Origin of the sequence: Nocardiopsis alba DSM 43377, from assembly GCF_000341225.1 — a bacterium.
Classification (GTDB): domain Bacteria; phylum Actinomycetota; class Actinomycetes; order Streptosporangiales; family Streptosporangiaceae; genus Nocardiopsis; species Nocardiopsis alba.
The window spans coordinates 114,352-163,500 of the sequence record NZ_ANAC01000019.1; the positions used below are offsets into that span (position 1 = coordinate 114,352).

The 49,149-nt window shown below is 70.1% G+C and carries 41 protein-coding genes and 1 pseudogene (1 of these 42 only partly in view); 23 read left to right on the forward strand and 19 right to left on the reverse strand.

The features are described from left to right. Positions 1-455, reverse strand: partial view of a hypothetical protein gene (locus D451_RS0120050; RefSeq protein WP_017535738.1) — the start only. 1,291 nt of this gene lie to the left of the window's left edge; 455 of the gene's 1,746 nt are visible here — the first part of the coding sequence; its start codon is at positions 453-455; the stop codon falls past the left edge of the window. A gap of 88 nt (positions 456-543) precedes the next feature. Between D451_RS0120050 and D451_RS0120055 the strand changes: the two genes are divergently transcribed. The 3 genes from D451_RS0120055 to D451_RS0120065 all read left to right on the forward strand — a co-directional run bounded on the left by D451_RS0120055 (position 544) and on the right by D451_RS0120065 (position 2,636). Beyond that, positions 544-1,260 carry an NUDIX hydrolase gene (locus D451_RS0120055; RefSeq protein ID WP_017535739.1) on the forward strand — a complete coding sequence of 239 codons (717 nt, stop codon included), beginning with the start codon at positions 544-546 and terminating at the stop codon, positions 1,258-1,260. Between the two features lie 68 nt (positions 1,261-1,328). Beyond that, positions 1,329-1,916 carry a histidine phosphatase family protein gene (locus D451_RS0120060; protein ID WP_017535740.1) on the forward strand — a complete coding sequence of 196 codons (588 nt, stop codon included), beginning with the start codon at positions 1,329-1,331 and terminating at the stop codon, positions 1,914-1,916. A gap of 297 nt (positions 1,917-2,213) precedes the next feature. Then, positions 2,214-2,636, forward strand: a complete 423-nt coding sequence (locus D451_RS0120065; protein ID WP_017535741.1) for a YchJ family protein — start codon at positions 2,214-2,216, stop codon at positions 2,634-2,636. A 61-nt stretch (positions 2,637-2,697) separates the two neighbouring features. Here D451_RS0120065 and D451_RS0120070 read toward each other — a convergent pair whose 3' ends face one another. Next, positions 2,698-4,047: a hypothetical protein gene (locus D451_RS0120070; RefSeq protein ID WP_017535742.1), complete on the reverse strand. Its 1,350-nt coding sequence runs from the start codon at positions 4,045-4,047 to the stop codon at positions 2,698-2,700. Positions 4,048-4,742: 695 nt separating this feature from the next. Between D451_RS0120070 and D451_RS0120075 the strand changes: the two genes are divergently transcribed. Continuing rightward, positions 4,743-6,236 (forward strand): sodium/glutamate symporter, encoded by a 1,494-nt coding sequence (locus D451_RS0120075; RefSeq protein WP_017535743.1) that lies wholly within the window; start codon positions 4,743-4,745, stop codon positions 6,234-6,236. Between the two features lie 56 nt (positions 6,237-6,292). On the opposite strand, the gene D451_RS0120080 is transcribed toward D451_RS0120075, so the two are convergent. The 3 genes from D451_RS0120080 to D451_RS26715 form a co-directional block, all read right to left on the reverse strand. Beyond that, entirely contained in the window at positions 6,293-7,669 is a 1,377-nt protein-coding gene (locus tag D451_RS0120080) for a hypothetical protein (protein WP_017535744.1), read from the reverse strand. 234 nt (positions 7,670-7,903) lie between these two features. Next, positions 7,904-8,641 carry an SDR family NAD(P)-dependent oxidoreductase gene (locus D451_RS0120085; RefSeq protein WP_017535745.1) on the reverse strand — a complete coding sequence of 246 codons (738 nt, stop codon included), beginning with the start codon at positions 8,639-8,641 and terminating at the stop codon, positions 7,904-7,906. Between the two features lie 130 nt (positions 8,642-8,771). Further along, positions 8,772-10,052: a hypothetical protein gene (locus D451_RS26715; protein WP_017535746.1), complete on the reverse strand. Its 1,281-nt coding sequence runs from the start codon at positions 10,050-10,052 to the stop codon at positions 8,772-8,774. A gap of 526 nt (positions 10,053-10,578) precedes the next feature. Here D451_RS26715 and D451_RS0120095 point away from each other — a divergent pair. Then, positions 10,579-11,748: an FxsB family cyclophane-forming radical SAM/SPASM peptide maturase gene (locus tag D451_RS0120095; protein ID WP_026125217.1), complete on the forward strand. Its 1,170-nt coding sequence runs from the start codon at positions 10,579-10,581 to the stop codon at positions 11,746-11,748. Further along, positions 11,749-13,080 (forward strand): HEXXH motif domain-containing protein, encoded by a 1,332-nt coding sequence (locus tag D451_RS0120100; protein ID WP_017535748.1) that lies wholly within the window; start codon positions 11,749-11,751, stop codon positions 13,078-13,080. It begins immediately after the preceding gene. 38 nt (positions 13,081-13,118) lie between these two features. Here the strand turns inward: D451_RS0120100 and fxsT are convergent, their stop codons facing one another. After that, entirely contained in the window at positions 13,119-15,674 is a 2,556-nt protein-coding gene (gene fxsT, locus D451_RS0120105) for an FxSxx-COOH system tetratricopeptide repeat protein (RefSeq protein WP_026125218.1), read from the reverse strand. A 256-nt stretch (positions 15,675-15,930) separates the two neighbouring features. Between fxsT and fxsA the strand changes: the two genes are divergently transcribed. Both fxsA and D451_RS0120115 read left to right on the forward strand, forming a co-directional pair. Then, the gene (fxsA, locus tag D451_RS27415) at positions 15,931-16,104 is read left to right on the forward strand and encodes an FxSxx-COOH cyclophane-containing RiPP peptide (protein ID WP_017535750.1); all 174 of its coding nucleotides are present in this window, start codon (positions 15,931-15,933) and stop codon (positions 16,102-16,104) included. A 249-nt stretch (positions 16,105-16,353) separates the two neighbouring features. Continuing rightward, on the forward strand, positions 16,354-18,195 hold the full coding sequence (locus D451_RS0120115; RefSeq protein ID WP_020379966.1) for an nSTAND1 domain-containing NTPase: 1,842 nt from the start codon (positions 16,354-16,356) through the stop codon (positions 18,193-18,195). A gap of 251 nt (positions 18,196-18,446) precedes the next feature. Here D451_RS0120115 and D451_RS0120125 read toward each other — a convergent pair whose 3' ends face one another. After that, positions 18,447-19,835 carry an MFS transporter gene (locus D451_RS0120125; RefSeq protein WP_017535751.1) on the reverse strand — a complete coding sequence of 463 codons (1,389 nt, stop codon included), beginning with the start codon at positions 19,833-19,835 and terminating at the stop codon, positions 18,447-18,449. A gap of 320 nt (positions 19,836-20,155) precedes the next feature. Here D451_RS0120125 and D451_RS0120130 point away from each other — a divergent pair, with 320 nt between their 5' ends. Further along, positions 20,156-20,590: a pyridoxamine 5'-phosphate oxidase family protein gene (locus D451_RS0120130; protein ID WP_017535752.1), complete on the forward strand. Its 435-nt coding sequence runs from the start codon at positions 20,156-20,158 to the stop codon at positions 20,588-20,590. 9 nt (positions 20,591-20,599) lie between these two features. On the opposite strand, the gene D451_RS0120135 is transcribed toward D451_RS0120130, so the two are convergent. From D451_RS0120135 to D451_RS0120165, 7 genes are all read right to left on the reverse strand, one after another. Continuing rightward, the gene (locus D451_RS0120135) at positions 20,600-21,724 is read right to left on the reverse strand and encodes an AAA family ATPase (protein ID WP_017535753.1); all 1,125 of its coding nucleotides are present in this window, start codon (positions 21,722-21,724) and stop codon (positions 20,600-20,602) included. Next, complete coding sequence (locus D451_RS0120140; RefSeq protein WP_017535754.1) at positions 21,708-22,496, reverse strand: RNA ligase family protein; 789 nt, start codon at positions 22,494-22,496, stop codon at positions 21,708-21,710. The genes D451_RS0120135 and D451_RS0120140 overlap by 17 nt, the downstream gene beginning before the upstream one ends. 60 nt (positions 22,497-22,556) lie before the next feature. After that, entirely contained in the window at positions 22,557-23,837 is a 1,281-nt protein-coding gene (locus tag D451_RS0120145) for a DUF2786 domain-containing protein (RefSeq protein ID WP_026125220.1), read from the reverse strand. 70 nt (positions 23,838-23,907) lie between these two features. Further along, complete coding sequence (locus D451_RS0120150) at positions 23,908-25,098, reverse strand: alpha/beta hydrolase family protein (RefSeq protein ID WP_017535756.1); 1,191 nt, start codon at positions 25,096-25,098, stop codon at positions 23,908-23,910. Between the two features lie 171 nt (positions 25,099-25,269). Then, a complete protein-coding gene (locus D451_RS0120155) occupies positions 25,270-25,920 on the reverse strand; it encodes a LutC/YkgG family protein (RefSeq protein WP_017535757.1) in 651 nt (216 codons plus the stop codon). Beyond that, positions 25,917-27,341 (reverse strand): lactate utilization protein B, encoded by a 1,425-nt coding sequence (locus tag D451_RS0120160; protein ID WP_017535758.1) that lies wholly within the window; start codon positions 27,339-27,341, stop codon positions 25,917-25,919. The genes D451_RS0120155 and D451_RS0120160 overlap by 4 nt, the downstream gene beginning before the upstream one ends. After that, positions 27,338-28,078 carry a (Fe-S)-binding protein gene (locus D451_RS0120165; protein WP_014911722.1) on the reverse strand — a complete coding sequence of 247 codons (741 nt, stop codon included), beginning with the start codon at positions 28,076-28,078 and terminating at the stop codon, positions 27,338-27,340. Before D451_RS0120165 ends, D451_RS0120160 begins: the two co-directional genes overlap by 4 nt. A gap of 212 nt (positions 28,079-28,290) precedes the next feature. On the opposite strand from D451_RS0120165, the gene D451_RS0120170 reads away from it, so the two are divergent. After that, positions 28,291-29,007: a FadR/GntR family transcriptional regulator gene (locus tag D451_RS0120170; RefSeq protein WP_017535759.1), complete on the forward strand. Its 717-nt coding sequence runs from the start codon at positions 28,291-28,293 to the stop codon at positions 29,005-29,007. Positions 29,008-29,021: 14 nt separating this feature from the next. Here D451_RS0120170 and D451_RS0120175 read toward each other — a convergent pair whose 3' ends face one another. Further along, the gene (locus D451_RS0120175) at positions 29,022-29,345 is read right to left on the reverse strand and encodes a hypothetical protein (RefSeq protein ID WP_017535760.1); all 324 of its coding nucleotides are present in this window, start codon (positions 29,343-29,345) and stop codon (positions 29,022-29,024) included. A 166-nt stretch (positions 29,346-29,511) separates the two neighbouring features. Between D451_RS0120175 and D451_RS0120180 the strand changes: the two genes are divergently transcribed. Further along, positions 29,512-30,429: an ion transporter gene (locus D451_RS0120180; protein ID WP_014908943.1), complete on the forward strand. Its 918-nt coding sequence runs from the start codon at positions 29,512-29,514 to the stop codon at positions 30,427-30,429. Between the two features lie 111 nt (positions 30,430-30,540). After that, positions 30,541-32,232: a glucose-6-phosphate isomerase gene (pgi, locus tag D451_RS0120185; RefSeq protein ID WP_017535761.1), complete on the forward strand. Its 1,692-nt coding sequence runs from the start codon at positions 30,541-30,543 to the stop codon at positions 32,230-32,232. 7 nt (positions 32,233-32,239) lie between these two features. Here pgi and D451_RS0120190 read toward each other — a convergent pair whose 3' ends face one another. Together D451_RS0120190 and D451_RS0120195 are read right to left on the reverse strand one after the other, a co-directional pair. Next, positions 32,240-32,950: a GntR family transcriptional regulator gene (locus D451_RS0120190; RefSeq protein ID WP_014908724.1), complete on the reverse strand. Its 711-nt coding sequence runs from the start codon at positions 32,948-32,950 to the stop codon at positions 32,240-32,242. Positions 32,951-33,007: 57 nt separating this feature from the next. Then, positions 33,008-34,468 carry a chlorohydrolase family protein gene (locus tag D451_RS0120195; RefSeq protein ID WP_017535762.1) on the reverse strand — a complete coding sequence of 487 codons (1,461 nt, stop codon included), beginning with the start codon at positions 34,466-34,468 and terminating at the stop codon, positions 33,008-33,010. Between the two features lie 184 nt (positions 34,469-34,652). Between D451_RS0120195 and D451_RS0120200 the strand changes: the two genes are divergently transcribed. The 4 genes from D451_RS0120200 (at position 34,653) to D451_RS0120215 (ending at position 40,387) form a co-directional block, all read left to right on the forward strand. After that, on the forward strand, positions 34,653-36,014 hold the full coding sequence (locus D451_RS0120200) for a DUF3100 domain-containing protein (protein ID WP_017535763.1): 1,362 nt from the start codon (positions 34,653-34,655) through the stop codon (positions 36,012-36,014). 25 nt (positions 36,015-36,039) lie between these two features. Further along, a complete protein-coding gene (locus tag D451_RS0120205) occupies positions 36,040-37,239 on the forward strand; it encodes an amidohydrolase (RefSeq protein WP_014910599.1) in 1,200 nt (399 codons plus the stop codon). A gap of 227 nt (positions 37,240-37,466) precedes the next feature. Next, on the forward strand, positions 37,467-38,492 hold the full coding sequence (locus D451_RS0120210) for an ABC transporter permease (RefSeq protein WP_017535764.1): 1,026 nt from the start codon (positions 37,467-37,469) through the stop codon (positions 38,490-38,492). Positions 38,493-38,578: 86 nt separating this feature from the next. Beyond that, on the forward strand, positions 38,579-40,387 hold the full coding sequence (locus tag D451_RS0120215; RefSeq protein WP_026125221.1) for an ABC transporter substrate-binding protein: 1,809 nt from the start codon (positions 38,579-38,581) through the stop codon (positions 40,385-40,387). A gap of 61 nt (positions 40,388-40,448) precedes the next feature. Here D451_RS0120215 and D451_RS26720 read toward each other — a convergent pair whose 3' ends face one another. Further along, entirely contained in the window at positions 40,449-40,925 is a 477-nt protein-coding gene (locus tag D451_RS26720) for a dihydrofolate reductase family protein (protein ID WP_017535766.1), read from the reverse strand. Between the two features lie 599 nt (positions 40,926-41,524). Between D451_RS26720 and D451_RS0120225 the strand changes: the two are divergent. Next, positions 41,525-41,986, forward strand: a pseudogene (locus D451_RS0120225) (N-acetylmuramoyl-L-alanine amidase); the annotation flags it as partial. Positions 41,987-42,058: 72 nt separating this feature from the next. Here the strand turns inward: D451_RS0120225 and D451_RS0120230 are convergent. After that, positions 42,059-42,997, reverse strand: coding sequence for a sugar-binding transcriptional regulator (locus D451_RS0120230; protein ID WP_017535768.1), 939 nt, complete (start codon positions 42,995-42,997; stop codon positions 42,059-42,061). 182 nt (positions 42,998-43,179) lie between these two features. Here D451_RS0120230 and D451_RS0120235 point away from each other — a divergent pair, with 182 nt between their 5' ends. The 6 genes from D451_RS0120235 to D451_RS0120265 all read left to right on the forward strand — a co-directional run. Further along, positions 43,180-44,181: a zinc-dependent alcohol dehydrogenase family protein gene (locus D451_RS0120235; RefSeq protein ID WP_017535769.1), complete on the forward strand. Its 1,002-nt coding sequence runs from the start codon at positions 43,180-43,182 to the stop codon at positions 44,179-44,181. 43 nt (positions 44,182-44,224) lie between these two features. Continuing rightward, positions 44,225-45,559, forward strand: coding sequence for an ABC transporter substrate-binding protein (locus D451_RS0120240; RefSeq protein WP_017535770.1), 1,335 nt, complete (start codon positions 44,225-44,227; stop codon positions 45,557-45,559). Beyond that, positions 45,556-46,512, forward strand: coding sequence for a carbohydrate ABC transporter permease (locus D451_RS0120245; protein ID WP_014911424.1), 957 nt, complete (start codon positions 45,556-45,558; stop codon positions 46,510-46,512). Before D451_RS0120240 ends, D451_RS0120245 begins: the two co-directional genes overlap by 4 nt. A gap of 23 nt (positions 46,513-46,535) precedes the next feature. Beyond that, entirely contained in the window at positions 46,536-47,393 is an 858-nt protein-coding gene (locus tag D451_RS0120250) for a carbohydrate ABC transporter permease (protein WP_394296802.1), read from the forward strand. A 251-nt stretch (positions 47,394-47,644) separates the two neighbouring features. Further along, on the forward strand, positions 47,645-48,658 hold the full coding sequence (locus tag D451_RS0120260; protein WP_017535772.1) for an ABC transporter permease: 1,014 nt from the start codon (positions 47,645-47,647) through the stop codon (positions 48,656-48,658). A 15-nt stretch (positions 48,659-48,673) separates the two neighbouring features. After that, on the forward strand, positions 48,674-49,149 hold a 476-nt coding region (locus D451_RS0120265; RefSeq protein ID WP_152472943.1), incomplete at its 3' end, for an ATP-binding cassette domain-containing protein.

Consider the following 49,149-nt stretch of genomic DNA (forward strand, 5'->3'; position numbering starts at 1 on the left):
CGGACCCTCCAGTCCCCGGTCGAGGGGAGACGCAGGGGGCGTCGGCGGTGGAATCGACGCTTCTTCCCTCGACGGGGCGTCAGCGGGTCCTCGGTCCGGGAGATCTTCGCCGAAAGGGCGACTGCGCGGTCCAGGAGGTGGAGGAGGAAGAATCCGCCCACCATCAGCGCGGTCGTCACCGTATGTCCGAACAGGAACGGCACCGCGACCGAGCTCAGCAGGGACAGCCTCAGGAACGCGGTCAGATGGGCGGCCAGCCAGGCGTGGTGCATGACGGGTACGAGGTCGAACCCGTAGGAGGGGGCCACCCGCCGACGTGGGGCCGTGCAGACCTCCCGGATGACGAGATCGCGAAAACCCTCGTCGACGTGGACACCGGCGCACAAGTGCCGTGTGGTGTTGAAGGGCCCGGATTCGGAGGTTCGCCGATCCGGGGGCGCGAGGAGGGTGGGCATACCGTTCCCTGTCTCGAAGGGGGTTAAGGTCAACGAGACCATAAGTGGTCGATCGAGTTAAAGTCAATATGACCTTTAGGGGGATGCGGTGGACGACCGCTTGAAGAGGTCCGTCGGGGTGGAGTTGTCCCTGGTGACCGTGGACCTGGTGATCCTCACGATCCGTGAAGGAGAGGTCACGGTCCTGTTGGTGGAGAGGGGCGCGGAACCCTTCAAGGGGAGGGCGGCCCTGCCCGGTGGGCGAGTGCGGTCCGACGAGACCCTGGGCGAGGGGGCGCTGCGTGAACTCCGGGAGGAGACGGACATCGACGGGACCCGCCTCCACCTCGAGCAGCTGGGGGCCTACGGAGACCCCGGCCGTGATCCTCGAGGAAGGGTGGTCACCATCGCCTACCTCGCGTTGGGGCCCGACCTTCCGGTGCCGAAAGGGGGGACGGACGCCGCGCACGCCTATTGGGCCCCGGTGGCGGAACTGCTCGCCTCCCCCGACACCCTGGCCTTCGACCACGCGCGCGTACTCGACGACGCCCTGGAACGGGTGCGGGAACGGTTGGAGTACACCACCGTGGCGGCGGCCTTCTGTCCCGAACCCTTCACCCTCGGAGATCTGAGGGAGGTCTACGAGGTGCTGTGGGGGCGTTCCCTCGACGCCAGCAACTTCCGGCGCAAGGTCACCAGGTCCGAGGGCTTCGTGGTGGACACCGGAGAACAGCGCCCTCAGGCCACGGGGCGCCCCGCCGTCCTGTACCGAAGAGGTCCGGCGCGGCTGCTCAGCCCGCCCTTCCTCCGACCCGGAACGGTGTGATCCGGGCTCCGTGGTCTTCCATGCCCCGGAGGGGTTGATGTGGGGGAGGGCGGGGCATCACGGTCGGCATGGGGGAACTGGTGCTGGTCAGGCATGGGCAGACCGAATGGAGCAGGACGGGACGGCACACCGGGCTGACCGACGTGCCGTTGACGGAGGAGGGGGAGCGGCAGGCGGCCTCGTTGCGTGCGCCGTTGGCGCGGAGGCGGTTCGCCCTGGTGGCGACCAGCCCGCTGGCACGGGCCGTCCGCACCGCCGAACTCGCCGGGTTGAAAGGCCCCGTCGTCCTGCCCGACCTGGTCGAATGGGACTACGGGGCCTATGAGGGCATCACCTCCGCCGAGATCCACGAGGGGCGTCCCGAGTGGGATCTGTGGACCGACGGGGTCCCGCCCGGAGACATCGACCATCCGGGGGAGGGCCCCGAGCAGGTGGCTGAGCGGGTCGATCGGGTCCTGGAGCGGGTCGTTCCGGTTCTGGAGGAGGGGGACGTGGCGCTGGTCGCCCACGGCCACGTCCTGCGGGTCCTGACCGCGCGCCGTCTGGGTCTCCCTCCCGGCCGCGGGGCCCTGTTCCGTATGGAGACCGGGGCGCTGGGGGTGCTGGGCACCGAACACGGACGTCCGGTCCTCGGCGGGTGGAACCTCACCGGCTGAGGGGGAGGGCCCCGTGACGGCCCGAGGAGGGGCGGGACGGGAACCCGGACCTCGGGGGTTTTGTCGTGTGCTCGGTACCGGGTACTACCACGTGGTGGATGCACATGGATGACCCACAGAGAAACGGTGAACCCCTCCCGATCCCACGTCCGCGCCCTGCACCCGACGACGGACCACCGCCCCGCCGGCCGCCCTCGACCCCGCGTCGTCCCGACCGGGACGACGACTGACCACGAAGCCCGGCCCGGTTCCCCTCGACCGGGACGGGTGGTGGCCGGGGGAGGCCAGAATGGGGACATGGCCAAGCACGGTTCCCGTCTCCGACAGTCCCTTCCCGCCGACTCCCCCTGCCCCTGCGGCAGGTCGCATACCTACGCGCTCTGTTGCGGTCGCCTGCATTCGGGCGAGTCCAAGGCGGCCACGGCCGAGGACCTGATGCGTTCGCGCTACAGCGCCTTCGTGGTCGGCGACGAGGAGTACCTGTCGCGTTCCTGGCACCCCGACACCCGTCCCCGTGACGTGGGGGTGGACGCCGACACCGTGTGGAGGGGGCTGGAGATCCTGGGGAGCACGGAGGGCACCCCCTTCCACGACGAGGGCACCGTCGAGTTCCGGGCCCGTTACCGGGAGGGCGGGCGGGACGGCGAGATCCACGAGAACAGCCGTTTCCTGCGCCACGGGGGAGCCTGGGTCTACCTGGACGCGCTCGGCGGGCGTTGACCGGCGGCCCCGACCGAGGAGGAGGGGCGAGGTGGGCGGGGCGGTTCAGGGCCCGCCCTTCTCAGTTGCCCTCGCGCAGGAGGATCGCCAGCAGCCTCGACCTGGCCGCGGTGTCGTGGTCGGGGTGGTGCCTGGCCAGCGCCTCCAGGACGGGGAGGGCGTCGGGGTGGGCTCCTATGACCAGCGGGTCGGGGTCGGTCAGGAGCCTCCGTTCCACGTCGGGGGAGCCCTTGGAGGAGAGGAAGGCGGACAGGTCGGAGTCGTCGGGCGCCATCGCGGCGGCGACCATGTCGATCACCACCCAGGGCCCGTGGGCGGCCAGCATGTGGTCGATACCGCGCTGATTGAGCATGCCCGAGGAGAGCAGGACCACCGCCGCCATGCTGGAGTCGGTGGGGCGGGGCGAGCACAGCATGGCGCGTAGCTGCGGTTCGATGTCGGAGCTGGTGGTGTTGAGGACCTGTGTGCCCACCCAACGGCGGAGCGCCAATCCGGGCCCGCGGACCACGGCGGCGATCTGGCGGAGGGCCTCGGCCGGTCCCCGGCGGTCCAGCCAGGGCGCGACCTCGCGCAGCCGTTCCTCATAGGGCAGGACGGCCAGGGCATCGAGGAAGCGGGAGGCGCAGGCCTCCGCGAGGGTGTCGACGATGGGGGCGTGCACCCCCACCTCCAGCAGCATCCGGCGTACCCCGTAGCGGCCCAGAGCGGTGAGCTCGACGGTGCACCGGCCGTGCCGGTCCTCGTCGGGGGCGGTGGAGGGGCGGTGGTCCAAGAGCACCGCGCCGGTGTCGGAGAGCTGCCACAGGACGTGCAGGAGTAGTTGGGCCGTCTCGGGGGTCCCGCCGGGCGGTCCGGCGGGCAGGGGTCTGGACAGGGTCTCCTCGGAGAGGGTGTCGAGGTCGGGGCGGTGGCCGTCGGGGGCCTCGTAGAGGAAGCGCAGGACCCCCGGGAGCAGTTCGGGCCCGGTCGTGCCGGGTGCGGGTGATTCGGGGCGTGCGAGGTCGCCTCGGGCCTGGGCGATGGTGCGTTCGAACTCCTGGAACCACCAGCCGAGCACCCGTTCGGAATCGCGTACCCGGTGTTCCAGGTCGGGTGCGGGGCGGGCGAGGGAGTCGTCGATACGGACCAGTCCCAGCCGCAGCGCCGCCGACCAGGGGACGACGAAGTGCGCGACGTCGGCGGCCGAGTTCAGGCCGCCGAGCCAGGTGACGCGGTCGGCCGGTCGGCCGAGCAGGTCGTTGGGCCAGAGGGAGAAGCGGGAGATGGCGGTTCGGGCGTCGTCGATGCCTGGGACGCCTCCGGTGGTGACCGGGGTGGCGGGGGCGCTCCACCGGGCCAGGCTGAGGGCGTCGCACAGGAGGGGGGAGTCCAGCGCCATGCGGGCGAGGACGTCGTTGGGCAACAGTGACACGGGCCTGGCTGACAGGGGCGGGTGTCCCGGGCGCGACGGTTCGTGAGAGGGCATGTCCGGTCCCGGTTTCTAACGTTCGGGTCGTGGGCGGAGTGAGGACACCTCTTATTACCGCTCCGAGGAGGTGCGGTGGGGTGGTTTCGCGCAGATCGGTACGAACCCGGGAACGGTGTCGACGTGCCTGAAAGGCCTTCGCCGGGCGCTTTCCGCGCGGGTTCCCCGTGGTCGGACCGGGGGTGATCGTGGCGAGGGGGTCGGTACGGGCGCGGATCGCCCGGCCGTTCGAGACGGGATGAACCGATCACATGATGATCCTCACCGTCACCGTGTGGAAACGTCCGGTGTGGAACGGCTCGAAGTGGGTAGCGAGGCGAGGCGCCGCGAAGCCGGATCCGAGATGAAGGGCTCTTCAGGGGGCTTTTCGCGTCCAGGTGCCCTCCCCGCTCATGACCTGGGTCTTCCGGACACGAGATCACCTGTCGGTCACGCCCCGATGGGGTGGGGCGAACGTCGTTTTTACCACTACGTCACCGTGTGTAGGATTCCCCGAGCGATCGCGTTACGTGGACCACGTTCCCGCGCGATCTACCTCCCAGCCTCAGCCCCTGAGTACGCCACGGCTTCGCACGGCCGTGTTCCCGGACCCGGGGGCACACGTTTGCCCTGTGCCCTTCGGGCCGTACTGAGAGGTGGATATGTCCCCTGACACCGTTGGCCTCGCACTCCTCCTTCTGGGGGTGTTGCTGCTGATCTCCAAGCTCGTCCGGGTCAAGTGGAAGTTGACCCAGAAGCTCTACCTGCCGAGCTCGATCATCGGCGGCGGCATCGCGTTGCTGTTCGGCCCCGACATCTTCGGTCGCCTCATGGGTCTGCTCGCCGATCGCGGTATCGCGGTCGGGTTCGCCGAGCGGGCCGCGGAGGGGGGTCTCTTCGGTGTCGACATCATGTCGGTCTGGTCGGCGCTTCCCGGTCTGCTCATCTCGGTGGTCTTCGCCAGCCTCTTCCTCGGTAAGCGACTGCCGAAGATGCGCGACGCCGTCGACCTGGCCGGTCCCAACCTGGCCTTCGGCATCACCGTGGCCAGTGGCCAGTACGTGATCGGAATCCTGCTGGCCCTGCTGATCCTGGTGCCCTTCCTGAACGTCCCGGTGGTCTCCGGGGCGCTCATCGAGATCGGCTTCCTCGGCGGCCACGGTACCGCCGCGGGTCTGGGCAACACCTTCGAACAGGTCGGCTGGGGAGAGGGCCAGGACCTCGCCCTGGGCATGGCCACCGTCGGTCTGCTCTCCGGGATCATCATCGGCATCGTCCTCATCAACTGGGGCGCGCGCCGTGGCAAGACCTCGGAGCTGGACGCCTCCAACCGCGGGACCGACCGTGAGCAGGCCGGTCTCATCGAGCACGAGAAGCGCACCCACGGCTCGACCATGACCGTGCACCCCTCCTCGATGGACCCGCTCACCCTCCACTTCGGTCTGGTCGCGCTCGCGATCATCATCGGCCAGCTCCTCCTGTCCGGCCTCCAGTGGACGGAGCGGATGCTGTGGGCCGACACCATCGAGATCATGGCCTTCGTGCCGCTGTTCCCGCTGGCCATGATCGGCGGCATCATCGTCCAGATCTTCATCGACCGTCTCGACAAGAACCACATCGTGGACGAGCGTTCGGTCGAGCGGATCCAGGGCATGTCGCTGGACGTCCTGATCATCGCGGCCATGGCGACCCTGTCGCTCCAGGCCATCGCCGACAACTTCGTGGCGTTCCTCGTCCTGTCGGTCGGCGGCATCCTGTGGTGCCTGTTCACCTTCCTCGTGCTGGCGCCGCGCATCATGCCGAACTACTGGTTCGAGCGCGGCATCGGCGAGTTCGGCCAGTCCCTGGGCGTCACCGCCACGGGCATGGTGCTGATGCGCGTGGTCGACCCGGAGGCCAGGACCCCCGCCTATCCGGCCTTCGGCTACAAGCAGCTGATCTTCGAGCCGTTCTTCGGCGGTGGTCTGGTCACCGCCGCGGCGATTCCGCTGATGGTCAGCCCGCTCGTGGGCCCCTGGGGCTTCCTGGGCATCATGGCGGTCACGATGGCGGCGGCGCTCTTCTTCGGCCTGGTGGTGCTGCGGCGCAGGCGTGCCAAGGCCGAGTCCGGGGCCGAGCCCGCGCCCGGGGCCCGGGAACAGGATCCGGTCGCCTGATCCGGACCACTCCTTCGCCGTGGGGCGTGCCGTCGACGGCACGCCCCACGGGCGTCTCAGGAGGCGGGGGCCTGTGCCTGGGCGGCTCTGGCCCGTGCGGCCACCCACGGATCGGGATGGTGGCGGCCCAGCATCCTCAGGACCTCACGCGTGTCCGGATGCTCGGGGTTCCAGAGACGCCCCACATCGTCGAACAGGCGCCGGTCGATCCCCTCGGCGGCCTCGGAGGCGAGGAAGGACTTCAGGCCCGTCTCACCCATGGCGGTGGCCGCGGCGAACACGTCGATGGCGGTCCAGTGGCCGAAGGCGACGCTCAACTCCTCCCGCTCGACCTCCGAGAGCATGTGCGAGGACAACAGCACCACCGAGGCCATCCCGGCCACGGTCGGATCCGGATGTTCGAGCAGCCGGCGCAGGGACGGTTCGATCCGGGAGCTGACGGTGCCCAGCGCGAGCGCGGCGTTCCAACGGCGCAGCGCCCGCCCGGGTCCGGCGGCCACCGCGACGATCTCCCGGAGGGCGTTCTCGGGTGAGCGCGTGTCCAGCCACGAGGTGAGGGCGAGGAGCTGACCGTCGGGGGAGAAGGTCGCCAGCGCGTCCAGGAAGCGGTCGGCCTCCAGACGGACGAAGTCCTCGATCAGTGGAGCCGGACATCGGCGCGCGAGCAGGATCTGTCGGACCCCGTAGCGCCCGAGGTCGGTCAACTCCACCCAGATCCGTTCCGGACCGTGCTCCTCGGGGCCGGCCCCCGGCCGACCGTCCCGGATCACGGTCACCGCCCCGGTGTCCCGGAGCTGGAGCACCCCTCGGGCCAGGCGGCCGAGGTTGCGGCCGGGGCGGTGCACCGGTAGATAGGCCTCCTCCTGGGCGGTCGTGACCTCGTGGGTCATCCGTCCCAGAGGGACCCGTGCCCCGTCGGGGGCCTCGTAGAGCCGACTCAGCGCGGTGTCGGGTTCGACGTCGGCGACGCCTCGTAGCGAACGTTCCACGCACTCCTGGAAGCTGAGGGTCCACCAGCGCAGGACCCGGTCGGTGGAACCGGACCACCTGTCCAGGTCGGGGGCGGGGCGGGCCTGGGCGGTCTCGCACTCGACCAGCCCCAGGCGTAGGGCCGTACGCCAGGGGTGCAGGAAGCGGGAGGCCTGTTTCGGGGAGGCGAGCCGCCGCAGCCAGAGGTCGCGGTGGTGCTCCTCCCGCCGTAGATGTCGGGGCCAGAGCCCGAACTCGCGGATCGCCGCCCGGGTGTCGTTCAGGTCGGGGAGCCCTTGGACGTCGACGCGGGTGACCGGGCCGCACCAGCGGGCGAGCCGCAGCGCGGTGCCCAACAGGGGGCTGAGCAGAGCCGAGCGGGCCAGTTCCCGCGGGGGACGCAGGGAGACCGGTCGGGCCGTGAATCGCCGGTGGGCCGACGCGTCCGAACGGTGGGAAGACATCTGGGCCCCCGGGTTCTGGATTCTCGAACTTCGTTGTCTCCCTTGTACAGCCCGTTCGTGGACCCGTGTGGCTGTTTTGTCGACATCACGGGATGAGATCGCCGAAAGAGGGGTTTCGGGCGTGGTGGGAACCGGACCCGAGGAGGAGGGATCCCGGATTCCGACAGGGGAAATCCGGGACTCCAGGGTCCGATTCCCGGAATCCCGGAAGTGTTTCTCCGGAGTCGGCCCGACTCAGTGCAGGTACGAGGCGCCGTTCAGGTCCAGCACGGAGCCGGAGGCCCACTCGGCCTCCGGCGAGGCCAGGTGTAGCACGGCCGCCGCGATCTCCTCGGGCGTGGCCACACGGCCGAAGGGGCTCTGAGCGAGGACCTCGTCGGTGATCCGGTGGGCCACGCGTTCGGTGGCGATGAACCCCGGGGCGATCGAGGCCACCGCGATACCGTGCGGGGCCAGGGAGACGGCCAACGACTGGCCCAGCGAGTGCAGGGCGGCCTTGCTCGCCCCGTAGGCCGGGTGGTCGGGCTCCCCCTTGAAGGCGCCGCGCGAGCCGATGTTGACGATACGGCCCCGCACGCCCCGTTCGATCATGTTGCGGGCGGCCTGATGGGACAGGTGGGCGGCGCCCAGGATGTTGACGTCCACGGTCTCCCGCCAGACGCGGGACCACTCCTCGAAGGAGGTGTCGGCGACCGGGTGGGGGAGGTTCACCGCCGCGTTGTTCACCAGGACGTCGACGCCACCGAGCCGTTCCACCGCGGTCGCGACGAGGGCGGGCGGGGCGTCGGGGTCCCGCAGGTCGGCCTCGATCAGTGTGTGGTCCTTCCCGGGCAGAAGTCCCAGAAGCTCCTCGGCCTCGGAGCGGCTGGAGCCGTAGTGCACGGCCACCCGGTCTCCGGCCTGTGCGAAGGCGAGGGCGATCGCCCGTCCGAGACCTCTGGCGGCACCGGTGATCAGGACACTGCGGTTCATGGGGGGCCTTTCGACGAGGGCGAAGGGAAACGCGTACCACCCTAGTCCGGTGTGTCGTGGGGTTCGGAGGCGGGCGCGGGAGAGGGGCCCGGCCGCCTGAGGCGGGACGGCCGGACGGGGTCGGGAGGGTTCAGCGGACGAGCGCGGTGTCCGGGGCGAGCGCGCCCTCGGCGACCAGCGCCAGCACCGTGTCGGCCCAGGGGCGGGCGTCCACGGCTCGAACGAAGGCCTCCGGGTCGCCTCCGGCCGGCGGGAGACCGGCCGCGAGCAGGTCGTGGGCGGCGCCCATGGGTCGACGGACCGCCAGCCAGCGGTCCATCAGGCCCTCCACGTCGATCGGGCGGACCCGCGCCGCCAGATCCAGCAGTTCGCCGGCGGTCAGGTCGGAGACCGGCGGGATCCGGGGGAGGTCGATCCCGGAGACCCGCAGTCGGCGGTCGACGCAGTGGTCGCCCAAGGCCGTGATCCGGTAGCGCCCCGGGGCGGTCTCCTCCACCGCTCCCAGTCGTGAGAGAGCCTCCAGGGACCGGTGGACGTGCCCGGCCGGGTCGTCCTCGCCCGCACCGATGTGAGCGAGGTCGGCGATGGAGCGGGCCCGTCCGGTCAGGAAGAGTTCGCCGAGGAGGAGGAAGGGGGTGGGGCCGGGCAGGGCCGTCATGGTGAAGAGCGCGTCGGCCCAGGCGTCGGCGGCGGCGCCGGGGCGCCTCCGGGACCAGGCCCGGGCCGCGGACCCGGGGAGGATGTGCAGGTAGGTGGTGCGCAGCAGGCCGGCGGCGCGGGCGACGCCGAACACGGGGCCGATCTCTTCGGGGGCCACGTCCAGGGTCTCGGCGGCCTCGACCACGTCGTCGTCGTTCAGCGCGTCGTGTTCGGTGCCCGGGCGCAACAGTCGGTAGGGGGCGACCCAGTCCGCGAGGCGGGCCGCGCGGCACAGGAGGGGGCAGTCCTCGGCGAGGGCGTCCAGGTCGCGTGGGGGCGCGGGCAGGTGCGGGCGGATCGGGTCGGCGTCGACCTCTCCGTGGCCGAGGCGATCCAGGAGTGGGGCGGCGACCTCGAACGCGGGCTCCTCCACCGGGGTGGCCGGGTCGATCGGGTCCAGGTCGACCGTCTCGATCAGGGCGCGTAGCCGTCGGGGGCTCTCGGTCGAGATCAGCCTGCCGGTGGAGACCAGGTGGTCGCACCAGGACAGCCAGGTGTCGCGGAACCCGTGGGGCGGCCGTTCGCGGCGGCGGATCGCCTCGGCGACCTCGAGGACGTCGTCGAGGGTCCAGTCGGCGGGGTCGGGCGCTCCGCGGTCCCGGTGGACACCGAGGAGAAGGACGAGGGCCTCGGTCTCGACCGGAGCGGGGTTCCGGGCGGCGCGCGCCCAGTCGAGGCAGTCGGAGATGGCGGAGATGAGCCGGTCGGTCATGATCTGGTCACCGAACGTGATGTGGGGGCTGAAACGGCATCAGAGTAGCCCCCTCGCCTGTCTTCGTGGGGGTGAACATCGAAACCGCCCGAGGTGTTCTCTCGAGTGGTCGGGGGTCGGCGTGTGAGCCTGGAAGAAATGCTGATAAAAGGTGATGTGAACGAAGGAAAACACATTTGCGTAGAGGGTAACGATTACCTCGTTTTGGGCATGGTCAATCCTTGTTTCAGTGGCCGAATCCGGCCACTTTTCGGACCTTCGTCGTGTTCGGTCGCGTGGCGGGGAAAGTGACTTCACAAGAGCCTCTCACCTCCATCTCCCGGGGGGCTCGGACCTTCGGGACAGTTCGCCGGTACCGGAAGGCGGGGGTGGACTACCCATGGGTGAGGTTTGTCGTTACCTCAGAAGAGTACGTATTCCGTTAAAGGCGATCCTCGATCGTATTTCGCGTGTGCTCTCACCCCAGGAGGTCGGTGGCGTGGCAAGGAGCCCCGTACCGGAAAGGCGCCCTGAATGGCCCGAGGAGCTGGACGTCGAACGGCTCCTCGGAGAGGGATGGCGTCCCACGCCCTTTAGAGAGTTCATTCTCAAGATCCACAGTCGCTGCAATCTGGCCTGCGACTACTGCTACATGTACGAGATGGCCGACCAGAGTTGGCGCTCCCAGCCCCGACGGATGGCCAGGGTCACGGTCGAGCGGGTCGCCGAACGCATCGCCGAACACGCCCGCGCCCACGGCCGGGACCGGGTGGACATCGTCCTTCACGGCGGCGAACCCCTCCTGGTGGGGGTGGAGCACCTGCGCCACACCGCGCAGTCACTGCGCAAGGCCTGCGAGCCCGACGTGGAGGTCCACCTGCGCATGCAGACCAACGGCGTGCTCATCGACCCCCACTTCCTCGACCTGTTCGAGGAGTTCGGGATCCGTGTCGGCGTCAGCATCGACGGCGCGCCCGCCGATCACGACCGCCACCGCACCCGCGCCAACGGTCGGGGAACCCACGCCGAGGTCCGGGCGGGGATCGAACGCCTCAACGCCCGACACGGACACCTGCTGGCCGGACTGCTCGCCACGATCGACCTGGAATCGGACCCGGTCACCACCTACGAGCATCTCCTGGACTACGGCCCACCCGGGGTGGACTTCCTCCTGCCGCACGGGAACTGGGACGAGCCACCGCCGGGCTGGTCGCCGACCGAACCCCGTTACGGGGCCTGGATGGCCGCCGTGTTCGACCGTTGGTACGGAGCGCCCGAACGCGAGACCAACATCCGCATGTTCAACGAGATCATCCGCCTGGTGCTGGGCGGATCCTCGCGCACCGAGAGCGTCGGACTCTCCCCGGCCGCCCTGGTGGTGGTGGAGACCGACGGCTCCATCGAACAGGTCGACAGCCTCAAGTCGGCCTTCGAGGGCGCGACCCGCACCCCTCTGCACACCTTCACCCACCCCTTCGACGACGCCCTCTACCTGCCATCGGTGGCCGCCCGACAGATCGGTGCCCGGGCCCTGAGCCCCACCTGCACCGCCTGCCCGCTCTCCCGGGTCTGTGGAGGAGGGCTCTACCCGCACCGCTACGCCTCCGGAAGCGGTTTCCTCAACCCCTCGGTGTACTGCGCCGACCTCTACCACCTGATCGCCCACATCCAACGGACCGTGGCCGCCGACGTGGCCCGGATCAGGAAGGGACAGTAGATGCCCGGACCGGTCCCCGACCCCCTGTTCGACGCGTTGGCCCGGGGCGGTGGCGGTCACGAGGCCATCGCCCACCTGCGCGCCGCACAGTACGGCAAGCACCTGCTCCTGCTCCGCCGCGTCGTGGACGCGACCCTGGAGGGTCGCCATCCCGAGGCCGCACGTGTCCGAGAGGCCTACGAACTCCTGGCCCGGGCCCAGGAACACGCCCCGGAACCGGTGACCGGGGTCCTGCGTCACCCCACCGTGGGGGTGTGGGCACGCCGTACGCTGCTCTCCCTGGGCGGTCATCTCCCCGGGCCTCCCCGGCTCGGAACCCTGTCCGCGCTCGCCGCCGCCGCGGCTTTGCGCGCACGGATCGACGCCCGACTGCGGGTGCCCCTGGACGGTCCCACGGCGCCCCTGCCCTCACTGGGACGCGCCCTGGTGGGGGAGGGGACACGAGGTGCGTGGTGCGAGATCGGCGGTGGGAGGGCGCTCCTGCGGAGACCGGGCGGCCCGGAGGTGGAGGTCCCCGAGGATCCGCACGAGGACGCCCCCGGCTGGCAGGCGCTACGCCGCCTCGAAGCGTGCCACCGCGGCCGTCGGGTCGAGCTCTACCTGGACGACCAGGATCCCGACCGGCTGCCCGGAACCGACCTGCCGGCCCGAAGACTCTCTCCTGGTGAGACGGTGACGTGGCGCCGGGCCCTGGAAGGGGCCTGGGAGCTCTTGGTGGAGTACCACGAAGAGGTGGCGGAGGAGGTCGCCGCCCTGGTCCTCACCCTCACACCGATCACCGCCCCCGGGAACGGGACGCACACCAGCGCCACCGCCCAGCACGCCTTCGGCAACCTGGGGCTGTCCACCCCGACGGGGCCTGTGCCGTTCGCGCTCACCTTCGCGCACGAGGTCCAGCACGCCAAGCTCACCGCTCTGCTCGACCTGGTCGACCTCACCCTCCCCGAGGACGGCGCCCGTTTCTACGCGCCCTGGCGCCCCGACCCCCGTCCCGCCGCCGGACTGTTGCAGGGGGTGTACGCCCATCTGGGCGTGGCCGGGTTCTGGGGCAGGCATCGCCACACGGTCCGAGGGGAGGAGGCGCGCCGGGCCCACGCGGACTTCGCGCACTGGCGACGTTCCACGTCCGACGCCGCCCGTGTCCTGGCCGGCTCGGGCAGGCTCACCGCCGAGGGGGAACGGTTCCTGGCCCGGACCGGGCTCACCCTGAGGGAATGGCTGGAGGAACCGGTTCCGGTCGAGGCGGAGCGGGCCGCGCGGGAGACGGCCCGCCGCCACCTCGACCGGTGGCGGGCGCGCAACGGAGCCCTACGGCACGGGGCGCTCCGATAAGAGGGCGACCGGGCCGGGGGACGGGCCGGCCCGGTGTTCTACAGCAGGGGCGGGTCGAAGTCGGAGACGAGCCGTCGGCCCTCCTCACAGGCACTGGTGAAACCGTGCTCGCGCCCCAGGGTGCGCACGTAGGCCGTGTGCGTCCGTTCGGCCAGTTCCTTGGCCGCGACCGTGTCCCGCGCGGAGCGCAGGTCCAGGGCCAGGTTCGAGGCGCAGGCCAGGGCGCTCGGATGGTCCTCGCCCACCAGGGAGCGGAAGCGGCGCAGGGTGCCCCGCCCCAGACGGACGGCGTTGTCGATCTCGCCGAGGGCGGCCAGGTCGCCCGCCAGGTTGGTGGCGGCCGCCAACGTGTAGTGGTGATCGCGGCCCAGGCGCGCCTCCAGGGCGGCCAGCGCCGACTCGTTCATCGATCGGGACCGCACGGGGTCGCCCATCAGCCGATACAGGAGGGCCACGTTGCTGGTGCAGCCGTGCTTGTAGGGATGGTCGTGGCCGTAGGCCTGGGCATAGCGCTGGTCGGTGTCCTCGGCCAACTCCAGCGCCCCGGCCAGTTCGCCGGTGGCCCGCCACAGATTGGCCAGGCACATCGCCGCGGCCAGGGTGCTGGGGTGGTTGATGCCGTACAGGCGCAGGTAACGGGAATGGGCGTCCTGGCCGAGTTCGAGCGCCTCGTCGACCTCACCGGACAGGCGGCGGGCGATCGACAGGTCCACCTGGGCGCGCAGGGTACGAGGGTCGTCCACGCCCAATTGCTCGCGTCCGTAGGCCAGGGCGTCCTCGCCCAGGTCGCAGGCCTCGGTGAAGTCGCCGGCCAGGCGCACCGCCTGGGCCATGCCGTTCCAGTACGACAGCAGGGCGGGCGAGCCGCCCACGGGGCCGCTGCGTTTGAACAGCATGTAGGCGCGTTCGTGTTCCTTCTGGGCGGTGGTGAAGTCGCTGGTCAGCGCGTGGTCCAACGCCAGGTTGTTCAGGGCGCGCAGGGTGGCGGCGTCGTTGGGGCCGAAGGCGTCCTCGTACCGGTTCAGTACCTCCTCGTCGTGTTCACGGGCCTTCCAGAAGTCCCCGTGGGAGCGGTAGTCGGCGCCCCGCCCGGAGAGCACGGCCAGGGTGTCCGGATGGTCGGGGCCCAGGATGTCGTTCATCAGGGGCAGGATCGCCCGGTTGATGTCCCGGGCCTCCGAGAAACGGCCCAGGTCCCGCAATCGGTTGGCGTACTTGGCCTGGGCGCGCAGGACGTAGGGGTCGGCGCGGCCGGAATCGGCGGTCCACCTCTCGATGAAGTTGCGGGCGTAGCGGCTCGCGGTCTCGTAGTTGCCCGAGTTGTACAGGAAGTTGAGCATGTTCAGCCCGAACTCGCGGACCTCGGAGAGGTCGGACTCGGCGACCCGGGCCGGACGCATGTGCGAGAGCAGTTCCAGGTAGCGGGCCTGCGCGGCGGAGTCGGTGAAGCTGGTGGGGGCGGCGGCGCTGAGCAGCGACCACACCTCGACGCGGATCGTCTCCTGGGTGCAGTCGTCCAGTTCCTCGCGGACCAGGGCCTGGATCAGTCGGTGCACCTGGATGGTGCGGTTGGTGTTGTCGAGCCGGACCAGGGCGTAGCGGCCGAGCTGCCCGATGGCCTTGCTCAGCCGGATGGGGTCGGCCATCAGCTCGGCCATCTCGGGGCGTACGTGGCCCTCCTCCACGGGGAAGAAGAGGTCGCGGGGGATCGGTTCGGGGCCGAAGAAGGCACAGCAGCGCAGGAGGTCCATCGCCTCGGGCAGGTTCTCCTGGAGCTTGGCCACCGACAACTGCCAGGCGGCCGTCATGGGCTGGGGGTACTCGGGGGGTTTGCCCTCGCGCAGTAGGGGGCCGGTGCGTTCGGAGAGCAGCCCCAGGTACTCCTGGACCGACATGCCGGTCTCGGCCTGGAGCGCCCCCGCCTGTTCCAGGGCCAAAGGCAGGTGGCCCAGGGCCTCGGCCAGTTCGGCGGCCTCCTCGGTCGTGATGCCTCGAGGGATGCGTCTGGTGAGGAATTCGACGCTCTCGCGTTCGGAGAAGACGTTCACCGGCACGGTCTCGGCCACCCCGCCCCAACGGTGGTTGCGCGTGGTGATCAGGACGTGGCCCGGGCCCTGGGGGATGACGTCGTTGAGCTCCTCGGGCTCGTCGGCGTTGTCGAAGACCAGCAGCCACCGCGAGTACGGATCGCCGCGTCGCAGCGCCTCCAGGACCCCGTTGGCGGCGTCCTCCACGCCGGTGACCGCGGGGCCGGGGAGGTTGAGGTGCGGGGCCAGGTGGGCCAGGGCGGAGCGGACCAGGCCGGGCTGGTCGGCCATGATCCACCAGACCAGGTCGTACTCCTCACGGAAGCGGTGGGCGTACTCCACCGCCATGAGCGTCTTCCCGACACCGCCGTACCCGTGCAGGGTCCTGGGGACGATCGGCTCGGGGGTCGGGACCACCGCGGTCACCTGGTTCATCAGTCCGGCCCGGAGTTCGTTGAGCTGCTCGGCCCGGCCGGTGAAGTTCTTGTGACGCGGTGGGACCCTCCCCCACACCTCCGGGAACCTGTTCCTGGAGCGGTCGGGAAATCCCCCCTGTGAAGCGGTCACTCTTATCCTCCGTTTTCACATAGGCCCCACCAGGTTCTCTGTTCTCCGGTGGACGAAAAGACCTGTTGTGGTGTCGTGCCGGTGGATGTTACCCGGGAATGATGTCCGGAAAATAAGAGTAGGCGAAGATGTTAGTAGGGGACAGGTGCGTGGTAGAAACTTCATAAGGCAATCGTGAGAAAGACCTCTCGAAAGGGCGGTGGTCACCGTCCTTTCGTGGATGGCTGTCAAAAGGCGGCGGCACGGAGGAGGGCACATGGTGGAACAGGGGCTCGACGGTGGCGTCGCCCTGGTCGAGATCGGTGAACTGTCCCTCCGCGACCTCGACGGGATCAGTGGTTCCGTGATCGTGGAGGCCCTGCGTTCGGTGCTCGACCCCCGCACCGCCGGTGCCGAGGTGGTCGCCGGGTTCGTCAACGATCCGGAATGAGAAATCGCCCTCGGCGGCGGGAGTGCCCCCTTTCCGTGCCCGAGGTCGTCGACCGCCCGGACGCGGTTCACGTATGTGTCGATTCGGAGATCTTCTGTAGAGAACTCCGAAGAGGGACCACGTGACCGGTCGGGCGGAAAGTCGCGGACAATTCACGGGGTCTCGAAAAGGACCCCGTTCCGTGTCCCTGGAACGGCGCCCCCCACGCGCTGAAATCACCCCCCCTCACCGCCGGCCGGGAGCCGCGTCATGCCACGAGCCGCCCTGGAACGAGCGCGCGGCCCGTTCATCGGGCCGCGGCCCTACCATGCCCGAGACCGCCACCTCTTCTTCGGCCGTGAGGAGGAGACCGCCGCGCTGGTCGACTCCTGGGCCCGCCATCGACTCACGGTGCTCCACGGCGACCACGGGGTCGGCAAGACCTCCTTGGTGCGGGCCGGGGCGGTACCCCGCCTTCTCGACCGCGGGCACACCGTCCTGCCCTCCGAGGATCTGCGCTTCGACCCGGTCTTCCCGTCCTCGATCCTTCCCGGACACAACCCCTACACCCGGGCCCTGTTGGCCTCCTGGGCTCCCTCCGAGTTCCCCACGCGAGGCCCGGGCACCTCGATCGTCGACTTCGTACGCGCGCACGAGAGCACCGATCGGTACGGCCGGCACCGTCCGCTGTTCGCGGTCCTGGACCGGACCGAACTCCTGCTTCGACGCCCTTGCGGCCCCGACCGGTGGCGCAAGGACTTTCTGGACGAGCTCTTCGGCGCCCTGGAACGGGACGACGATCTCCACCTGGTGTTGACCGTCCGCACCGATCATCTGGACGAACTCCGCCGTCTCATGGACAAACACGCGATCTCCCCCGTGGAGATGGGGCTGCGCCCCTTCGCCCCCGACACCGCCCGCTCCGTGGCGAGGAGCTGTCTGGAGGGCGTGGGGTCCCGGATCGGCGCCGCCGAACCCGACCGGTTGGTGGAGGAGGCCCTGGTCCTCCGGGGCCCCGACGGGCGCGTCCGTGCCCGCCGGGACACCATCGAACCGGCCTTGTTGCAGATCCTGGGCGCGACCCTGTGGGAGGAGGCGTCCGAGGACGGTACGACCCTGGTCCCCGACGACATCGAGGTCGACCGGGCCCTCACCGAGCGGTTGGCCGGGGTGCTGGAGGAGGTCGCGGCCGAGCATCTGGTCCCGCCCGACGTGCCCCACGCCTGGCTGCGCAGACTCGTCGCGTCGGGTGGACGAGGGGTGCCAGGGCCGGCGCACGAGGATCCGGACGGCTCCCTCACCCCCGGCGTCGTGCACGCTCTTGAGGACCGGTACCTGGTCGCGACGGGGGAGGACGGCTCCTCCTACGTCCTGCGCCATCCGAGACTGGCGGGCCCCCTCATGGCGTTGGCCCTGTCGCCCTACTCCCGGGGGTTGGCCCCCTGGAGCGATCGGGACCGGCTGGACATCGCCGGGGAGGCGCGCACCCGGGGTGAGACGGCCCTGGCGGCCGAGCACGCCCGCCTGGCGTTGTGCTCGCCCTCGCCCCTCGAACCGGGGGCCCGGGCCCTGTTCACCACGCTCCTGGCCGACCTGGCGTTCGAACGCGGGGACCATCGGGCCGCCGCCGAGTACTACGCGGACGCGGCGAGCTGCCGTGAGGCCGTCGGTGAGGGGGCGGCCGTCTCCCGGCTGATGGTGGCCGAGGCGCGGGCCCGGCTGTTATCGGGCGAACGCTCCAGGGCCCTGTCGTTGCTGACCGCGGTCGGAGGCAGGGCCCACGCCGACCCCAGTCTGCGCACCGGTATCGGCCAGGTGCTCTGGTCGGCCGGGCAGGCCCACTCGGCGCTGGACGTGCTCGGTGCGGCCCTGGTGGGCGGAGGCGGGGTCTCCGAGGCACGGAGGACCCGGGACGAGATACGCGCGGAGCAGGCCGCTCTGGCGGAACGACGGAGGGCTGAGTATGGACCCGGCCGCCCTGGTGGCGCTGATCACCGGCATCGTAACGGCGGCCGGAACCCTCGGGGCCACGGCTCTCGCGGCCAACCGGGCCGCCGCCGTGGAACGGTGGCGGGCCGAGCACAACCTGCGGGTGGAACGGGAACGACGTGAGCACGAACGCCGGCGCGCCCGGTCCCGGGAGGTGCGCCGCCGTATGGACGAGGTGCGGCGCAGCGTGCTGCAACTCGACCTGAGCATGCGGCACATCGCCCAGTTGCGCAGGCACGGGCCGCCGGGGCAGGGCGGCAACGACCTGGCCGAACAGGTGCGCCAGGCCCGCAGCCACGTCTTCGAGGCGGTGATCGCGGTCGAGAGGGTGCGCGACGTGGTGCCGCCGGAACACCAGGAGACGGTGGACGGACTCAGGAAAGCGGTGGACCGGGCTCTGGGACACGTCCAGGTGCGGACGAACCGGAGCGGGGGAGCCGAGCAGGTCCACCAGGCCCTGGCGACGGGGCTTCGATCGCTGGCCGAGGCGCTTCCCGAGACGGGCGGTTCCCTGGTCCGGTGGTCCGAAGGCGAAGAACGGTGAGGCAGAGCGCGATCAGGGCGATGATCACCGTGATCAGGACGACGGTCGTACGGGTCCCCAGGGCCTCCAGGGCGTGACCGCCCAGGAGGAGGCCCAGGGGCAGTGCTCCGCCGGTGAGGAAGCGGACCGTCCCGGTGAGCCTCCCCAACAGATCGGGGTGGACGTTTCTGGTGTGGTAGGTGGTCACGGTGACGTTCATGTGGGCGCCCACGAAGCCGATCCCGCCCCAGACGACGGGGAGCGCCACCGTGGGCCATCCGCCGCCGGCCCGCTCCGAGGCCAAGAGGAGCAGGGCCAGGGCCAACCACGCCCATGAGCACAGCCGGACCATGCGCGCGGGGTCCAGGGTCCTGACCATGTACGGCGCGAGGCAGGCGCCGAGCAGGCCGCCGGCGCCGGTCGCGGCCAGGATCAGGCCGAGGAGGAAGCCGGGGAGCCCCTTCTCGGTGGCCATGAGCATGATGACCAGCCAGACCACCTGGAACAGGGCGTTGGTGACCGTGCACACCACCAGTGACAGGAGGAGGAAGCGGTCTCCGCGCACCAAGAGGAAGCCCTCGCCCAACTCCCGGAACAGGCCTTCCCGGGGGCGTTCGGTCCGGTCGCGGCGGATTCGGGGGAGCCGCGCGGAGGCCCAGAGCGCCAGGAGGCAGGACAGGGCCTCGAACAGCGCGGGGAGCCCGTGGGCCACCCCGTAGAGGGCCCCGCCCAAGGGGCGCCCGACCATCTGGGTGGCGTCGCCGCGGGCCTGGTTCTTGGCCGCGGCCCCGGCCAGTTCGTCGCGTGGGACCAGGTGGGGGACGGCCGCGGAGCCGGCGGTGGTGTACAGGGTCGAGCACACGCCGTGCAGGGCCGAGGCCACGGCGAGCAGGACCACGGGGGCGTCGAGGAGCAGGACGGGGCCCACGAACAGCAGGACGCAGAGGATGCGCCCGCCGAGCCCGGCGATCATGATCCCTCGGGGGTCGCGGCGATCGACGACGAGGCCGACCGGGATGTGCAGGAGCGTGCGGGGGACCATGCCGGCCGCCGCGATCCACCCGGCGAGGGCGGGGGATCCGGTGTGGAACAGGGCCAGGAGCGGGATCGCCAGGCCGAACGTCATACCGCCCAGGCCCGCCAGGGCGGAACCGCTCCACAACAGCGCGAAGTGCCGACGCCAACGGTCGTCGACATGTGTCGGAATGCTCTCCCCGATGTGATGATCCGTTTTCGACATCGTTCTCTGTGCAGGTGGGAAAAATACGGTCCGGAAATCCCCGAAAAGGGTTTCGGGGAGGTGGATCGACAAGCCCGGGGTCCGGTGTGTTCCGGACTGTGGCTCCATGACCAGCGTGTTCGGCGCGGTTCGGAAGGCTCGGGCCATGGTATCCGGAAAAACGCTTCCTTCTTGTTCCGTTGGTGTTCAACGTGAGTCGGCGGTGTGGACGTGTCAACCGGGGAAAGGTGCTTTATTTTTGTTTTTCATGATTTTTCTATTGACCTCGACCACTGTTGAGGTCTTAGTCTCCTCGTCGAACGGAACGACGAAGGAGAGACGTGAACGACCACCGGAACCCGGGCTCGCTCCCCGCCCCCGAGCACATACGCGACCGCCTGGCCGAGGACCGTAACGTCTGGCTGTGCACCTCGCGCGCCGACGGATCGCCCCATGTGGTCCCCGTCTGGTTCGTCCACCTCGGGGAGCGCTGGTGGATCGGGGCCTCCACCCGTTCGGTCAAGGTCCGCAACGTCCTGCGCGACCCGAGGGTGAGCCTGGCCTTGGAGGACGGTGACGCCCCCGTCGTCGCCCAAGGGCGGGCCCGGGTACGCGAGGACTTCCCCGAGGAGGTGATCGCCGCCTTCCACGGCCGTTACGACTGGGACCCTCGCACGCCCTACGGCCCCGATCCGCGGCGCTCCCTGTTGGAGGTCGCCGTCACCCGGTGGCTCATGGCGGGGTCGGCCCCCGAGACCACGCCGAACCCGGGCTGAGCCACGACGTCAGGCGGTCGTCTCCAAGAGGAGGCGATGCGCCTCGGTGGGGTCGGGACACTCCCAGCGGCGGATCAGTCGCTCGACCACCGACGGGGGCACCGGCGCCTCGCGGCGGGCCATCCTGGCGCGCAGGACCTCGGGCGGGGCCTCCAGGGACACGATCTCCACCCGGGCCCGGTAGTCGGCGGCCAGACCGATCACCCGACCGCGCAGGTCCCGAGAGACGTTCGTGGCGTTCCAGACGAAGGAGCGACCCGCGCGCAGATGGGCGCGGGCCCGCTCGAAGGCGGCCGCCGCCACCGGTCGCTGGTCCGCCGTCGGGGCGATCCCCAGTTCCGCGCGCAGGGCGTCCAGGCTCACGACCGGCGGGTCGGGCAGACGGGTCCGGATCCAGTGGTCCTTGCCGGCACCGGGCAGCCCCGACATCATCGTCACGGTCGCCCTGGTGTCGTCGTAGGCCGCGTGGTCCGGATCGCGGTCGGGCCTGCGGAAGAACCGGAATCGGGCGTGGTCGGAGGGGAAGTCGCGGGGGCGGTCCAGACAGCGCTGTTCGGCGCAGTACTCGGCGTACAGTCCGACGTTGTCCAGGACCTCGGCGACGTCACCGCAACGGCGCCCGAGGATGTCGGCGGTGGCCAGCAGGACCAGGTCGTCGTTGCGCGCTGACAGGCTCACCCTGAAGGCGAGCTCTCGCAGGTCGGGGCGTTCCAGGGCCCAGAACGGGAGCTGGTGGTGGCGCACCAGGGCGGCCACGTGCTCGCGCCGGGCGATCGGGGCGCCGGACTCCCACAGGATCCGGCGGACCATCAGGTCGCCCCGCCGCGAGTGTCCGTGCGCGGTCACCCGACCCTCGGCGTCCTTACGGGTGCACAGCGGCTTGGCCACGTCGTGCAGGAGCGTCGCGGCGAACAGCAGGACCCTCTCCTCCTCGGGGCGGGCCCGCCACTCCGCCAGATCGGCCAGGGCCTCGCAGGCCATGCGGGTGTGGGTCTCCACGTCCCCCTCGGCGTGGTGGACCGGGTCCTGCTCCACCCCCGCCAGGGCGCGTACCCAGGGGAAGGCCTCGCGTATCGCGGCCCAGTCCGTCCTCCAGAGCGGGGGAGCGGGGCACAGTTCAGCGAACCTCCGCATAGAGCACCTCCGGGTCGGCGAGTCCGTTGGCGACGACGGGGCGGTCCAGCCAGTGGCTCCCCGAGTCCAGGACGGCGGTGGTGAACTCCGAACGCACCCACTTGTAGCGGTCGACCGTGAGGTCGCCCTCCTCGACCTTGACGTACAGGCCCTCCATCAGGTCCGAGGCGTCGGTCTCGGCCAGGGTCCGTTCCGGGTCGGCGCCGCCGGCCCGCGCGGACGCGGCCAGGGCGTCGCGCCATCGCCGGGTCCGGTACGCCGACCGGCCCACCAGCGCGGTCAGGTCGTCCAGACCGGCCAGGGGGCCGGTGTGGAGGACCGGCACCGAGACCACCGGGGTGCCCGACAGGAGCTCCCGCCGACGCGGGGTCGACAGGAACACGCCCTCCCGGGTGTCCAGCACGTCGAACTCGCAGAAGTAGTGCGGCAGGGCGTCGTAGAACACGGTGTGCTTGGCGTACAGCCACTCCCCGTACATCACGTAGCGCGTGCCCAGCCGGGGCCACAACAGTGGCGCGACCGTCGCGGCCCAGGCCTTCAAGGGACCGAACTGTCGTTCCCGGGGGCCGCCGGTCAGGAAGTGCCCCCTGCTCTGGAGCCGCGGCCTTCCGTCGGAGTCGAAGGACAGCCCTGCGTTGGCCCCGTCGAGCTTCTCCTCGACCACCAGGTGCCGGCCGGTCAGAGTGGAGAAGGGCACCGCGTCCAGGTCGTGGTCGCCGACCTGGAGACGCGATCCGCCGATGTGCCTCGTGCGGGGGTATTTGTACAGCATGGTCGGTTTCTATCGGTCGCGGACGGAGGTCGGCCACCGATTTTCCGCCCCCGACCCCGCTCAGACCAGGTGGGCCCGGGTACCGAGGGAGGCGGAGTCGGCCGCGGCACGCCCCTCGTACCAGCCCTCCGCGTCGGCGGGCCCGCGCACACGGGAGGTGGTCAACGCGCCGAACACCTCGTTCACCGCGGCCTCCACCGCGCGCTCCCGTTCGGCGAACACGGGGACCAGGTCGGTGCCGGTCTCGGTGCCGACCGCCTTCTCGGCGGCCCGCGCCGTCTCGGAGAGGCGTTCGCCCACCCGTACCGCGAAGGCCGACATGAACGAGGACCGGAAGTCCTTCCTCGCCCCACGGCCGGAACGGTCGCGCGCCGAACCGCTCACCCGCATCGCCGTCTCCGCCTGGATCAGGAGCGACGTGTACAGCAGGTCCACCGCCTCCACGTCGCCGGGGAAGCCCATCACGGTGCTCAGACCCAGCTCACGGTGCCAGATCGCCCGACAGTGGTTGGCCTCGGCGATCTCGTTGAGCAGCACGGCCCGATGCTCGTCGTAGGGGGAGTCCACCGGAAGCCTGCGGGCCGAGGTGGCCTCGGGCTCCTCGGGGTCGGCCTCCACCAGGGCCAGGTCGATGCTGTGCCGGGCCATCATCTCCTGGGCCCGCGCGGTCAGGGCCTCGGCCTCCTGCGGGAACTCCGTGGACTCGGCCTTGGCGAGCAGAGCGCGTACCCGTTGCAGCCGCCCCTGGTCGACCGGGATCGAGGGGCGCGCCCCGGGACGGAAGTTCCCCGGGGGCGGCCCCAGGCGGCGCATCGGGGGCAGGGTGCGCAGCAGGGCCAGCAGTCGCAGCACCACCTCGACGACCTCGAAACGCATCAGCCCGTGTTCGGATCCCAGGTGCTCCAAGAGCGCCTCGCCCGAACCCCGGGGCGGGTCCACGTCCAGAGCGCGCACCTGTTCGTTCCAGCGGGGGTCGACCGTGGCCGCGGAGTGGCGTTCCAGGTCCGCTGCGACGACGTCGGCGCAGACGGACGCGGCCAGGGGGCCGGCCTCACGTCGTACGTGGCGAACGGTCTCGGCGGGCTGCCAGCCGCGCGCCCAGGCGTCGGCGATCCCGAACAGCAGGGTGTCGAAGAGCGAGCGCGCCGCCGCCCCGGCCCAGTGGGGGTCCTCCACGTCGGCCAGGCGCGCCACGGCCAGATCGACGCCGCTGCCCTCCTGCCCGCGCACCAGGGCGTCGACCGCCTGGGCGGTCACCTCCACGGGGGTGTCCGAGGGAGCGGGGCCGTCCCATTCCACGCTCGTTCGAGCGTCGCCGCGCCGGCGGCTTTTCCTGCCCACGGTGGTTCTCTCCCTGGTCGAAGGGTGGTTCGGAGCCGACGGACCATCCTACCGGCCGGGGCGGGCCCCCTCAGGGGGCAGGGGTCCCGGAGGCGACCACGACCAGTTCGGGATGGACGGCCTCCGGATCCTCCAGGAGGGGACGCTCCTCTCCGCGCAGGTGGTGGGCGAAGAGCGCGGTGGAGTACTCACGGATGAGGGAGACCCCTCGGGCCGGGTCCAGATCGCCGAACTGGGCCCGCCACTGCTCGGGGGCGAGCAGGTCGCGCAGGCCGAGTTCGTCCATGAACACGCCCTTGTCCAGGACGTTGGAGTGGCCCGAGTCGGTGATCCGGATCCACTGGCGCCATCCGGTCTGCCCGGCCCAGCGCTCGTCCCAGCCTTCCCAGGGGCGTCCCTGGTCGTTGGCGAGCAGGGCCAGCGGACGGTCGATCTCCCCTTCCAACTGGGCGGTGTAGTAGGGGCCGTCGAGGTTCAGGCCGGCCGCGACGCGCTCCTCGTCGAGCAGGCTCTGGGCGACCGCCGCCCCGCCCCAGGAGTGGCTGATCATCCCCACCCGGTCGGTGTCCAGGATCGGGGCCCACTCCCGGGCCGCGCCCCTCTCGAAGGAATCGAGGAGGAAGGAGACGTCGGCGGACCGGGTGAGGGCGCCCGACTCCCATTCCTGCGACAGACAGCCGGCGCACTCCTCGACCAATCCGTCGGGGAACTCCACCGGGGAGGCCTCGTTCCGGTGGTCGATCCCGGCCACCGCGAAACCCTGGGAGGCGAGTTCTTCGGCGAGCCCGGTCGCCCAGACACGGGAGACCCCGGAACCGGGGGAGTACAGGACCAACGGCAGTCCGCCGTCGACCGTGACCGGAGGCGCCTCCGGGACCGCGTGGGTGCCCACGTCCGTGAGCGTCTCCGGGGGGAGGCCCTCGATCCCCAACGCCGCCAGGGTGGCCTCGGCCTCGGCGCGGGTCATATAAGGGGCCCGCTCACCGGTGTTCTCCGGTGTCGGGTACCAGAGGGTCACCATCAGTTCGCGGTCGCCGCCGAGCCAGGGGTCCTCCCGGGTGTCGTCCACCAGGTGCAGGGTGGTGGTGCCCACGGCCAGATCGCCGGTGGGGGCGGGCAGGGACGGCGGGGGAGGGGCGGGGCGTTCGTCGCCCGGTTCGAGCGGGTCGGCCGCCGCCGTACCGGCGGTGGTCAGGGCCAGGGCCAGGGCCAGGGCCCCGATCGGGATCGCGGCCGTTCGTGGGCGGCGATGGTCGCGCATGGGGGTACCGTCTCTCGTCCTCGTCCTCGTCCTCGTCCTCGTCGCGGTCTCGGGCTCCCTCGAAACGCTAGGGAACCGGCGTCGCGGCCCGCGAGGGGGCGGACCGCCGACGGAGGGCGGGCGCGCCGCACCCCTGGGGGTACGGCGCGCACCACCACGAGGGGTCCGACCTCAGGCGTCGGGATCCAGTAGCACGACCTCCAGGGTGCGGGGCCCGTGGACGCCGGCCACCCGGATCATCTCGATGTCGACGGTGGCCGAGGGCCCGCTCACCCAGGTCAGGGGGCGGAGTGGATCCAGCCGCCGCACGGCCTGGGGGACGGAGTCCACGACCTGGTCGGCGCGGACCACGCACAGGTGGTGGTCGGGGACCAGGCTCAGAGCCCGACGTCCTTGGTCCGGTCCGCCGTCCAGCACGATCGTGCCGGTCTCGGCGACCGCCACCGTGCAGGCGGTGACCACGCCGTCGGCGGAGTCCAGCTCGGCCACGTCGCGCGGATCCTCGGGGGAGTCGACGACCCGTTCCACCGAGGTCCGGGACAGCCACTCCTCGGGCAGCCCCGCCGGCACCAGGATCCGGCGGGCCCCGCACCGCTCCAGCGCGGCGGCCACCTCGTCGGCGACCCGGTCCGGGGCCACCCGGCGCACCAGGGCGTTGTAGTCGACCAGCCGCTCCACCAGCACGTCCAGCGTCGGGCCGGCGTCGTGGCTCTCGGCGTAGGGACGCTCCGAAGGGCGACGCTCCACCGGCTCGTCGGCGGGGACGTCGGCCAGCGCCGCCCGTACCCGGGCGAGTACGCGTTCACGGGAGCCGTTCGTCATCGGCCGTCCTCTCGTTCGTTCCACCACTGACGGAAGGAGCGCGCGGGCACGTCCGGGAGGTCGCGCGTATCGGTCCACTTTCCCGCCGGGCCGGGCAGATGGCGTGGCACGACCCCGCGCGCGAGCCCGGCCGCGCGCTGGACCGCGTCCAACGCCGTCGCGGAGCCGAACACGGCCTCGGCCCCGGCCATCAGCGCCTTCTCGCTCACATGTCCCTTGGACTCGGCCACCTTCTCGCGCAGGTGCACCAGGACCTCGGGGATGTCGATGGCCACCGGGCACACCTCGTAGCAGGCGCCGCACAACGAGGAGGCGTAGGGCAGGGCCTCGTCGACCTTCGAGGCCATCCCCTGGAGCTGGGGCGTGAGGATCGCGCCGATCGGCCCCGGGTAGACCGAGCCGTAGGCGTGTCCGCCGACCCGCTCGTACACGGGGCAGATGTTCAGACAGGCCGAGCAGCGGATGCAGCGCAGCGCCTGGCGTCCGACGGTGTCGGCGAGCACGTCGGTGCGTCCGTTGTCCAACAGCACCAGGTGGAAGTCCTGGGGTCCGTCGCCCGGGGTCACCCCGGTCCAGGTCGAGGTGTAGGGGTTCATCCTCTCCCCGGTGGACGAGCGCGGCAACAGCTGCATGAACACTTCGAGGTCGGACCATGTGGGCACGATCTTCTCGATGCCCACCACCGAGATGAGGGTCTCCGGCAGGGTCAGGCACATGCGACCGTTGCCCTCGGACTCCAGGACCAGCAGGGTGCCCGAATCGGCCACCGCGAAGTTCGCGCCGGAGACGGCCACCTTGGACCTCAGGAACAGTTCGCGCAGGTGGACGCGGGAGGCCTCGGCCAGGGCGTGCGGGTCGTCGGTCAGATCCGGGGGAGCGGGGCGACCCCATTCGCCCATCCTCTGGAGGAAGATCTCCCGGATCTGGGCGCGTCCCAGGTGGATGGCGGGGACCAGGATGTGCGAGGGCAGATCCTCGCCCAACTGGACGATCAGCTCGGCCAGGTCGGTCTCGTAGGCGGTGATCCCCGCCGCCTCCAGGGCGTTGTTGAGCTCGATCTCCTGGGTGGCCATCGACTTGACCTTGACCACCTCGGTCTCACCGGTCCGGCGGATCAGCCGGGTGATGATCGCGTTGGCCTCGGCGGCGTCGGAGGCCCAGTGCACCGTGCCGCCCGCGCGTTGGACCGACTCCTCCAATCGTTCCAGGTAGTGGTCCAGATGGCGCAGGGTGTGGGTCTTGATCCGCTCGCCCTCGGCGCGCAGCCGCTGCCAGTCGTCGCCCAGCTCGTCGACGACCCTGGTCCTCTTGGCGCGGATGGTGTGGGTGGCCTTGTGCAGGTTGTGCCGGGTCCGCGAGTCCTCGACGGCCCGCTTCGCGGCCTCGGGAAAGGGGGGCATGCCCAGGAACGTGGCGCTCATGTCCGTGCGTACTCCTTCTCCGTGGAGGCCAGGATCTCGGCGATGTGGGCGGTGCGCAGGCCCGAACGCTGTCGGGACAGCGTGCCGCCGATGTGCATCAGGCAGGAGTTGTCCACCGCGCACAGCACCTCGGCCCCGGTCTCCACCACGTGACGGGCCTTGTCGAAGCCCATGGCCGAGGAGACGTCGCCGTTCTTGACCGAGAACGTGCCGCCGAAGCCGCAGCATTCGGTGGCCTCGGGCAGTTCGAGCAGCTCCAGGCCGCGCACGGCGCGCAGGAGCCGGTAGGGGCGGTCGCCCAGGCCCAGGAATCGCAGGCCGTGGCAGGTGGGGTGGTAGACGACCTTGTGCGGGTAGTAGGCGCCCACGTCGGTCACCTCCAGTACGTCCACGAGGAACTCGGTGAGGTCGTACACGCGCGGTGCGAGGGAGTCCATCCGACGGGCCAGGCGGCTTCCGCTCCGGCTCAGTCTCGGATAGTTGTCCCGGATCATGGCGGCGCAGGAGGCCGAGGGGACCACGACCGCGTCCGCGTTCTCGAAGGTCCGGGCGAAGCGCACCGCGAGCCGGGCGGCGGGGCGCCGGTAGCCGGTGTTGTAGTGCATCTGGCCGCAGCAGGTCTGGTCGGTGGGGAAGACCACCTCGTGGCCCAGGCGTTCCAGGAGCCGCACGACGGCCCGGCCGGTATCGGGGAAGAGTGTGTCGTTGACACAGGTGATGAACAGCGCGATCCGCATGTGCCTCCTTCGTGTCCCGGTCGACGCGGACCGGTCCCACCCGATGATCTGGGACCGTCCCGGAACGGGGCCGCCCGACGCGCCGTCCTTGGGTATTCCGAAAGGCACGCCCATTGGTCCGACCACTTTGCCTCAAGCAAGGGCGGGTGGGCAAGGGAGGGTAGAGTGTCCAAGTGGGAGGAATCCCTCCCGGTTCACGGAAAAAGCTGGAGATGAACGTGGGTGACGGCGCACGTACGCCGGTGGCACAGCGGACGGTCGAGCAGATCAAAGCGATGATCTCCGAGGGAGAGGTAGGACCAGAACAGCGCCTGCCCACCGAGCGCGACCTCTCCGCCCGTCTGGGGGTCTCCCGCGGTTCGGTCCGCGAGGCCATCCGCACCCTCACCACCCTGGGTGTGCTGGAGGTCAGGCACGGAGCCGGCGTCTACGTCACCGCGCTGCGCCCGAAGGACCTCCTGGAGGCCTTCGGCGTGCTGGCAGAGGTCTCCCCGGACCGGACCCTTCTGGAGGTCCTACGGGTCCGACGCATGATCGAACCCGACGCCACCGCGATCGCCGCGGCCCGGGCCACCGACGAGGACCTCGAACGCATCGGCGCCCTCCTCGACCGGCTGGAGGACGCGGACCCGGTCACCTCGCCCGGCGATTCCGGCACCTTCGACCTGGGGTTCCACCGGGAGATCGTGGCCTGCGCGGGCAACGCCACCCTCTCCGCCGTGCACGCCGGGCTCTCCTCGCCCACCCTCAACGAGAGGGTCTGGGCCGGCCACGACGCCGAGGGGATCTCCCACGACCTGCACGAGGACCATCGAAGGATCCTCAGGGCCCTGCGGGAACGCGACCCCGAGGCCGCGCGCGCCACCGCGGCCGCGCACGTGTTGAGGGTGGAGCGCTGGCTGGAGGCCCACGTCCCCGACGGGGACTGAACCCGGGCCTGCGCTCACCCCTCCAGGCGGCGGTCCACCCGCTCGGCGTACCTCTCGGCGTCGAGGAGCCGGGACAGTTCCTCCCTGCCGGCCTTCGGCGGGGCGTCCTCCCCGGTGTCGGGGTCCGGTTCGGGAACCTCCCGGTCCACTTCCGCATCTATACCGAGTGCCCCATGGTCCTCGATCTCCTCGATGCGGTAGTCCTCTGGATGTTCCTCCAGGTACTCCGCCACCGCGGTGTCCTGGTCAGGGGCGCCCACGTCCATCGCGGCGTCGACGTCCTCGATGTCCGCGGCGTCCTCGTCGATCTCTGTGCTCTCGTCTGCGGATTCCGTCACCGGCGACCCCCTCGCCTCGGCTTCCTCTTTCGATCATGCCTGGTCGGAGCGGCGGACGCCAGTGCGACGTGGATCCAGGGCGACGAGGACGAAACGGGGCACGACGCCCACGGAGTAGGCTTCTTCGTCGCTGTCCGACGATCACGAGTACGGAGTTCTCCACCCAGTGACCATGCGCGAACGTGTTCGAGCCACGGTCGACGCCCCCTGGTTCCAGGCCGGTGTCATCCTCGTCATCCTGGTCAACGCCGTCCTTCTCGGCTTCGAGACCTCCAAACGGGTCATGGACGAGCACGGTGAACTGTTGACCAGGGTCGACAGAGCGATCCTCGCCCTGTTCGTCCTGGAGTTGGGGCTGAGGATGTACGCCCACCGGAAGGACTTCTTCAGGGATCCCTGGAGCTGGTTCGACATGGTCATCGTCGGGATCGCGTTGATGCCCGCCTCCGGGCCCTTCGCCGTCCTGCGCGTCCTGAGGGTGTTGCGCGTCCTCCGGCTGCTGTCGGTCATACCGACCCTGCGTCACGTGGTGGCCGGGCTCTTCAGGGCGCTGCCCGGCATGGCCTCGATCATGGTCCTGGTGGCCCTGCTGCTCTACGTCTCGGCCGTGATGTCCACCAAGCTGTTCGCCGAGATCGCCCCGAAGTACTTCGGCGACCTGTGGACCTCGCTGTTCACCCTCTTCCAGATCTTCACCGCCGACGGCTGGGGCACCATCGCCCAGGAGGTCATGAAGGGTCAGCCGTTGGCGTGGATCTTCTTCGTGGTCTTCGTCCTCGTCTCCACCCTGATCGCGCTGAACCTCTTCATCGCCGTGGCGGTGGAGGCGCTCGACAAGGCCGGACACGAGGAGCGCGAGGCCGGTGGCGGAGGGAAGGGCGGGGAGGCCGACGGCGGCCCCGACGGCGACGGGGGCGGACCGGGTGACGGTGGTGGCGGAGATGACGGCGCGCAACGCCAGATCCTCGCCGAACTGCGGGCCCTGCGCGCGGAGGTCGCCCTCCTGCGTGAACACTCCGCGTCGGAGGAGAGCGAACGCAGCGTCGTCCGGCTCTCCGACGTGCGTGGAAGGGCCCATGGTTGACGGCTTTCGTGGGAGGGTAGGGGTCGTAGTCGCAATCGCCGGGAGCGGGGTCGGGGTCGTCCTCTCGATCCCGCGCCCCGATCCGGGCCATGGAGCACGAGGAGCGAACGGATGTCCGCCAGCACACCCCTTCCTCGCACCGAGGACAGCGCCGACACCCCCGGCGGCGTCCCACTGGACCGCAGGGAGGAATGGATCCGGCTCCGTGAGCATCGGGACCGGCTCGGCGCCACCCACCTGCGTGGACTGTTCGCGGACGACCCGGGGCGGGCCGAGCGGTACACGCTCGACGTGGGCTCCCTGCACGTCGACTACTCCAAGAACCTCGTCACCGACGAGACCCTGCGCCTGTTGAACCGCCTGGCCTCGGTCACGGGGGTCGCCCGACTGCGCGACGCCATGCTGCGCGGCGACCACATCAACCTCACCGAGGACCGGGCCGTCCTGCACACCGCCCTGCGCGCCCCGCGCGGGACGGTCGTGCGCACCGACGGCCACGACGTGGTCCCGGAGGTGCACCGGGTCCTGGAGAAGATGGCCGGGTTCGCCGAGCGGGTGCGTTCGCGCACCTGGACGGGGCACACCGGCAAGACGGTGACCCGAGTGGTCAACATCGGTATCGGCGGTTCCGACCTGGGGCCGGCCATGGCCTACGAGGCGCTGCGGCCCTATACCGACCGGGGGCTGGAGTTCCGTTTCGTCTCCAACGTCGACGGCAGCGATCTGAACGAGGCGCTCATCGACGCCGACCCCGAACGCACCCTGTTCGTGGTGGCCTCCAAGACCTTCACCACCGTCGAGACCATCACCAACGCCACGGCGGCGAGGAACTGGCTGCTGTCCGGCCTGGAGGCGGGGCCCGAGGCGATCTCCCGTCACTTCGTGGCGGTCTCCACCAACGCCGACGAGGTCGAGGCCTTCGGTATCGACACCGCCAATATGTTCGAGTTCTGGGACTGGGTGGGCGGTCGCTACTCCTACGACTCGGCGATCGGGCTGTCCCTCATGGTGGCGTTGGGTCCCGAGCGTTTCCGGGAGATGCTCGCGGGCTTCCATCTGATGGACACCCACTTCGCCACCGCGCCGGCCGAACGCAACCTGCCGTTCCTGCTCGGGCTGCTCGGGGTCTGGTACGGCGGTCACTTCGACGCCCAGACCCACGCCGTCCTGCCCTACAGCCACCACATGGCCCGGTTCCCGGCCTACCTGCAACAGCTCGACATGGAGTCCAACGGCAAGTCGACGCAGCGCGACGGCCGCCCGGTCGCCTGGAGGACCGGCCCGGTGGTGTGGGGCACCCCGGGCACGAACGGGCAGCACGCCTACTTCCAGCTCCTGCACCAGGGGACCCGCTTCGTCCCGGCCGACCTCATCGGGTTCGCCGAACCCTCTCCCGACCTGATGGAGGGGCTGAGCGCCCAGCACGACCTGTTGACGGCCAACATGCTCGCCCAGGGTCAGGCCCTGGCCTTCGGACGTACGGAGGCCGAGGTCGCCGCCGAGGGGGTCCGTCCCGATCTCGTGCCGCATCGCACCTTCCCGGGCAACCGGCCCACCACCACGATCCTGGCCGAGCGGCTCGACCCGTCCACGCTCGGGCAGCTCGTCGCCCTGTACGAGCACAAGGTGTTCGTCCAGGGCGCGGTGTGGAACATCAACTCCTTCGACCAGTGGGGCGTCCAGCTCGGCAAGGTCCTGGCCAAGAGGCTCGAACCCGCGCTGACGGAGGGGGCCGACGTCTCCTCGCTGGACCCCTCCACCGCGGCCCTGGTGCGGCGCTATCGCGCCCTGCGGGGGCGCTGACGCCCGATCAGCCGGTGCCGGGCTCCCGGGGCGGGGGAGCTGCACGGCCGTCGTCGACCGCGGCGTCGGCGCCGACGGCGAGCAGTGAGGGGCCGCGCCCGGCCTCGATGTGCGCGGCCATGGTCAGCCTCGCCAGTCGATCGTTTCCGTGGCTGATCGCGTGGTAGATCTCGTGGTGCGCCTGGAATTCCAGGTGGGGGTCCCGGAAGGCCGTCATGGCGAACAGCCATCGGGAACGGGACAGGATCGGTGCCATCAGCTCCGACAGGAGACCATGACCGGCCGCCTCCACGACACTGGCGTGGAAGTCGGCGTTGGCGGTCATGATGTGCTCCAACGAACCCGACTCCGTGGCCTCGGCGGTGGCCTCCATGGCCGCCGTCAGGCCTTCGTGCACGTCCCCCTCGGCGTATCGGCGGGCGGCCCGCTCGGCGGCGAAGGGCTCCAACCGGGTACGCAGGTCGAAGAGCTCGTCGACGTCGTCGGCGGACATCGTACGCACGGTCGCGCCCTTGTGCGCGCTGGTCATGATGAAACCGTCGTGCCTGAGGTTGCGCAGCGCCTCGCGCACCGGGAGCCGGGACACGCCCAGTTCCTCCGAGAGCTCGCGTTCGCGCAGCCGTGCCCCCGGTGCGTACCGGCCGGAGATGATCCCCTCGCGGATGGCGGCCTCGGTGGCCCGGGTCAGAGGGGCCGACCCACCCGATGTCCGTGTCATGAGACCGCTCCCGCCGTGTGCGCTCGATTCACCCCGGCCGGTGCCGGAGGTCCGGGATCAGGCTCCGCGGACCGGGAACGACGGGGGGAAAAGGTCCTCGACCGGGCGGTCGCGACCGTCCCGCTCACTGTAACCGTGACGGAGGAGGTCGAACACCTTCTGTGCCTGTTCCCGGAGCTCGGACAGGTCCACACCGGGGATCCCCCCGTCCCGGACCACCGGGCGTCCGGCCACGAAGGTGTGGGTGACGTTCCTGGCGGTCCCGTTGAGCACCAGGGTGCGCAGGGGGTCCTCCACGACGCCGTCACGGAAGTCGTCCAGGGAGAAGGCGGTCATGTCCGCGCTCGCGCCGGCCTCCAACCGTCCCAGGTCGGGGCGCTTGAGCGCGGCCGCCCCGCCCAGTGTCGCGGCCTCCATGTAGCCGCCGAGGTCGACGGCGCCCGGGCCGTACAGCAGACGTGAGGCGTGAAGGCCCACGTCCATGCCGCGTACCAGGTCGGGCGGGAAGGAGTCGGTGCCGAGCGCCATCGTGACACCGGCGTCCCGGAACTCGTTGAAGGTCTCCAACATGTCCCCGTACCGGAAGGTGGTCAGGGGGCAGTGGATCACGCTCACGCCCGCGACGGACAGGCGGGTGATGTCGACGCCCTCCGGCCCGGTCAGCTTCGAGTTCCGGTCGGTCCACAGGGCGTGGGGGACGAGCAGCCGGTCGTTGAGGAGTCCGGTCCGCTCGATCAGGTCCAGCGGGGTCATGCCGTGGCGCCGGATGATCACCTCGCGCTCCCACGACTGCTGGAGAGAGTGCAGACGGACGAGCAGATCGCGGCGTCCGGCCTCCTCGGCCGTGCGCTCCATGAGACGGGGCGTGAGCGTCTCGATCCGGCAGGGGAGGAGGACCGGTCGGACCAGATCGTCGTCCTGTTCGGCGAGCTCGTCCGCGAAGCGCAGGGCCTCGTCCAGACCGGCCTCGCCGAGCTCGGCGTTCTCGACGAAGGTGCGTTCACCGTCGGCGACGGCGCCGACCGCGGACCTGTACGAGGGACCCAGGTAGCCGCGCAGGCCCCATTCCCGGGTCAGGTCGGCCAGGTGACGCAGCTCGTCGGCGGACTCGTTCCACCCGAGGTGGATCTCCGAGGCGATCGGCATGTAGGTGGTGACCCCGTGCAGGGCGAGCTGCGCGAGCCCGAACCGGCGCAGGACGTCGCGCTGTTCGGGGGTCAGGATGTCGCGAGGACGGTCGCTCCAGTAGTCGACGGAACCGACCAGTTCGCGGGCGTGCGCGGGCTCGTGGTGGGCGTCGAGGATGAGGTGGTCGATGTCGACCAGGGCGTCCAGGTCGATCAGGCCGGGGGTCAGGACCGTGTTCCCCAGGTCCAGGACGGGGGCGGTCGAATCCGGGGTGCCGGTCCCCACTTCGGTGACGACCCCGTCGGAGTGCGCCACGTAGCCGTCCTCCAACCAGACGTGGGAGCCCTCGGAATGCGCCAGTACGTACCTTGCTCTGATGACCTGATCCATGAAGCTTGTATACCACGGGCCTTCTGAGGCCTCTTGGGGTCGTGTATCAAAGGGGCCGAATTTCGAGTTACACCGCTCTTGACAGCGGTTTTGCGCCAACCATAGGCTCCTCGAATATTCAGCGGCTCACCGATTGGTATCCCAGATGCGGGCAAGAAGACAGCAGGCGGAGAAACACGAGAACGTGTCGACCCGCGGATCGGTAGGCCGTGGCGACTGGGTCGTCGCCATCGGGGTGAGCGTGCTCGTCAGCGCCCTGGCCGTCCTGGTCGGAGAGCACAAGTTCCGCGTCGGGCCCGCCGCGATCGTGCTGTTCCCCCTGGTCTGGGTGGTCCTGATGGGCGCCGTCGTCGGCCTCCAACGGTGGCTGCCGCTGCGCGGGAGCACCCGCTCCGCGGGCGAGGCCCTGATCCCGGTCGGCATGGTCCTCTTCCTCGCACTGCTCGGCACCGGGATCGGCCCGTCGATCGGCATGGTCGAGGAGGTCGGCCCAGCCCTGCTGATGCAGGAGGTGGGCCAGCTCTTCGGGACGATCATCCTCGCGCTCCCCATCGCGGTCCTGCTCGGCATGGGGCGGGCCGCGATCGGCGCCACGTGGGCGATCGACCGCGAGTCCTACCTGGCCTACGCCATCGACAGGTTCGGCACCTCCTCACCGGAGTACCGGGGCGTGTTCGGCGTCTGGATCCTCGGGTCGATGTTCGGCGCCGTCTTCATCTCCCTGATCACGAGCGTCCTCGGCGGCACGGGCTGGTACCACCCGCTCTCCCTGGCCCTGGCGCTGGGCGTCGGATCCACGTCGATGATGCTCGGCGGCGTCGGCGCGCTGTCCCTGCTCTACCCGGACCAGGCGGTCGAGATCGCCGCGCTCGCGGCCCTGTCCAACCTGGTCACCAACATCGTCGGCTTCTACGCGGGCGTCTTCATCGGCCTCCCCTCGGCCCGACGTCTCTACTCCTTCTGGTGCCGCGTCTTCCGCCGCCCCGCCCCCGAGATCGAGGAGGCGCGTCTGGTCGCCCGAGGGCGGGTCCCCGAGGGGGACGCCTCGGTGAGGGTGAGGGAGGAAGCGGCCGGGCGGGCGGAGGTCGAACGTCCACAGGACCCCGACATCCCCAAGGGATGGCGTCCGGGCGTCACCGCCTACCTCTTCGCCGGTGCGGCCGGTCTGCTCCTCAACTGGCTGGGGACCGGCGGCTTCCACCCGCGCGACGCCGCGGGCATGGCGGTCCTGCTGCTGATGACGGGCATCGCGATCTTCCTGGCCGGCAAGGTCAAGGCCGTCCCCGCCACGGTCTGGGTCCTGGCCCTCGCCACGCTCGTGACCACGCCGATCTCGCCGGTCGCCGGGGTGATCGCCGACCTCGTCCAGGACCTGGACGTCCTCCTGATCGGTCTGCCCCAGCTCGCCCTCGTCGGTATGACCATGGGCCGGGACCGCACGGCGTTCATGCAGCTGAGCTGGAAGATCGTCGTCGCGGCCGTGCTGACGTTCACCACCACCATCGTCGCCTCCGCCACGCTCGCGGAACTGTTCATCCACCACTGAGCCCCGGGAGAGGGGAAGCACCCACATGCCGCGCGTCATCAACGCCGTCCTGCCCCGCAGGGCCGAACCGGCCACCATCGTCGTCGAGGACGGCCGGATCACCGCGATCGAGGAGACCTCCGCGGGTGGAGGGCCGACCGAGGCCCACGAAGGGCTCGAGGTCATCGACGCGGCGGGCCGGGTCGTCCTGCCCGGGCTGATCAACGCCCACGCCCACATCGACAAGACCCTCTACGGCGGACCGTGGGTCTCGGCGCCGAGGGTCGAGACCGTCGCCGAACGCGTCGCCCACGAGCGACGCCACCGGGACTCCCACGGTCTGCCCGCGCACGAGTACATCTCGTCGTTGGTGGAGACGATGATCGCGGCGGGCACCACCCACCTTCGGACGCACACCGACGTCGACCCCGGGGTCGGACTGCGAGGGATCGCCGCCGTCGCGGAGGTCGCCCGCCACTACGAGGGCGTGATCGACATCCAGCAGGTCGCCTTCCCCCAGGGCGGCCTCATCACCAACCCGGGCACCCTCGACCTCCTGCGCGAGGCCGTGGACGCCGGGGCCTCGGTGATCGGAGGACTCGACCCCGCGGGGTTCGACGACGCCCCCAACGCCCATCTCGAGGCCGTCTTCGACCTGGCCGCGTCCACGGGGACCGCCATCGACATCCACCTCCACGACGGTGGATCCCTCGGTGCCTGGGAGATGGGGCTCATCGCGCGTATGACGGAGGAGTACGGGCTCGCCGGCAGGGTGGCGATCTCCCACGCCTTCGGGATCGCGCACCCGCCCACACAGGCGCGGCTCCTCGAACGGTTCGCCGAGGCCGGGGTGGCCCTCGTGAACGCGGCGGTCTACGACTCCCCGGTGCCGCCGCTGAGGGCGTGCGCGGAACAGGGCGTGCTCCTGGCCGGGGGAACGGACGGCATCAACGATCTGTGGGGCCCCTTCGGTGATGGGGACATGTTGCGCAGGGCCATGCTCATCGCCTATCGGAACTCCGGCCGAAGCGATGAGGAACTGCTGCTGGCGCTGGACACGGTGACCTCCAACGCCGCCCGTGTGCTCGGTGTCGAGGACCACGGTCTCCACGTGGGCGGGCCCGCCGACCTGGTGATGGTCGAGGCCCGGACGGTGGCGCAGGCCGTCGCCCAGGTCCCGCCGCGCCGCCTCGTGATGCGGGCCGGAACCGTCGTCGCCCGTGACGGCGCCCTGGTGGCCGGCTGACGGTACCGTACGGCCGTCGAGGGGAGGCCCCTTCGACGGCCGTTCGCGTGGGCGGGTCCTCCCGGCTCGGGTCTCCGCCCCGGGGCACGACACGCGGATTCGTGCCACCACTTCCGATATGAGGCCCCGACCGTTCTCGAACGGCGCGGGCGCTGGAAACCCCCGCACCCCTCGTGCAAACTCTGCGTAGTGATGCAGTCACACATAGAGAGCGGGGCAAGGGGTACATGACCACGCCGATGGACGTGCCCGAATCGTCCCAGCACGCCGACCCGGAGGCCGTGGCGGCGGGGGCCCGGAACGCGGCGGGCAGGTCCCTGCGCCAGATCGCCTGGAGGCGCTTTCGCAAGGACAAGGTGGGCATGGCCGGCGGGATCGTCGTCCTTCTGCTCATTCTCGTGGCGGTCTTCGCACCTCTGCTCACCGCCTGGTTCGGCCACCCGCCCAACCAGTTCGACCAAGGGCTCGTCGACCCGCTCACCGGGGGAGTGCTCAAGGACCCCGACGACCCCTCCAAGGGGCTGGACCCCTGGGGCGGGATCAGCGCCCAGCACCTCCTGGGCGTGGAACCGGTCAACGGTCGCGACCTGTTCAGCCGCATCGTCTACGGCGCCCGCACCTCACTGCTGGTCGCCACGGTCGCCACCCTCGTGTGCGTGGTCATCGGCACCGTCCTGGGGATCCTCGCCGGCTACTTCGGCGGCTGGGTCGACACCATCATCAGCCGGACCATGGACATCTTCCTGGCCTTCCCGCTGCTGCTGTTCGCCATCGCCCTGGTCGGCGTCATCCCCGACGGGGCCTTCGGCCTGTCCGGCAACAACCTGCGCATCGGTGTCCTGGTGTTCATCATCGGGTTCTTCAACTGGCCCTACATCGGCCGCATCGTGCGCGGACAGACCCTCACTCTCAAGGAACGCGAGTTCGTCGAGGCCTCCCGCAGCCTCGGGGCGAGCAGCGGCCACATCGTCTTCCGGGAGATCCTGCCCAATCTGATCACCCCGATCCTCGTCTACTCCACCCTGCTCATCCCCACGAACATCCTGTTCGAGGCGGCGCTGAGCTTCCTGGGCGTGGGCATCAACCCGCCCATGGCGACCTGGGGCGGAATGTTGGAGAACGCGCTGCGCTTCTACACCACCTCGCCGCACTTCGTGATCATCCCGGGTCTGGCCATCTTCGTCACCGTCCTCGCCTTCAACCTGTTCGGCGACGGTCTGCGCGACGCCTTCGACCCCCGTTCCTCCGACTGACGGCCCCGTGCCGATCGACCGGATCGGCCGCCCGACGGGCCGTGCCCCGCCCGTACGCACCCAGCGAATCCGACCAGGAGGCCAAGGTGAGCATCCATCACTCCACGCGCGGGAAACCGCCCCGGCGGTCCCGCGCACCCCGCAGGGCGACCGCTCCGGCCGCCGTCGGCACCGCCCTGGCCCTGCTCCTCGCCGCCTGTGGCGGTGGTGGCGGGGGCGGGGGAGAGCAGTCCGAGGCCGACTTCAACGAAGGGGAGACCACCGTCGTCAACCCCTCGGACCAGACCGGCGGAACCCTGCGCTACGCCGTCTCGTCCGACTTCGACTCTCCCGACCCCGGTAACACCTACTACGCGTACAGCTGGAACTTCTCCCGCTACTACGCGCGGACCCTGCTCACCTACGTCGGAGCCCCGGGCGAGGAGGGGGTGGAACTCCAGCCCGACCTCGCCGAGGAGATGCCCGAGAGCAACGACGACGCCACCGAGTGGACCGTCAAGCTCAAGAAGGGCCTCAAGTACGAGGACGGCTCCGAGATCGTCGCCGAGGACGTCAAGTACGCCATCGCGCGCAGCAACTTCGGCTCCCAGGCCCTGCCCAACGGCCCCAAGTACTTCCAGGAGCTGCTGGCCGACAGCGAGGAGTACGAGGGCCCCTACGCCGAGGATAACGAACCGCTCGCCGGTTTCGACGGGATCGAGACCCCCGACGACCACACCCTCGTCTTCCACCTGAACACGAGCTTCTCCGAGTTCCCGTACGTGCTCATCCAGCCGCAGACCGCGCCGGTGCCGGCCGAGGTCGACCGCGGCGAGCAGTACCAGACCCGGGTGCTCTCCTCCGGGCCGTACAAGTTCGACGGGGACTACCGTCCGGGGGTCTCCCTGAACCTGGAGCGCAACGAGGAGTGGGACGCCTCCACCGACCCGACCCGCAAGGCGCTGCCGGACCGGATCGAGGTGCAGTTGGGGGTCGACCAGAACGAGATCGACCAGCGGCTGGTCAACGGCGAACTCGACGTCGACCTGGGCGGGGCCGGGGTGGGGCCGGCCATGAAGGGCACCCTCATCACCGATGAGGCGCAGCGCCACAACGTCGACAACCCGCAGACCAACACCCTGCGCTACGTCAACGTCAACACCGTCATCGAGCCCCTCGATGACAAGGCCTGCCGAGAGGCGATCCTCTTCGCGGCGGACCGGGACGCCCTTCAGCGGGCCTGGGGCGGCGACACCGGTGGCGACGTCGCCAGCCAGATCATGCCGAGCGCGCTTCCGGGGGCCGACCCGGAGATGGACCTGTACCCGTCCCCGGAGGGCAAGGGCGACCTCGACAAGGCCCGCGAGAAGCTGGAGGAGTGCGGTCACCCGGACGGGTTCTCCACCGCGATCGGGGCCCGCGCAGACCGGCCCTCCGACGTGGGCACGGCCGAGGCGCTCCAGCAGGCCCTGGCCCGGGTGGGCATCGAGACGGAGATCAAGCAGTACCCGTCCGACAGCTACACCAACACGCAGGCCGGGTCCCCGGACTTCGTGCACGACAACGACCTGGGTCTCACCGTGTACGGCTGGGCCCCGGACTGGGCCAGCGGCTACGGGTTCATGAGCAAGATCCTGGACGGAGACGCGATCCAGCAGGCGGGCAACGTCAACGTCTCGGAGATCGACGACGAACAGATCAACACGTGGTTCGACGAGGTCGTGGCCATCACGGACGCCGACGAGCGGGCGGACATCTACTCGCGCATCGATGAGAGGGCGATGGAGGAGGCCGCCATCCTGCCGGCGGTGTTCGAACGCACCGTCCTCTACCGCCCCACGAGCCTGACCAACGTCTACTACCACGCGGGCTACTCGATGTACGACTACATGTCCTTGGGTACGACGAGGGATTAGGGAACGCCGTATCGAGCGGGGCGGTGGCCGGAGGACCGGTCACCGCCCCGCTCCGTGTCCACTACTTCGAACCGAGGACCATCACGGTGAGGCCGCTCGCGAACTCCACGGTCCTCAGACGTTCGAAGTGCGTGATGTCCAGGCCGTCCAACAGACGTTCGCCGCCTCCGGCGATCACGGGGAACACCCACAGGTGCAGTTCGTCCACGAGTCCGTGCTCGATCAACGTGTGGTCCGGCTCCCCCGTGCCGAACTTCAGGAGGTTCCCGCCGGGCTCCCTCTTGAGCCCCGCGACCCGCTCCGCGATGTCGCCTCGGATGATCGTGGCGTTCCACTCGGCTTCGGTGCCGGTCAGGGTCCGGGAGGCCACGTACTTGGGCATCGCGTTGATGCGGTCGGCGTAGTCGTCCCCGCTCCGCGAGGGCCAGGTCGCGGCGAAGCCCTCGTAGGTCTCCCGGCCGAGGAGGAGCGCGTCCGCCTGGCCCAACAGGGAGGTCGCGTAGGAGGAGTGCTCCTCGTCCCAGTACGGTGCCCCCACCTCTCGGGCGAGGAGAAGACTCCATCGATGGTGACGAAGGTCGACTCGATCAGCTTGCGCATGTCCACTCCGGTATCTCTCGGTGTCTCTCGCCCTCACGACGACCGGGGCGGGCGTGGATCGACACGGGGACGGAATCTTTTTTCGGACGGGACGGGGGAGGGGGCGGGCCCGGGGAGAGGGCCGGCCAGGTGGCCCGGTCGTCGGCCCCGGGCTTCGCGCGTTCCGTGTTCGAGGGCGGCTCTTTTTTGAGTCATGAAAAGTCGGATATGTGGAGGAATGGAAATTCCTCAGAGTGTTTCATTTTCGTGTTCGCGGTGCGTATGTTGCGTGCGTTTCCGATGTGATTAGAAGGGTGCTCGGCGTTCGCTCTTATTCGCGTCGTCGGGGGTCGGTCGTGTTCGATTATTCCGAATGTGGAAGGTGTAATTCCGCGTCTCCCGGATATCCTCTTGATGACCATGGTCATCATCTCGAATTCACGACGGCGGGACCCATCTCCCGCACGCGTCGCCCTCGCCGTCACCGTCGCTCTCGGGCCCCGGACCGAACACCGGACCGGTCCCACCGGAAGGGGCCCTCTCACGTAGGAGGAACCTTTGGTCAGCATCATCGGCAGGTCGGACTGGGGAGCGCGTTCCCCGCGGGACAGGACCACGGTCTCCTGGAGTCAGCGCACCGGGTTCACCGTGCACTATTCCGCGGGTCCGACGAGCCAGACCCCGCGTCAGATCCAGGACTTCCACATGGACTCCAACGGCTGGGCCGACATCGGCTACAACTTCCTGGTCGACCGTTCCGGGAAAATCTATGAGGGGCGTGGCTGGACGGTGGTCGGGGCCCACGCCGCTCCGCACAACACCAGCCATATCGGGGTCTGTTTCATCGGCCGCGACGGCGACGCCGGCAAGGCCGCGAAGAACGCCATCCGAAGCCTGTACGACGAGGCCGTGAAGAAAGCCGGAAAGAAACTGAGCAAGACCTGGCACGGCGGTCTGTCCGGCAACTCGACCGATTGCCCGGGCGCGGACCTTCGCGGGTGGGTCGAGGACGGAATGCCCTCCGCCTGAGCCGGACCCGTGCCCCGATCGAGGGGCGGGGCCCCTCCGCGCCCGAGGGAGGGGCCCCGACGCTCAGTCCTGGTCGGGGGAGCCGTCGTCCAACAGGACGCGGGCCACGGCGTCGTCCGTCACCAGGGTGGAGACCAGACCGCTGCGGAGCACGGCGCCGACCGCCCGCGCCTTGGACTCGTCGCCGGCCCCCGCGACCGCCACCACCTCGGGCACCCGCCGCAACTGGTCCGCGCTCACGCTGATGACCCGCTCGTCCAGGTCGCTGTGGACCTGGTTCCCGTCGATGTCGAAGAGCTGGGCTGACATCTCCCCGCACACGCCCATCGCGGTGTAGCGCTCCCGGTCCTCCGGGGTCAGCGCCTGGAAGACGGTGGAGTTGCGCTCGTCCCAGCCGCCGATGGCCACCACGGCGGTGGTCAGCCGGTCGAAGTGCGCGAACGCGGCGGCGATACCGGGGTCGGCGCGCAGGGTGGCCGCCGTGGCCGCGTCGGGAAGGATGAGCGGGGCGTAGATCGGGTACGCCTGGCCGCCGGCCAGTGTGGCCACGCGACGCACGGTCTCGACCGATCCTCCGGCCTCGGTGTGCTCGGACAGGACGCCGTTGAGCTGGACGACGGTGCAGCGCGGCAGTTCGACCATGTCGGCGCCCATCGCCTGTAGGCCCCGGCTCCAGGCCAGCCCCAGGATCTCGTCGGGGCGTACGATCTCGGACAGGAGACGGGCCGCCACCGAACCCAGGGCCCGGCGGGTGTCCAGGTGATCGTCCAGGGTGTCGACCACTATCGCCCGCCGCAGGCCGAACCGTTCGCGTAGGAGCTCGGAGCGTTCCGCGTCCAGCCGCTCCGGTAGGCGGATGTCGATGTGCACGATCCCGTAGGAGCGGGCGGCGTCGAGGTCGCGCGCGACCTTGAATCGACTCAGGCCGAACTCCTCGGCGATCTCCACCTTCGACCGGCCCTCCAGGTAGAACCTGCGGGCGATCGCGGCGAGTCGCACCAACTCCGCGGGCCCGTTCGGGGCCGTTTCCTGAACTTCCTGCCGCCGCTCGCTCATATGTGCAGGAGTCTACTCGAATGGGCGAACCACGTTGACACAGGCGTCACACGGGCGTTCAATGTTCGAAACATCTGTGACAAAGGTCGCTCAAATGAGCGAACCGAGCATCCGGGAGTAAACCAGACGTGCGCGCCGCCATCATCACCGAACCGGGATCCCTCATCGTGGACGATCGCCCGGACCCCACCCCCGCCCCGGACGGTGTCGTGGTCCGGGTCGGCGCCTGCGGGATCTGCGGCACCGACCTCCACATCGCCGACGGCGAGTTCCCGCCCAGCCCCTACCCGCTCGTCCCCGGGCACGAGTTCGCCGGCACGGTGACCGCGGTCGGGGAGAACGTCACCACGGGGCTGGCCCCCGGGGACCGGGTCGCCGTCGACCCCTCGCTGTTCTGCGGACACTGCGAGTACTGTCGCGCCGGACGCGGCAACCTGTGCGGCAACTGGGGGGCGATCGGCGACACCGTCGACGGGGCCTTCGCCGAGTACGTGGCCGTCCCCGCGGCCAACTGCTACCGCATGCCCGACTCGATGAGCATGCGGGAGGGCGCCCTGGTGGAGCCCCTGTCCTGCGCGGTCCACGGAGTCCGACGCATCGGCGTCGAGGCCGGCGAGCGCTTCCTACTGGTGGGCGCCGGCACCATGGGCCTGCTGCTCCAGCAGCTCCTCCAGCGCTCCGGGGCCCAGGTCACCATGGTCGACCGCAACACCCGACGGCTGGCCATCGCCGAGGAACTGGGCGCCCACGTCACCGCGACCGACGCCGACGACCTGAAGGAGGCGGACTTCGACGCCGCGGTGGACGTCACCGGCGTGCCCCAGGCGATCGAGGCGGCCTTCTCCTCGCTCCGGCGCGGCGGACGGCTGCTCATCTTCGGGGTGGCCGACGAGGCCGCCCGGATGTCGCTGTCGCCCTTCCGCGTCTACAACGACGAGATCACCATCGTGGGCTCCATGGCCGTGCTGAACAGCTACGGCGCGGCCCTGGACCTCATGGCCTCCGGCGCGATCGAGACGGCTCCGCTGCTCACCGACGCCCTGCCCCTGGAACGCTTCCCCGAGGCGCTGGACATGATGCGCGCGGGTACCGGCGTGAAGATCCAGGTCGTCCCCGACGCGTCCGCCTGATCGGAGGAGAGCCAACGTGCGAGCCACCACCAGAACGGCGGCCATGATCGCCGTGGTCGCCGCCGGGGCCCTGCTCACCGGCTGTGCCGGAGCGGGGGCCGTGGCCTCCGGGGACGGGGGCACCCGACTGACCGTCGCGATCGTGTCCAACCCCCAGATGCAGGACGCGATCTCCCTCCAGGATCGCTTCCGAGAGGACAACCCCGGCATCGAGGTCGACTTCGTGTCGCTCCCCGAGAACGAGGCCCGCGCCAAGATCACCACCTCGGTGGCGACCGGCGGGGGCGAGTTCGACGCCGTCATGATCAGCAACTACGAGACCCGACAGTGGGCCGAGTACGGATGGCTGGAGAACCTTCAGCCCTTCATCGACGCCTCCGACGGGTACGACCACGAGGACTTCATCCCCTCGCTGCGCGAGGACCTGTCCCACGAGGGCGACATGTACTCGGTCCCCTTCTACGGTGAGTCCTCCTTCGTGGCCTACCGCGAGGACCTCTTCGAAGAGGCCGGCGTGGAGATGCCGGAGAACCCCACCTGGGACGAGATCGCCGCGCTGGCCGCCGAACTCGACGGCGTCGAGCCCGGGGTCGCGGGGATCTGTATGCGCGGCCTCGCCGGTTGGGGCGAGGTGCTCAGCCCGTTCAACAGCATGCTCAACACCTTCGGCGGTCGCTGGTACGACGAGGACTGGAACGCCGAACTGGACTCCCCGGAGTTCCACGAGGCCGCCTCGTTCTACGTCGACCTGGTCCGTGAGCACGGCCAGCCGGGCGCCGCCAACAGCGGCTTCGGCGACTGCCTGAACCGCTACGCCCAGGGTCGGGCCGCCATGTTCTACGACTCCACCTCCATGGTCAGCACCATCGAGGACGAGAACGCCGGAACGGTGGCCGGTCTCAACGGCTACGCTCCGGCGCCGGTCTCCGAGACCGACTACGGCGGCTGGCTGTACGCCTGGACGCTGGGGATCCCCTCCACCTCCGAGCACAAGGAGGAGGCGTGGGCGTTCCTGGAGTGGATGACCGACCAGGAGTACGTCCGCACGGTCGCCGAGGAGTACGGCTGGCAGCGGGTCCCCCCGGGCAACCGACTCTCGACCTTCGAGGTGCCCGAGTACCAGGAGGTCGCCGGGGCCTACGCCGGCCCCATGCTGGACGGCATCGAGAAGGCCGATCCGCAGAACCCGGGTACGCGTCCGGTCCCCTACGAGGGCATCGGTTTCCTCGCCATCCCCGAGTTCCAGGACCTGGGCACCCGGGTCAGCCAGCAGCTCAGCGCGGCCGTGGCCGGCCGGATCACCGTCGAGCAGGCCCTCGAACAGAGTCAGGAGTACGCCGAGACCGTCGGCGAGACCTATAAGGAGGACGGCCGATGAGCGCCGCGACCGCACCGCCGCGCGAGGCGACCGCGACGCCCTCGCCCTCCACCCCCGCCCGCGGACGTGCCCGTGTCTCGGGGTGGGCGCGCAGGGCCCCTCTGCTCCCCGCCCTCGTGTTCATGCTGGTCGTCACCCAGCTTCCGTTCCTGGCGACCGTCGTGTACTCGTTCCGTTCCTGGAACCTGTTGCGGCCGGACTCCCAGGCGTGGGTGGGCGTGGCCAACTACGCCGCGGTCTTCACCGACCGCCAGTTCCTCGGGGCCGCCGCCAACACGATCCTCATCACCGCCTCCTGCGTGGTGGTGGCGATGCTGCTCGGTATCGGTCTGGCCCTGCTGTTGGACCGCAGGTTCCCGGGCCGGGGCGTGGTGCGCACACTCGTCATCACCCCGTTCCTGATCCTGCCGGTGGCCACGGCGCTGCTGTGGAAGCACATCATGTTCGAACCGGTCTTCGGTCTGGTGAACTTCGTGCTGTCCCCGTTCGGCGTGGAGACCTTCGACTGGGTCTCCCAGGCGCCGGTGCTGTCCGTGGTGGTCGCGCTGGTCTGGCAGTGGACGCCGTTCATGATGCTGCTGGTGCTGGCCGGGCTCCAGAGCCAGGGCGGTGACGTGCTGGAGGCCGGACAGGTCGACGGCGCCAGTTCCTGGCAGAGCTTCGTGTGGATCACCCTGCCGCACCTGCGCCGCTACATCGAGCTCGGTGTGCTGCTGGGTTCGGTGTACGTGGTGAACACCTTCGACACGATCTACATGATGACCCAGGGCGGCCCCGGCACGGCCAGCGCCAACCTGCCCTTCTACATCTATCAGCGGACCTTCCTCGGGTTCGACATCGGACAGTCCGCGGCGATGGGCGTCGTGGTGGTGGTCGGCACCATCATCGTGGCGATGCTGGCCCTCCGGCTGATCTTCCGCACGTTCATGAACGCACAGGAGGCGAGATCGTGACCGCCCGAGCCCCCGAACGAGCGGTGTCCACCACGGCGGGAACGCGGCGGCCGCGTCCCTCGTCGGTCGCGACCCGTCTGCCCGGAGCCGCCCTGACCGTGTTCACCTGGGTGATCGGCCTGGTGTTCGTCGCCCCGGTGCTGTGGTTGGTGCTGACCGCGTTCAAGCAGGAGAACCAGGCGGCGACCAACCCGCCGACGCTCTTCTTCCAGCCCACGCTCGACCGTTTCACGGCCGTGCTGGGCGCCGACTTCCTGCCCTATCTGGGGAATTCGGCGATCGCGACCCTGGCCTCCACTCTGCTGGTGCTGGCGCTGGGTCTGCCGGCGGCGTACGCGCTGTCGATCGCCCCGGTCAAGCGCACCCAGGACGTCCTGTTCTTCTTCATCTCCACCAAGATGCTGCCGGTGGTGGCGGTCGTCGTCCCGATCTACGTCGCGGCCGCGCACCTGTCGATGTTGGACAACGTGTGGACCCTGGTGGTGCTGTACACGGCGATGAACCTGCCCATCGCGGTGTGGATGCTGCGCTCCTTCTTCCTGGAGGTCCCCACGGCGATCGTGGAGGCCGCCCGGATGGAGGGGGCGGGGCTGCCGAGGATCCTGTGGTCGGTGATGATGCCGATCATGGCTCCGGGCATCGCGGCCACGGCCCTCATCTGCATGATCTTCTCGTGGAACGAGTTCTTCTTCGCGGTGAACCTGACGGCGGCCCAGGCGGCCACCGTCCCGGTGTTCCTGACCGGGTTCATCACCAGTGAGGGGCTGTTCGTGGCCCAGCTCTCGGCCGCGGTGGTGATGGCGAGCCTGCCCATCGTGGTGATCGGCTGGACGGCGCAGCGTCAGCTGGTGCGGGGCCTGTCCATGGGCGCCGTGAAGTAGACCCTCGGCGGATCCGACCGATCCGCGTTCCGACGGGACCTCGGGCCCCGTGTCGCACCCCGGTGAGGGGCGGCGCGGGGCCCGACCCGTACCCGGGCTCGGCGTGGCGCGTGGGGCGAAGCCTTGTACACGCCGAACACGAGACGTGATCGGCTGATTTCAGTGGGTTACGGTTTGGCTCCGGGGTGGAGTTCTCCCCGGTCCGGTTCCGGACCCCGGGGCCATGGTCTCGACGACAGAAAGCACGCGCCTTGACGACCTACATCCTGCGCCGCCTCGGCGCCGGTCTGTTGCTCCTGGCCGTGGTCACCATGGTCACCTTCGCCATCTTCTACGTGGTGCCCCGCTGGGCCGGCCGCACCACCGAGCAGCTCGCCACGATGTACGTGGGGCGGGCCCCCACACCGGAGGCGATCCAGGCGACCATCGAACGGCTGGGCCTGGACCAGCCGATCGCGGTGCAGTTCGGGGAGTTCGTCCGGGGCATCCTCTTCGGTGCCCAGTACCAGTTCGGCCGGGACACCATCGAGTGCTCCGCCCCCTGCTTCGGGTACTCGTTCCAGACCTACCAGGAGGTCTTTCCCGAGATCATCGCCCGGCTTCCCGTGACGGCCTCGCTGGCCCTGGGGGCCGGGATCATCTGGTTGGTCGGCGGTGTCGCCGTCGGGGTGATCTCCGCGGTCTGGAAGGGCAGCCTGTTCGACCGTCTGGCCATGGGCGTGGCCCTGGCCGGCGTCTCGCTGCCGATCTTCTTCACGGGGCTGCTGTCCCTGGCCTTCCTGGTGCACTCCTGGGGGCTGTTCACCACCCCGCGCTACGTACCTCTGACCGAGGACCCGCTCGCCTGGGCCCATGGGCTGGTCCTGCCCTGGCTCACCCTGGCGTTCCTGCACGCCGCCATGTACGCCCGGCAGACCCGCGCGGGCATGCTGGAGACCCTCAACGAGGACTACATCCGCACCGCCAGGGCCAAGGGGTTGAGTGAGCGCAAGGTCGTGCTCAAACACGCGCTGCGTCCCACCCTGACCCCCATCATCACCATCTTCGGTCTGGACCTCGGGCTGGTCCTGGGCGGCGCGGTCCTCACCGAACAGGTCTTCTCCCTCAACGGCATCGGCCGCTACGCCGTCCAGGCCATCACCCAGAGCGACCTGCCGGTGATTCTCGGCGTGACCCTGTTCGGCGCGTTCTTCATCGTCATCAGCAACCTGATCGTGGATCTCGTGTACCCGCTCGTCGACCCGCGCGTGCGCATCCACGGCTAAAGAGAGGCGTCCTCCATGAGTCGGTCCCCTGTCGTGCGTGTGGACGATCTGCGGGTGACGTTCCCGATGATGGACGGTGACGTCCACGCGGTGAAGGGTCTCTCCTTCGAGGTGCCCGCCGGAGGCGCCCTGGGGATCGTGGGCGAGTCGGGTTCGGGTAAGAGCGTGACCTCGCTGGCCCTGATGGGTCTGCACCGGGGAAGTCGGGCGCAGATCACCGGCTCCATCGAGGTGTCCGGTCAGGACGTGGTCACCGCCACCGACAAGCGGCTGCGTCGGATGCGCGGTAACGACATCTCGATGGTCTTCCAGGACCCGATGCAGTCGCTGCACCCGCAGTACACCATCGGCAACCAGCTCATCGAGGCGTTGTGCGTCCATCGTCCACAGATCTCGCGGGCACAGGCGCGCTCCCGGGCCGTGGAGTCCTTGGAGCGGGTGGGGATCCACGAGCCGGAGAAGCGGATCAATTCGTATCCGCACGAGTTCTC

Coding starts and splice junctions, on each gene's coding strand:
- D451_RS0120060 (WP_017535740.1), top strand. CDS start 1,329: ATGGGGGAACTGGTGCTGGTCAGGCATGGGCAGACCGAATGGAGCAGG.
- D451_RS0120065 (WP_017535741.1), top strand. CDS start 2,214: ATGGCCAAGCACGGTTCCCGTCTCCGACAGTCCCTTCCCGCCGACTCC.
- D451_RS0120075 (WP_017535743.1), top strand. CDS start 4,743: ATGTCCCCTGACACCGTTGGCCTCGCACTCCTCCTTCTGGGGGTGTTG.
- D451_RS0120080 (WP_017535744.1), bottom strand. CDS start 7,669: ATGTCTTCCCACCGTTCGGACGCGTCGGCCCACCGGCGATTCACGGCC.
- D451_RS0120085 (WP_017535745.1), bottom strand. CDS start 8,641: ATGAACCGCAGTGTCCTGATCACCGGTGCCGCCAGAGGTCTCGGACGG.
- D451_RS26715 (WP_017535746.1), bottom strand. CDS start 10,052: ATGACCGACCGGCTCATCTCCGCCATCTCCGACTGCCTCGACTGGGCG.
- D451_RS0120100 (WP_017535748.1), top strand. CDS start 11,749: ATGCCCGGACCGGTCCCCGACCCCCTGTTCGACGCGTTGGCCCGGGGC.
- fxsA (WP_017535750.1), top strand. CDS start 15,931: ATGGTGGAACAGGGGCTCGACGGTGGCGTCGCCCTGGTCGAGATCGGT.
- D451_RS0120115 (WP_020379966.1), top strand. CDS start 16,354: ATGCCACGAGCCGCCCTGGAACGAGCGCGCGGCCCGTTCATCGGGCCG.
- D451_RS0120125 (WP_017535751.1), bottom strand. CDS start 19,835: ATGTCGAAAACGGATCATCACATCGGGGAGAGCATTCCGACACATGTC.
- D451_RS0120135 (WP_017535753.1), bottom strand. CDS start 21,724: ATGCGGAGGTTCGCTGAACTGTGCCCCGCTCCCCCGCTCTGGAGGACG.
- D451_RS0120140 (WP_017535754.1), bottom strand. CDS start 22,496: ATGCTGTACAAATACCCCCGCACGAGGCACATCGGCGGATCGCGTCTC.
- D451_RS0120150 (WP_017535756.1), bottom strand. CDS start 25,098: ATGCGCGACCATCGCCGCCCACGAACGGCCGCGATCCCGATCGGGGCC.
- D451_RS0120155 (WP_017535757.1), bottom strand. CDS start 25,920: ATGACGAACGGCTCCCGTGAACGCGTACTCGCCCGGGTACGGGCGGCG.
- D451_RS0120160 (WP_017535758.1), bottom strand. CDS start 27,341: ATGAGCGCCACGTTCCTGGGCATGCCCCCCTTTCCCGAGGCCGCGAAG.
- D451_RS0120165 (WP_014911722.1), bottom strand. CDS start 28,078: ATGCGGATCGCGCTGTTCATCACCTGTGTCAACGACACACTCTTCCCC.
- D451_RS0120170 (WP_017535759.1), top strand. CDS start 28,291: ATGAACGTGGGTGACGGCGCACGTACGCCGGTGGCACAGCGGACGGTC.
- pgi (WP_017535761.1), top strand. CDS start 30,541: ATGTCCGCCAGCACACCCCTTCCTCGCACCGAGGACAGCGCCGACACC.
- D451_RS0120190 (WP_014908724.1), bottom strand. CDS start 32,950: ATGACACGGACATCGGGTGGGTCGGCCCCTCTGACCCGGGCCACCGAG.
- D451_RS0120195 (WP_017535762.1), bottom strand. CDS start 34,468: ATGGATCAGGTCATCAGAGCAAGGTACGTACTGGCGCATTCCGAGGGC.
- D451_RS0120205 (WP_014910599.1), top strand. CDS start 36,040: ATGCCGCGCGTCATCAACGCCGTCCTGCCCCGCAGGGCCGAACCGGCC.
- D451_RS0120210 (WP_017535764.1), top strand. CDS start 37,467: ATGACCACGCCGATGGACGTGCCCGAATCGTCCCAGCACGCCGACCCG.
- D451_RS0120240 (WP_017535770.1), top strand. CDS start 44,225: ATGATCGCCGTGGTCGCCGCCGGGGCCCTGCTCACCGGCTGTGCCGGA.
- D451_RS0120245 (WP_014911424.1), top strand. CDS start 45,556: ATGAGCGCCGCGACCGCACCGCCGCGCGAGGCGACCGCGACGCCCTCG.